Raw genomic sequence first — 52500 nt, 5'->3', positions numbered from 1 at the left:
ATGTTCCCTGGGAATTCCGATTCCCGTATCTTTTACAGACAGTACGGGTCTTCCGTCTTCCATGTCCGCTGTAACCGTAACTTTTCCGCCCCGCTGATTATACCGTACACCGTTGCTGCAGAGATTATACAGAAGTTCCTCCATCAGGTTCCGGTTTGCCGTTACCATACAGGATTTTCCCCGGAGAAGCAGGGTGATTCCCTGTTTTGCCGCCTGCACTTCCATCAGGGCCAGACAGTCCCTGGCCGCCCGGTATAAATCCACCTGCTCAAATTCTGATTCCTGCTCCCTGTCATCCAGCTCCGACAGCTTCAGGATATCGTTAATCAGCCACAGCAGCCGGTCGGAACTGCTGTGTATCTCCCCGGCAAATCTCCTGGCGTCCTTTTCATCAGCCATTCCGTTTTCTATCAGCTCCGCATAACCGGAAATGGCGGTCAGAGGCGTTTTCAGCTCATGGGATACATTTGCCGTAAATTCCTGCCGCATTCTGGCATGGTTGAGCATGTTAAGGTGCTGTTCCCGGATGGTAAGAATAAATGGCCTGATTTCCTCGTAAACATCCTCCTGCCCCGTTCCCTCCAGATCCGATGCCAGTTTTTCAATGGGGCGCAGCAGATTCCGGGTGAGATAATGGGAAATTATCCCGCAAATCATCACAATCAATACTGCCAGCACCATGACAAGGGCAGAGGTATGCTCCAGAATCCGGAAAAAATTCTCCGAATCTTTTCCCACTCTCAGCACATCGCCCTGTTCCAGACGTTCTGCATAATACAGGGTATGGAGAGAACTGGTAACAGACCAGCGCACCGCCCGACCCTTTCCCTGTTCCAGAGCAGCGGCGATTTCCGGCCGGTCTCTGTGATTTTCCATTTCCTGCTGGTTGGCGCTGCTGTCATAAGACACGCTGCCGTCCTCCCGAATCAGAGTAATCCGCAGTCCGTCCTGGGCCAGACGGCTCCTGTTTTCTTCTGTTTCCCAGAATTCCAGATCAAATGGCTGTATTACATGAGTATAAGCCTCAATGTCATCATATACCTGATTTTTTAAAATATTATAAAACAATATCACGGAAACTGCCGCCAGCACCAGCACTGCCAGAGAAGATACCATGATAAAGTGCATATTAATTTTCTTTTTCATTCTTTTCCCAGCACATATCCCACGTTGCGTACGGTCTTAATGGCGCTGCCGGCCTCGCCCAGTTTCTGGCGCAGGGTTTTGATGTGCATATCCACTGTCCTGCTCTCTCCCTCGTAATCAAAACCCCAGACCTGGTCCATAATCTTATCCCTGGACAGCACGATTCCCTGATTGATAAGAAGCATTTTCAGCAGTTCAAATTCCTTAAATGTCAGTTCGCACGGTTTTCCTGCTGCCAGAACGCTGCGCTTCTCCGTATCCACCGAAATACAGCCGCTGGTCAGCAGCGTCGGCTCCGGCAGTTTTTCCGTACGGCGCAGCAGCGCCTTCACCCTGGAAATCAGCTCCATAATACCGAAGGGTTTGGTCATATAATCGTCAGCCCCCAAATCCAGGCCCTTTACCTTATCCAGCTCAGCAGAACGGGCTGTCACCATAATGATGGGGATTTTCGCGGTGTCCCTGTGTCTCCTCAGTCCTGTCAGAATGTCCAGACCATCCTGGTCCGGCAGCATAATATCCAGAAGGATCAATGCGGGAATCTCCTGCTCCAGCCCTGCCCGCAATTCTTTTCCGGACGCAAACTCTCTTACGTCAAATCCGCTGTTTTTCAGGGCATAACGCTGAATTTCCCGGATATTTTCATCATCTTCCACCACATATATCAACGGCACTCCTGCTCCTCCTTCACTGTTTTTCTAAAAAAGAATGCGCACAGTGCATTCTCCGCGCGTGAGCGGATTTCCTGGCAATAGATTTCCTCTCCGCGAGCTGCGCATCTTAGTTTTTATTCTACAGGAAAGACACTTTCTCGCTTTAGCGTGACAAGGTCTTTCCCATAGAACAAAAAAGTCCGGCATGGTTTATCACCGTACGGAACCCCCTGCCAGAATTGTCATATCAGGAAGAAAAATGGTATTTTTCCTGATATGCCTCCTGCATCTGTTCAAACCGGACTCTCGTTTTCTCCGACAGATTATTTACATAGTCATGAGCTTCCACGGTACTGTCTTCCATCTGAATCAGATAGACTGCCAGGTTGGAACAGTGGTCTGCCACCCGCTCATAATTTACCGCGATTTCCGACAGAATCATTCCCAGTTCAATGGTACATTTCCCTTTCCGAAGACGTTTGACATGACGCTTTTTCATTTCCTTATTCAAATCGTCAATGACTTCCTCCAGGGGTTCCACCGTCATGGCCAGGCTGGTGTCATGCTGCACAAAGGCCTGTATGGAGCGGTCTAAAATATCCTGTACCGCACCGCCGAATACTTCCATTTCCATTCTGGCCTTCCCGGAAAATTCCAGTTTTCTTTTTTTCATATCTCCGGCCAGCTCCATCAGGTTCAGCGCGTGGTCCCCGATTCGCTCAAAATCATTGATGCTGTGCATCAGGGTGGATACGCTCTGGCCCTCTCTGGCTGTCAGGTTCTGGCTGTTTAAACGGGTCAGGTAGCTGCCCAGCTTATCCTCATACTTATCCAGCAAATCTTCCTGCCGTTTCACCGATTCTGCCTGTTCCCTGGAATAATTTTCAAACAGTCCCATGGCTTCCGGCATAACTTTTCCGGCAATTTGCGCCATTTTTTTCACCAGAGAAGTACACTGTTCAATGGCAAATCCCGGCGTGGACAGGAATCGCACATCCAGAATTTTAAATTCATTTTCCCCGTCGGAAGACATCTGTTCTTCCTCCGTTGCCGGAATGGTAAGGTAGGCCAGTTTTTCCAGCCCTCTGGTGAAGGGCAGCAGCACCAGTGTGGCAAAAATATTAAAAATGCTGTGAATGGCTGCTATCCCAGCCGCTCCTACGGTCTCTGCGGCAAAATCAAACTGAAAAATCCCGTTCAGTGCAAAATAAAGTATCAGAAACACCACAGAGCCAATCACATTAAAATAAAGGTGGACAAATGCGGTCCGTCTGGCTCCTTTGTTGGCACCCACGGAAGAAATCATGGCTGTTACGCAGGTTCCGATATTCTGCCCCATAATAATGGGAATCACCGAACCATAGGTGAAAGCCCCCGTAACAGACAGCGCCTGCAGAATTCCCACCGAAGCGGAGGAGCTCTGGATAATGGCTGTCAGCAATGCTCCCGCCAGTACGCCTGCCAGCGGATTGTTGAATTTTGTAAGAATTCCGGTGAATTCCGGTACATCTGCCAGTGGTTTTACCGCGTTGCTCATGGCTTCCATTCCATACATCAGCACAGCAAATCCCAGCAGAATTTCAGAAGCATTTTTCTTCCGGTCGCTTCTGGCGCTCATCATGAAAATAATTCCAATTAATGCCAGAATCGGTGAAAAAGACGAGGGTTTCAACATGCGGATAAAGAAATTGCCGCTCTCAATCCCGGTCAGGCTCAGCAGCCAGGAAGTTATGGTGGTACCGATATTGGCTCCCATAATAATCCCCACTGCCTGGGACAGTTTCATAATGCCGGAATTCACAAATCCCACCAGCATCACCGTGGTGGCCGATGAAGACTGAATCACCGCCGTCACTCCGGCTCCCAGCAAAACAGCCTTGAAGGGATTTGAGGTTAAATTTTCCAGAATCCGTTCCAGTTTCCCGCCGGAAAGTTTTTCCAGTCCGCCGCCCATTACATTCATTCCATACAAAAACAGTGCAAGTCCGCCAATCAATGACAGAAATCCGAATATATCCATTTCCAATCCTCCTGCGTAAGTCCTGTTGTCTTAACGTCGGGATTATTCTATACGGTTTCTGTAAATGGAATACATAATTCATGTAAAATCTGTGTAAAACAATTTCTCCGTATCTACGGTTTGCTTCTCTGGTTCACCCATTCCCGGAACAATGCGTACAGCACGGACATGAGGGGAATGAATACCAGCATTCCCACTATTCCCATAAGTTTTCCGCCCACGGTCACCGCAAACAGCACCCATATGGAAGGAAGTCCCACGGAATTTCCCACCACATGGGGATAAATCAGGTTGCCTTCTATCTGCTGCAGCACCAGGAACAGGATGACAAAAAATACTGCCTGCATGGGATTGACCATCAGAATCAGGAATGCGCCCACCACGCATCCGATAAAGGCTCCTACCATGGGAATCAGCGCGGTAAACGCAATCAGCACGCCCACCAACAATGCGTAGGGCAGTCGGAATATGGTCATACTGACCACGAACATGGAGCCCAGTATCAATGCTTCCAGACACTGGCCTGTGATAAATCTGGAAAAGGTTCTGTGGGACAGCACACAGATATGGCACATTTTTTCCACCGCCTGCTCCGGGAAAAATGCCCGGACTGTCTTCAGACATTGTCTTGCCAGTGTTTCTTTCTGCATGAGAATGTAAATAGCGAATACAAATGCAATGAAAAATGTCATTACACCGTTAATCACTTTCATGGTGGCCGACATGGTATAGGAAACCACGCTTCCCGCACCGCTTAAGGCAAAATCTTTTACAGCCTCCAGCCAGCCTGTCCAGTCAAATTCCAGAGATTCAATATATGTTTCAACCATATCCCAGTCTCTGAACAGCTCTTCCAGCCATTTCTGGGCCTCCGGCAAAAATGTGGCCATGCCCTCGCTGATGCTGTCAAAGGTTTTTCCAAGCTGGGGAATCACCACCACAATTACAATGGCAATCACAGCAAATACACAGAGAATGGACAGCACCAGGCTGACGGGCCGGGCTGCTTTCTTATTTTTTGCTTTTGAAAATAATTTTTTCTCAATAGCCGCCATGGGAAGATTCAGAATAAATGCAATGGCACCGCCCAGTACAAAGGGAAACAGGATTCCCCACATAAATGCCAGCCAGGCGCCCACAGCTCCCATATTCAGCAGAAGCGCCAGCAATACCAGAGTAAATGTTATAATGCCCAGAATCTTTTTTATGTTATTTTTGTTTAAGTCCATAGGTTTCCTCACTTTTTCTTATTTTCTACAGCAACCCTGATGTTCCGTTTCAGGAAAGCAATGTGTAAATCAGACTTTCCAGCATTCTTCCACTTCTTTTTCCGCTGTTTCCTGTGATAACAGAAATCGTACTGCAATTCTTTTCACCACATCAGAAAATATCATACCACATTCCTGATATGTCTCAACTGTTGAACGAATAGCCGCATCCTTTGCAACTCCCATATCATGTACTCTCATAATTTCCTCCTGATCATACAATTGCATCATATTTATTCCCATCTTTCCCGTCTTTTCTCTTTTCATCTTAGCATAAGTATGATTTTTTGTGGCAATTAAATTTTACATCAACAAGAAAAAGTCAGGTTTTTCCTGTTCTTGTTATCCCCCAAAATATATTGTAGAATATGGTTGAAAATTCAAGGGTATATGGTGTACCACCCATCACTGTTGGCGCAGCGATGGGTAAGGGAATTGTATCTGCACTACCACACCATGCAGACAAAATCTGCGATACACGTATTTTATTATAATGTAGACAGATTCTATTTACAATGATATTTTGTGTGAGACGACAGGTTTTATTTGCAGACTTTCCTGATGCAGGTAAAATGTAAGTGAGAAATATACTTGCACCTTATTCCTGATTCCTTATGCTCTGAACACAAAAAGGAGAAAAATTTATGAAGAAAAAATGGATGGCAGCTATACTTGCAGTGGTTCTGACAGTATCCGGCATATCCCCCGCAGTAAAAGCGCAGGCAGCGGAAATAGCAAACTATACCACTGCCTCCGACTGGGAGATCAGCAACAAAAACCCGGCTGAAACCGAGATAACCTACGACGGAAGCGCCACGCTGCAGGTAGAAATCAGCGGGAAAACAGAAGGGCTGACCTATAAGTGGTCCAGAGGGAATGGAACTGTTATAGAAGGAGCCACAGAGAGCAGCTATACGCTGACCGGAAAAGAAGCCGTTGAAAATGAAGGCGGAGACAGGTATTTTTGCACTGTGTCTGATGGAACCAAAAGTGCAAGCTGCCTGTTTTCAATTAAAGTAGACACCGGGCTGGAAGTGAACAGTACCTGCGGAACCGGTGATAATACTGCCAGAAACGTGTCTGTACCATATAGTGGAGAGACTGTTCTGAGCGTTACTGCCAGCGATGGTAAAACCGGAATTCTCAATTATCAGTGGTATCAAAACGGTACCCGGATTGAAGGAGCCACGGGGAACAGTTACACCATAACCGGAAAGGAAGCCGCCGAGACAAGGGCCTCTTACAATTGCAAAGTGTCGGATGGAGCTTCTCAGGCGTCCCGTAAAGAAATACATTTTTGGATTAACATAGACACAGGTCTGGAAGTCAGCAGCGCCAGTGGCAGTGAAACCAGTCTCAATAATAACAGATTCGTATCCGTAGCATATAACGAAGAAACTACCTTAAATGTAACTGCCAGCGGCGGAGTTGGAGTATTCAGTTATCAGTGGTATAAAATAAATAACAATATTCCCACCCGGATTGAAGGAGCGGCTGGGAACAGTTATACCATAACCGGAAAAACAGCTCTGGAAGATGGCAGACAGTATCAGTGTATAGTATCAGACAGTTTTTCCAGCAAATTCGTAACCTTTGAAATCTCTGTAGACACAGGTCTGGAAGTCGGCAACGGAGAGACTTATTACAAAACTGATATGGGTTATGAAATACCTGTATCGTATGAAGAAGGCATCATTCTGCATGTGGCAGCCAGAGGAGGACTTGGAACCTATCATTATCAATGGCATGTACGCGGTACTGACAAATGGGAGACAATAGCGGGAGCCACCACAGACAGTTATCCCGTAACTGCTGCAGACCTTGCCGCAGGAAAATTAACATATTCCTGCGACATAACGGACGGAGTTACCGAACGCCACGTCAGCTTTCTTCTTATGAAAGAGCCAGGATTAAAAGGAAAGATTTTTACCATTGGCCCATATAAATATAAAATTACCAATACCTCAGAAGCAGCCTTTGCAGGCCTGAAAAACAATAAGACAACAAAAGTTACCATTCCAAAAACAGTAAAAATCAAAGGCAAAACTTTCAAAATTACTTCTATCTCCAGCAAAGCGTTGCGAAAAACCAGGATAAAGGAAGTAAAAATTGGTTCAAATGTAAAAACTATTGAAAACGCAGCATTTGAAAACTGTTCTAAACTTTCTAAAGTTATAATAGGAACCGGGGTAACAAAGATTGGCGACAACGCATTTAGAAAATGCGGAAAACTGAGCAATATTCAGATACAATCCACAAAACTGAAAATCGTAGGAAAAAATGCATTGAAAGGAATCAACGCAAAAGCACAGATAAAAGTTCCGGCAAAAAAATGGAACGCATATAAAAAACTGTTAAAAGGAAAGGGACAGGGTAAAAAAGTAAAAATAATAAAAAAATAAGCGGCAGAAGACACTGAAGCCGGAATAAATTTATACTATCTTTTCTCTTGACAAATCCCCTGTTCCCGCCTATAATTGGCATAAATTAAAATCATTCATAATAAAAGCTGTGACGGGAACAAGTAACAGTAAGGAAATCCTACAGAGAGCTGCCGGAAGCTGAGAGGCGCAGGAAGAACTTAATGTGAATACCTCCCTGAGCTTCACACCGAATACGGATGCTGCCGGCGCTGATGCATATGCCGAACATACCGTCAGTAGGCTGTGACGGAACCGCAACCGTTATTTTGCAGAGGTGCTGACAGGCACCCGACAAGGCAGACTGTGCGAGCAGGCTGTGAATTAAGGTGGTAACACGGGCAGATACCCCGTCCTTTGGAAGGACGGGGATTTTTTCTTCTACAGGAAAAGGAAAGACCTTGTCACACTAAAGCGTGAAAGTATCTTCCTATAGAAGAAAAACCAGGATGCGCAGCTCGCGGAGAAGAAATTTATTGCTACGCAATCCGTTCGCGCGCGGCAAACCGTCCAGGTCTCTCATGATTGAGGGATTCAGGGAGTTGAAGCAGACCTGTCCGCTTTCTTCTCTTATATGATAAAAACAATTACAGGAGGTAACATTATGACCGTATACGAAGAACTGGTTGCCAGAGGGCTGATTGCCCAGGTAACGGACGAAGAAGAAATCAAAGAATTAATCAACCAGGGAAAGGCTGTGTTCTACATCGGCTTTGACCCAACAGCCGACAGCCTTCATGTAGGACATTTCATGGCTTTATGCCTGATGAAGCGCCTGCAGATGGCGGGTAACAGGCCCATCGCTTTAATCGGCGGCGGCACCGCAATGATTGGAGACCCTTCCGGCAGAAGCGACATGCGCCAGATGATGACTCCGGAAACCATTCAGCACAACTGTGACTGTTTCAAAGAGCAGATGAGCCGTTTTATTGATTTTTCCGAAGGTAAAGCCATGATGGTGAACAATGCGGACTGGCTGATGGGACTGAATTACATTGAAGTGCTGCGGGAAGTGGGCTCTCATTTTTCCGTAAATCGTATGCTGACAGCAGAATGCTACAAGCAGCGCATGGAGAAAGGCCTGAGCTTCCTGGAATTTAACTACATGATTATGCAGAGCTATGATTTTTATGCTTTATACCAGAAATACGGCTGCAACATGCAGTTCGGCGGCGACGATCAGTGGAGCAACATGCTGGGCGGTACGGAATTAATCCGGCGTAAGCTGGGCAAGGACGCCTATGCCATGACCATCAACCTGCTTCTGAATTCCGAAGGAAAGAAGATGGGCAAAACCCAGTCCGGGGCCGTATGGCTTGACCCCAATAAAACATCGCCTTTTGATTTTTATCAGTACTGGCGGAACGTGGCCGACGACGACGTGCTGAAATGCATCCGGATGCTGACCTTCCTTCCTCTGGAGGAAATTGACAAAATGGATGGCTGGGAAGGGGCCCAGCTCAACACTGCAAAGGAAATCCTTGCCTTTGAGCTGACCAAAATGGTACACGGAGAAGATGAGGCAAAAAAGGCACAGGAATCTGCCAAAGCGCTGTTTTCCAGCGGAAATGCCGCAAACATGCCCACTGTGACCTTAGGCAGCGGCGATTTTACCGACGGAACCATTGATATTCTGGGACTGCTGGTGAAGTCCGCTCTGGCTTCCTCCCGTTCCGAAGCCCGCCGGGCGGTGGAGCAGGGCGGCGTTTCTCTGGACGGTGAAAAAGTAACAGATATTAAGGCTTCCTATGAGCCTGCCGCATTTGCAGAGGGGGCTGTGCTGAAAAAGGGAAAGAAGAATTTCCGCAAGATTCTGGCGGAGTAAAACTGTTTTTGCTCTCCTGAATCATATTCTCACGGTCAGCGCAGCAAGTGCGCAGACCTGTCTGAACTGTTTCTGCAGACTTTTTTATTTCTGCAGAAACAATACTCCAAAAGCGCCGGAACCGCAGTTACAGGAAATGGTGGCGGAAGCAGCATTCACCACCACCCGTTTCCAGGGAACCCGCCGCTCAATTTCCGTTTTCAGAAACTGCTGGAATTCATAGGAACAGCCTGCAGTAATCAGAAACACCACATCCGGAACAATTTCGTTCTTCCGTTTCAGAACCCGGCGGAGGTATGCTCTGGCAAACCGCCGCTGGCTGCCTGCGCAGACGCCGGCCGGCTTCATATGGCTGCCTGACAGTCTCAGGACAGGATGGAGGGAAAAAATATTGCAAAGCAGCGCTACATTCCGGCTGATTTTTCCGTTTCGATACAGGCAGTCTGTGGAATCCACAATAAAGCTGGTGGATATTTTTTCTTTCATCCGCTCCAGCTCCTTCAATATCAGTCGAAGGGGTGCGCCGCGTCCGGCCATATCGGCCGCTGTCAGCACCATAATCCCCATTCCGCCGGACAGATGGCCGGAATCCACCACATAAATCCCGTCCATTTCTCCGGCTGCCTCCCCGGCCGTCTGAAATGCTTCACTCACATACTGCGCCATGCAGATATGGATAATGGGCCCTTTATGCCGCTGCCGCAGTTTTTCGAAAAATTCCCGGTATTCTTCTGCAGGAGCACAGCCGCTGTAAGCCTTTTTCCCGTCTGTTTCTATGTATTCAATCAGCTCGTCCGACGTCATTTCCCTGGTATCCTGAAACCGGGCCTCTTCTGTCCTGATATAATAATGCATTACCGGTATCTGATACCGCTCCTTTAATTCTCTGGTCAGATCACATACACAGTCCGTAGAAACCAGCACCATATCTTCCGTCATTTTCTCGCCTCTCTCAAAAAATTTAAACATGACTTAATTTTCGTGTTCCACCAGCTCTTCCGGCAGCCACCGGCGCAGAGTCCGCTCCATGGCATTCATTTCAATGGGTTTTGTGACAAAATCCTGAAACCCTTCTGCCAGAAACATTTCCCGTGCGCCGCTCACTGCATTTGCAGTCAGAGCCACAATGGGAACTTCTTTGAAATACGCTCCGTCCAGTTCCCGGATGGCATGGGCCGTTTCCACCCCGTCCATGCCCGGCATCATATGGTCCATAAAAATCAGATGAAACTCCTGCTTTTCCGTCAGTTCAATGGCCTGCCGGCCGTTTTCCGCTGTCATGATGGTCATATGGTAGGGTTTCAGCAGGCCCAGCGCCACTTTCAGATTCATGGCATTGTCGTCCACCACCAGTATTTTCGCGCCGGGAGCAATGAAACGTTTCCGGGTCTCCCCCTTCTTTCCCGGATCAAAAGACAGCTTTTCTCCGTTGATAACATTTCCCACGGAAAGCACATAAAAGGGTTTATATATATTGCGCATATGCTCCGGTACAGCCACATGATCTTTCCGGTCCTGGACAATGGTGACTGTCATCTGTTCCCGTAGGCTGCCGAAATATTCCCGGTCTTCCAGATATTCTTCTCTGGCCAGAAACAGATGGGTATAGCGCCGGCCGGAGGACAGTTCCTGTTTCACTTCCTCCAGAGACTGGCAGATCTGATAGGGAATACCCAGATTCTCTCCTATATTGGCCATAAGCTCATAATAACTTTCCGTTACAAAAGGATGGGCAAATTTCGGAAACCGCACATAACATAAAAGCCGCAGATTTTCTCTGTTCTCCACCTGGACAATGGGCGTCTCCGATTCTGTTTTCTGAGGAATCACCACTGTAAATTCCGTCCCGTTCCCGTACTGGCTTTCTACATGAATAACCCCGCCCATCTTTTTCACAAGCTGTTTGGAAATGGCAAGGCCCAGCCCGGTTCCCTCAATAGCCCGGTTCTTTCTGGTATCCACCTGACTGAAGCTGTTGAAAATTTTGCTCAGATTCTTTTTCTTAATGCCGATGCCGCTGTCTTTGATGGTCAGAATCAGATTTACACCATAGCTTTCTTTCCGGGATGAAATCCGGAACAGAACCCCGCCCTTTTGTGTAAATTTAATGGCATTAGTCAGAAGATTGATGATAACCTGACGGATACGGATTTCATCCCCATATAATTTTTCCGGTATATTGGGGTCGCAGTCCACCATCAGCTCAATGGTTTTGTCTCCCTTTCTGGCCATGGCCATATTGATAATATCATTCAGCATGGAAGCCACCTGATAGGGCTCGCAGATTAAGTCCATTTTCCCGGACTCTATTTTGGAAAAATCCAGCAAATCGTTAATAATCCCCATGAGATTTCTGCCGGACAGATGGATATTATTGCAGTTGTCCCGCACATCCTCCGACAGGTCTGTTTCATTCAGCACCAGTTCGCACATGCCCATAATGGCGTTCATGGGAGTACGGATTTCATGGCTCATATTTGCCAGAAAATCACTTTTGGCCTGATTTGCTTCCTCTGCCTGCTCCAAAAGTTCTTTCTGCCGCTGCTTGTAGCACCAGATGCGGTACTGGATAATCATGCACATAATGGTTTCTGCAAAATACACAATGGGAAATCTGGTCAGATACGTCCTGGAATAGGGGAATCCCAGGTAATGCAGAGGCGTCCACATATAAAAAGCTGTAATCACTCCCAGGCTCAGGCTGAAAATCCCTCCGTAGTACAGCGTCAGAAAGTACATGCCTGCAGGAGGCACCAGAAACATCCATACAATGCTGAAGCCATGTTCCCCGCCCGTCACCAGAAAATAAAGCATCATGATTCCCAGAACAGCCGCAATGCTTAAAACAGCCAGATTCACATTCTGACGGATACGGAACATTATATAATTGGCCGTCATCAGAATACCGATGCCGCCCGTAATGGCCGCCATTATAAAGGAATGCACCCTCAGGTTTACCAGACACATAATCAGGCCCACAACAGCGAAACAGGTACAGAAATTCAAAAGCGTTACTTTATCCAGCTCTCTGGCGTCTTTTTTCAGCATCCGGATTAAATTTTTCTGTTTGTTGATACTGTCCATACTCTCGTTCGTTCTCATAATTTTTCCATCAGCTCCCCCAGTTCTTCTTTCATTTCCAGAAAGGTATCCAGCAATGCCGGTTCAAAACTTTTTCCCCGTTCTTTCTCCATGATTTCAAAAGCCTGTTCCAGCGACATGCCCTTTTTGTACTGACGCTCCGATACCAGCGCGTCAAATACATCCGCAATGGCCAGAATCCTGGCTGCCAGGGGAATTTCCTCACCTTTCAGGTTATGGGGGTATCCGCCGCCGGCCCATTTCTCATGATGGCAGGCTGCCATGTCACGGGCAACGTCCACAAATTCTTTTTCCGCAATCCGCTTCATATTTTCCTGAATCAGCCTTCTTCCCTCTTCTGCATGAAGCTGTATCAGACCGTATTCCTCTTTGGTCAGGGCGCCAGGCTTCTGGAGAATCCGGTCCGGCACAGTCAGCTTGCCGATATCGTGAAGGGGCGACGCTTTCTGCATGTAATCAATGTAAGCGGGAGACAGCACATCCTCGTAAAGGCCTTTTTCCTTTACTTTCCTGACCAGCAGATTCACATAGGCGCTGGTTCTTTTTACGTGTTCTCCTGTGGTTCCGTCCCGGCTCTCAATGAGATTTGCCATGGTAATCACAATATCCTGCTGAAGCTGGGTAATTCTCCGGAGCTGCCGCTCTACCATCCGCTCCAGATTTTTCCGATAATTCTCCAGTTCCAGTGTTCTGCGCACCCGCTGCAGCATAATGGCCGGCACAAAAGGTTTGGCGATGTAATCCACGGCTCCTATCCGGAAGCAGGTTTCTTCTGTTTTCTCCGTGCGGTCCGCAGTCAGAAAGATAACCGGAATCCGCCGCCATGCCTCATGATTCCGCAGTATTTTCATCACTTCAAATCCGTCCTGCCGGGGCATCTGAATATCCAGAAGAATCAAATCAGGCTCATGTTCCTCCAGATATTGAAAAGCCAGCGCTCCGGAATTTACCGCCGCTACCTCATATTCTTCTTCCAGAAGTTTCCGGGCCATCACCAGATTTATATTGTCATCATCCACCACCAGGATGACGTCTTTCACAGAAGCCTTTGTCTTCTTATGTTCTGTTTTCCGGGGCCCGGCTCCGGATGCTTCTTCGGAACACTCCTCTGTCGGAAGCAGGGTTCTTACCTCCTCCAGCACCTGCTCATACTGCCGGAAAAATTCTGCATGGCCCTGTAAAAGCTCTGCTTCTTTTCCCTCTTTTGCCGCAGATTCCTGCTGTCTGGCTTTTTCCGACAGCTCCGGAGCACCGATTGTCATGGAAGTGCTCTTGACGGCGTGGACAATGATTCCATAATTTGTCCAGTCTTTTTCATCCAGCAACCTGGGAAGTTCCTGACAATACTTCCGGCCCTGCACATAGTATGCCTGCAGAATATCATGATACACCTCTGCGTCTTCCCCGCAGTATGCCATACCAATGTCTTTGTGGAGAAGTTTTTCTTCCTGCGGATTCTCATTTTCCGGCTTCTCTGTTTCCGGGCTTTCCTTCTGCGGAGGGCTTTCTTCCAGGTTCTCTGTTTCCGGCTGAATCTGCAGAGTTTTTACTGCATCCCTGCAGACTACGTCCTGGGGAATCTCCACTGCAAACAGAGAGCCTTCCCCATACATACTCCACACCCGGATACTGCCGCCCATCTGTTCTGTGAGCTGTTTTATCATGTGGAGCCCCAGACCGGTTCTTTTCGCAGACACTTTTTTCTCTTTTCTCCAGTCTTCCGGCAAAACGTCAAAAATACCTGCCAGCTGTTCATCTTCTATTCCTGTTCCCGTATCTGCCACGGACAGACTCAGATGAAATGTACCTTTCTCTGTCCGGATTCCCTGGGCGCTGAACGTAATGGTTCCTTCCTGGGTATATTTGATACTGTTGGAAAAGAGGCTCATAAGTATTTTCCGGTTTCTGGCTTCATCGCCTTTCAGCACAGAAGGAAGGGTTTCATCCACATTGATTCGGACTTTCAGATGTTTTTCCGCGGCCTTTTCCCGAAGGACATGCACAGCTTCCTCAATAAATGAGGCTGTTTCATATTCTTCTGAGATAAGTTCCAGATTTCCCATATCCAGTCCGGAGAAATCCATCATATCTGCAACCAGCCCTGTCAGAGCCTTTCCGGCATTCTGTATGCCGGCTGCATAAGGCTCCATTCCGGTTTGGCCTTCCTGCAGTATTTTTTCATTCATGCCATTAATGGCGTCAATATTTTCCTGCATTTCCTGGGACACACTTAAGAGAAATCTGTCTTTGAATTCTCCGGCAAAAACTGCCTGCTGCTTTTCCCGTTCCATACGGAATACACGCTGTCCCGTCTCGACCACCGCCAGTATCTGGAAAATCAGCAGTCCCACGCATAATATCATTCCGTTCAGAGTGAATTTCTGCTGATACGCCAGCGCCATTTCCAGTGTACCCGCCAGGGACGCTGCCAGAAATCCAACGGCCGACAGCGGATATTGTCTGATACGGTTCCGGTAAATGTCTGCGCACATGGTAATCCACACCAGCAAAATTGCCAGAAAAATCACCCACATGGTATATACCGAAGTTTCCGAAAAATCCCGGATATTTAAAAACTGCAGTCCGGTACATACTGCCAGATTTCCCACCACCAGAGTTCCTGCCGGAACGTAATATTTCTGATAACGGCGTTTCTGAATTTCATTGATATAAAGAAGAAAAGGCAGGGGCATCAGCATAACGGAGAAAAAGGCCATGCCGGAGGCCACAGAAATATTGGGAAACATAAACTGGCGCAGCCTTGAGGCCATAATCAGACACACCGATTGCAGAAACACGCCCCAGCCCAGGTATTCCAGCCGTATCATTCTGCTGTAAAAATGGTGCAGTACCTTCCCAAACAATATGATAATAATGCTCAGAGTCCCCACAAAAAGTGCAAACACCAGCTCCGCTCCATGAATTTGCAGCAGATGAATCCAGATTCCCATGCGTTCTCCCAGATAGATGGTGTCCATCCTTCCGCTGTACCCGGAATCACTGACGGTCACAATCCGGATGGTTTTCCCGGCGTCTTCCCGTTTCAGTTCCACAAAAATGTAAGCGCTGGCACTGTTTTTTCCAAAAAGCCTGATACCCTCTGTGGTATATTTCCGGCGCAGTACATTATCAATATAGATTTCCATATCCTGCCTGGAGCTGTGCAGACACAGCCAGGTCTTATCTTCCAGATTTCCCGGCAGTTCCGTTTCAATAATCACCGGCTCCCGTCTGTCCGCCTTACAGACGCCGGGAACTTCCGCCGGTATTTTTGTCCCATCCGGCAATTCCCGGCTCCATTGTGCATCAAATACGCTGCACTCCCCGGCATTCAGTCCATTTTCTTCCGGCAGCAGAATTTCTCCCGCCGCAAAATACAGAAGCATTCCGAACATCAGCAGTCCAAATACCCACTGCATGATATACATCAGCTTTCCTTTTTTCTTCTTCACATCAAATTCCCTCTTCAGTTCTTCCCGTATACTTCCTTCCACTCCACATCCACACTCTTTCCAATGCTGTGGTAGTATGCAAGGAACAGGAAGATTCCCGCCAGGCCAAGGAGTCTCCGTATTCTTCCTCCCTGTTTCGCCCAGGTTACGATTCGGTGGATCATCTCCTCTTTCTCCTGCTCTGTGATTCCGTTCTCCCCTTCAAAGTACAGCAGCAGGTAGCCAAAGCCTGCGATCATGGCCAGGGTGGCACAGATCTGTATCTGTGTGCTGTCCCCTGTCTGCGGTTCCCCTCCCAGGGGCTTTCCGGTCCTTCCAGGCCCTCCTGGGTTCCCCGGATTTTGGTCTGCCGGTACTTCCTTCGGCACCTCCCGGCTTCCGCTGATGTTCAGGGTGACTTCCGCTGTGCTTTCATTCCCCGCATGGTCTTCCGCTTCCACCCGGAGGGTATGCTTCCCTTCTCCCTTTATCTTTACCGTGAACTCACAGACTTCCGCAAAATCCCCGGTAAAGTCTTCTTCCGGAAGGCTGACGCTCTTCTTTTTATCCACCTGATACCGGACGCCGAAAATCCCTGAAGTCACACGGTCTTCTTCACTGTCCCTGACTTCCACCTTCACTTCCAGGGGCTTCCCTCCCGTGGTTTCCTTTGTTCCGTCAAACCGGATTTCCGGGGCATTGTCCTCCACAATCACCCCTCCCCCTTCTGCGGTTAATGTCTTCTGTGCTGACACATTGCCTGCATAATCGGTACAGGTCAGGTATACTTTCCCTTTGAATTCTTCCTTAATGGCTATCCGGGCCTCATAGCTCCCGCTCTCCATCTCTCCCCGGATGCTCCGGAGAACCGCTGCAGAGCTTCCGTATGCTGCCATGGTATCGGTCATGGTGTGGAGTTCTGTAAACGCTGCCTGCCCGTCCTGCTCTGTCCCGTCTTCCGCCACAAGGAGGTATTCCGCCCTGGCAAGGCCGCTCCCCTCCTCTGTCACCGGCACGGTAACCACCATGCTTTCCTTCTGAATAAGCCAGTCCAGGAAGTCCCGGCTCCCCCTGCTGAAGGAGGCCTTCCCCATCGCAGGAGCCAGCTCATCCGCCCATTTTGCATACAGGGTGGTTTTCAATGTTCCCGTATTTTGTTCCACAGGGCTTCCAAAGTCCCAGATTCCTCCGTCCAGTCCCTTATCGTCCATGTACCAGCCTTTGAAATTATAGCCTCTCCGCAGCGGGTCGCTCACCTGCCCCAGCAGGCCTCCGTAACGGATATGCTGTGTGTCCGGTGCTTTCCCGTAGCCTCCGTTCAGGCTGAAGTCCACTTCATAGATGAGCCTGTCATAGTACAGCTTTAACACCAGGCTTCCGTCTCTTTCCACGGTTCCCTTTGGCTTTCCGGAAGGATGGGACAGGTTCAGGGTAAATCCGGTATAGGTTTTCCGGGACGCTTCCGCTTCCGTTCCCACAGTCCCTGTCAGAGTTTCTGTATCACTGTCCATCCTGGTGTATTCCTCTCCCGTCAGGTTCTGGCAGTAGTATTCCACCCGGTAAGGGACTGTCTCCGGGGCAGGGGCGTCAGGCCCGGAGGGTTCCGGCTCAGAGGGGCCGGATGGCTCAGATGGTTCCGGGGCTGCGGAATTCCGCCATACTGCGTAGAGCAGGGTATCCTCTTCCAGCTTCCGGGTGCTTCCCGGTTCGTATGAAGTTCCGGTTCCGTCCGCCTCTGTGTTCCATCCCACAAAGGTATGGCCTTCCCGGTGGATGGTTCCGGCTATGGTGAAGTCCGGATACTTCTGTGTGATTTCCTGATGGACACTGGCATAACAGGCCTTTTTCTCCGGAACCGGCGCTTCCCCTCCCCCGTTGGAATCGTAGGACAGGGTAATGCTTTTTTCGTAGATTCCATAATATTCCGTCAGGGGTTCCGTTAAGGTAAGGCTCCGGCCCGGCCGGATATCATCGTCTGCTGTATACGCCCCTTTGCTTTTATTCCAGCCCAGGGCTGTCCAGCCTGCCATTTCCTTAGGTTCCGGGATGGTAATATCCGCTCCGGACACGGTATCCTCCACGGTATTCACTATGGTTTCCTTCTGATTCGCCCCTCCGGAGTAGAAGTCGGCAGCGAGCTGCTTCTGGCCCTCTGGAAGGAAAACGGCATACAGGGTGGTGTTTTCTGTAAAAGATTCCCGGCTTCCCGCTGTGTAACGGTTCCCGCTTCCGTCCGCCTTCGTGTTCCATTCCACAAAAGTATGGCCTTCCCGGTGGATGGCCGGAGCTATGGTAAAGTCCGGATCCTGATACCCTGTGGTTTCATGGACATTGGCATACCGCTTCTGTGTATCTTCCGGAGGCGTGCTGTCCCCTCCGTTCGCATTGTAGATGAGGGTGATTTCCGTTTCATAGATTCCGTAATATTCTGTTTTTTCCTCCGTTAAGGTAAGGGTATGGCCCGACCGGATGTCAGTATCTGCTGTATACGCTCCTTTGTTCTTATTCCAGCCCAGGAATGTCCAGCCCGTTATGTTTTCCGGGAACGGAACTGTAACGGTTCCTTCTGTTGCGTCTTCATCCCTTATGTCGCTCTCTGATTTTATCTGCAGAGGGTCTCCGGAATAGAAATCAGCAGCAAAAGTTCTCTTCCCTTTTTCTTCGTAGACCGCGTACAGGGTATCATTCTTCTCTGCATGGAATTCTGTGCCTGCCCCGTACAGCGTTCCGCTTCCGTTCTCCTGTTCACTCCAGCCTTTGAAAGTATAGCCGGAAACCTCCGGCCCGGAGGCAAGGGTAAAGTCTGTGCCCGGACAGGTAATCTCATCCTTATGGACGTTGGCGTAGCAGAGGGCTTTCTTTGCCTCCGGCATGGATATACCTGCCGTAATTGCTTTATCTGTGGAATCGTAGGTGAGGGTAACTTCTTTCTGATAGACTCCATAATACTTTTTTCCCTCTTCTGTCAGGGTGCAGTCCCCGCCTTCTGCAACGGTACTTTGATATGCCTCATCACCTTTCGCGTTTTCCGTCCAGCCCATGGGCGTCCAGTCGGGAAAATTCTGCAGGGCCGGGGCGGCTATGGTTACACTCTCCACATCTTCTTCCACTTCCTGTTTCTCGTGATGGGGTTCGGAAGGATCAGGACCTCCGGAATAGAAGTCGGCGGAGAGGGTTTTACAGACAGTCTCCTCTTTCGTCAAATAAATCTGGTTTGCTTCTGTATCCAACTTCTTATACCACTTTCCACCATTGAGAGCCACAACAGATATGTTTTCCTGATCCTCCTCTGTCAGAGAATAAGATCTTGTTCCTTCTGCAATCACATAATGTTCCTCTGCTTCCAAATAAACAGTTACCAGTCCACCTAACCTCTTATCAACCCCAATCTTCCTGGGCAGTGAATTTTGTGAATCCAGATAAATACCGTCCATACCGGAATTTGTTCCATCCCCGGAAAATCTGTTATCGCCGGATATTTGCAGATAACCATCCTTACTATATGGAGTGTTATACGAAGAAAACATAACAGCCCCGCTTCCCGAATATTTTGCCTGATTACATATATTCTCCTGAAAATTTGAATTATTTATATATATTTTTGCAGTGCAAGCAAAAATAGCTCCCCCACAATTTTCTGCACTATTTCCACTAAAATTTCCTCCATTAATTATTACAGAAGAACGTTTATAATAAGTTTCAGGATGAGAATCAGAACTTACATCCCGGCAACAAAGAAATCCTCCATATCCATCATAAAATGCACCATTTCCAATCATCAAAGCTTTATTATTTCTGTAACTTCCTCCATTTATTTTTAAAGTACTTCCACAACAAGCAATTGCTCCTCCAAAATTTGCTGAACAATTTTCAATGATGCAATTATTAAAATTTCCTGTTGAACACTCAAGATAAACTGCTCCTCCCATAATTTGACGACCTGGCAAAGCTGCATGTGGATAAGCTGTACAATTTTCAAATGTACAATCACTAAAATTTCCTGTTGCATAATAAATCTTGATTACTCCCTCTCCCAAGCTATCATTTCTCACACAGTTTTTTATCTTACAACCATTCTCCAATGTTAAAACCCCATTAGTGGCGACAAACATTCCACCACTATTCTCTATTGTACAACCATTAAAAACTGCTGTTGAACATTCATTATTTTCACCACCTGCCGTCAAAACGTTTCCACAATTTTCAATTGTACAATCACTAAAGTTTCCTGTTGCCACAGTGAGTGCAAATACGGTTCCGCTTTCACAATTTCGAATTCTACAATTATTTTCCATTGTTAAGGTACTGTGCTCACACGAAAACAGATTATTTCTACAGTTTTCAATTGTACAATCATTAAAAACCGCTGTTGAACCATCTCTTATACGAACTATTATTCCCCATGTCTTGTCCTGGTCTACCTTTCCGGCACAATTTTCAATTATACAGCCATTAAAATTTCCTGTCGCATTCTTCTCCAAAGTAACTGCACTTGCTACATAAGTAATAAGAGACGACGCCTCGGTAGAAATCCTGCAATTTTGAATCTTACAGTTGTTCATAGTAAGAGAACCCATTGCACGTATCTTCGAATAATAAGCCCTTACTTCCTGACCATCTATCGTAATATTTTCCATCGTTAAGTCAGCCCCTTTATTCACTTCAATTCTTGCATGACTCCCGTGGATTATCGTCCCTCCTCCCTGAATTATAACTGTTCCATCTATATTTACCGTATCCTCGATTATCAGCGTAACTCCCTCATTAATCACAAGTTCCACATCGGATAAAGTTACAGGGCCATCCCAGGTCTCACCACCTTCACTAATCTCTCTTATAGTAGAAACAGCCCGCGCCCCATACTCCTTTTCTTCCGCTCCACTCACATATTCTTCTGTCAATTCTTCCCCTGCCCCGGATTCCTCTTTCTTCCCTTCGGAAAACGTTTCCTGCCCTGCTCCTTCCCCTTCTATATTCTTCTGTCAATTCTTCCCCTGCCCCGGATTCCTCTTTCTTCCCTTCGGAAAACGTTTCCTGCCCTGCTCCTTCCCCTTCTATATTCTCCCCGGACTTTACCGTCACCTGAATCTCCGGCAGCTCCGCTCCTTCCGCCAGCACATACCCTTCAGGCAGCACAGGCGCAAAGACATACACCCCTTCTGTCTCACTGTCATATGCCGGGATTCCTGTCCATGTGACATGTTCTATTACAACGGTTTCTTCTGAATTTGTATCCGGATTTGTCTCCGGATTTCCTTCCGGCACTTCCCCTGTACCTGGCTCTGTATCAGGAATCGGAGATTCCGGCTGTTCTTCCGGCCCGTTTTCTGCTGGAGGTTCCGATTCTTCCGTTTCATGTTCCGCCGGAAGTTCAACTTCACTATTACCATCACCCGAAAATTCCTGCGTTTCTTCCGGTGCTTCTGTTTCCTCTGTATGCTGAGAAACTTCCTGCATTTCTTCCGGCAGACTTCCGCCTTCCGGAGCTGTTCCTTTCACATCCGGAGTTTCCGGATTCACGTTACTATCCTGTCCCGCCGAAACACATACCGCTTCCAGGGTCTCCGGCAGGTTCAACTCCTCCAGGGACGTTCCCGGTTCCACGGTCTGGTATTTCACTTCCTCCGGCAGTTCAGAAAAAGACAGTACCTTTTTCTGAGGTTCTTCCGCCTGCACTTCGGAACCGTAACCTTCCATGGGCAGAGACGCCAGCAGCAGGCAGGCGCAGAGCAGAACCGACAGCAGTTTCTGACGGACGGGATTCCTTTTCTGAGATAAGGATTTTTCCGAAAAATTCTCTTTGGCTGTTTTCATTTCATAACACACTCCTTGTTTTAAACATCACACTCCCTTGTGATGCGGGCACAGTAATTCCGTATTTTACCATTGACTGAACATTATTAACTTAATTATAGCGAACCGGAATGAAAATTTCCACAATATTATGGGAATTATTTCTGTTTTATTGGTTATTTTGTAACAGTTCAGACAGGTCTGCGCACCTGCTGCGCTGACCGTGAGAATATGATTCAGGAAAGCAAAAATCCCATTGCGAAGCAATTTTAAATGGATTTTTGCATGTAACAGGGCAGCTTGTCTGAACTGTTACGTTATTTTGTCAGGGTTCACGCTATGCCTGTTCTGCCCTTTCTTCCTGTCAGGGTTTCGTTATGTCTCCTCTGCATTTACTGCCGACCATCTCGTCCACCCTGCACCCGGTTTCAGAAAATACCGTAATAATGAACTGTGTTACTGTTCACACCCTACTGGTGTTCCAGTAACGGCATCCGGCCATTTAAAGTCACCTTCGGTGAGGAGCCGGATGCCTGACAGTCACTACTTCTTTGACCGGACACCGTGCAGCGTGGTGCACAGTGCCGTGTGAACAGTAACGACCTGTTACTACAGATAGTAACAGGTCAGTCCACACCCCTCAAACAAGCCACAGACCGCCTGTCAGGCAGGCTATCCGCTGCTGACGCAGCTCCTGTCTGAGGCTTAAGGGGCGTTCCCCTCATCGCCGGCATTATGAACTCATTCATGCAAGCATGATTCGTCCATAAATTTGGCGATGGCTGAACTGATACTACAGATAAAATTTTTGAATAAAAACATATTGAAAAACATTTATGCATATGCTATAATGCCGTCAGGCAAAAGAGATGCAAAAGTTCCATGTGAACAAAGAATGAAATCCCCGGACTGTGTTGCACCACAGTCCGGGGATTCTTCTTTTCTTTTTTAGCGGCAAAGCACCCGCCAGGCTATTTGTTGCTCCTGTCGTCACCGTCTAACCATTTGATGATGTAGTGGCAAGCCACACCAGCCATAACGGCGATTAAAAAGGATGCAAATAACTCCATGTGAACACCTCCTCCCTGTTGCGGGTATCGGTGAGCAACACATAGATTATAGCATATTATTCGACAGGCTTATATACCTTTTTGTCGAAAATGACCTCCGACAATCCTTAAATCTGATACCAGATAATCTCATTCTCCTCTAATTTCAAAGAAAAACTCTCTCCGTTTCCTTTGTAGACCAGAGTTTCCTGCGGTTCGTAGGTATTATTCACCACACAGAATTTGCCATTTGCCGGATAGGCGTGAACTTCCACATTGAAATTCGTGCTGAACCAGTGATGAAGGCGGGATTCCTCATGGGAGCTCCACAGCACGGAGCGGTACAGCAGGCGGCTGTTCTCAAAGCTGTAGGGCAGGCCGCTGATATAAACCGCCCGGCCTTTTCCAAATTCATTTACTGCAAGCTGAACTTCTTTCTCCCGTTCCACGAGAATTTCCGTTCCTTCCAGCGCATAAATATTTTTCTGGCCTTCCCCAAAGTCAATCTCTCCCTGACAGTCTTCCGTAATGAAATGGCTGTGGCTGTCCCAGTTGTACTTATCGTAACCCAAGGTAAATCCCCGTTCTTCCTCCACGCCGAATACGCCTGCAAGCTGGAAAAATCTTCCGTTGGCCTGATGGGCAGAGGGCTCTCCCACGCCGATGATTCCGCCTCCTTCGTATACGAATTTCCTGATGGCAGTCACCACTTCCTCATCACACCACCATTCGCCTCCGGTATGAGCGGTATCTGCCCCTCCCACATTAATCAGCACGTCAACATCTTTTAAAACGGCGGGATTCTGCTTTATATCCTCAAAGCTGATAAAAGTTACGTCAAAGGGTGCGCCGGACAACGCTTCAATCACCCCTGCATAGGAATAATTCTGCTTCTGATACAGCGCATGGTGCACCATATGGCAGCCCCAGGCACGCATTTTGCCCCAGCAGTTCAGCACAGCCACTTTTTTCACACAATAAGGCACGCAGCCTTTTACATTTTCATACAGTACCCGGAATTCCTCGCAGACACTTTCCACATAGGAAATAAATTCCGGGAACTCCAGCGCCAGCTTCAGGTAACCGCCGTAGCCAATCCGGTCAATGGGTTTTCTGAGGATGGCCCTTCGTGCCGTTACCCAGTTGACTTTCGCCTCTTTTACCGGGTCGCCGCCCTCACAGAACGTATCCGGGAAGAAATAAGGCAGCAGCCTTCCTTCCGTATATTTCACCCCTTCAATATCACTGATGAGCCGCAGTGTAGAACCGTTTCCCACGCTTCCCACCACAGCGTCCACTCCGATGGAAGCAAATTCCTCCAGAAAAGGTTCCGTGCCAATCCAGTGGTCTCCCAGGAACATCATGGCTTCTTTGCCGCATTCGTGGGTGATATCCACCATTTCTTTTGCAATCCGGGCCACTTCCCGACGCTGGAACTCCTGAAAATCCCTGAATTCTCTGGTGGGAATCCGGTACTGGCCATTGTAATATCCCTGGTCGATAATATATTCGGGACGGAATTTATAGCCTGCTTCCCGCTCAAACTGCTCCAGAATATAAGGGCTGACCGAGGCGGAATATCCGTACCAGTCTACATATTTTTCCCTGGCCAGCTCATCAAAAATCAACGTAAACTGATGGAAAAAGGTGGTGAACCGCAGCACATTTACATAAGGGTGTTCCTCAATGAATTTCCGCAGCCGCTTCATGGTATATGCATGGGTTTTGGGCTGGCGCACATCAAAGGTAATCTGATGTTCCACATCCTGCCAGCCATTGGTCACCGCATTGTACATATGCACCGGATCCCAGATAATATAAGCCAGAAAACTCACCGTATAATCATGGAAAGGTACGGACTGAACCGTCACTTCCCCGGTGCTCTCCTCATAGCTCCAGTGCTCCGAAGACACCGGCTGTCCCGTAGTCCGGTCCATCACTTCCCACCAGCGAGTGATATCATCCCGGCTGTTGGGTTTTAACATATCCGGATATAATCCTTTCATCAGCGGAATGCTCAGTGTACTCCCCTCCGCCATATAAAAAGGCGTCATCACATACATCTGCTGCACTTCCTCCGGGTTGGCTCTGGCCCAGTCGTTATCTTTTCTGGTGGTGTAATAGGTGGAATAAATTTTTGCGTCCACCTGCTGCAGTTCTTCCGGAAAATCCGTCCCGTCACAGTCACGTACCGCGTCCGCACCCCATCGTTCCATCAGTTCCAGCGTCTGGGGTATCACATCCAAATCTGTGGGTATGGTAACACGTCCTTTTACTTTATCCATTCTTTTCTCTCCTTCTGTGGAAATATTATTTTTTTCTATGTCTATGCGTTCAGAATCTGCCGGTAAATCTGATAATCTTCTTCCGTGTACACGTCAAATATCACCCGTTCCATTTCAGCATTCTGCTCCAGATATTCCGTCACGGTCTTTACTGCAATCTCGGCAGCTTCTTTTTTCGGGAAATGAAATTCTCCTGTGGAAATACAGCAGAACGCCACGCTTTTCAGCCCCTGCTCTGCCGCCAGCTCCAGACAGGAGCGGTAACAGCCCGCAAGCTGCTCACAGTGGATTTCTTTCAGGCTGCCGGAAACAATGGGGCCTACCGTATGCAGAATATAACGGCAGGGCAGATTAAAAGCCGGGGTAATCTTTGCCTGTCCTGTAGGTTCTTCCTGTCCCTGTTCTGTCATAATTTCATCGCAGAGCAGGCGAAGCTGCATACCGCAGGCACTGTGAATCACATTGTCAATACAGCCATGGCAGGGCACAAAACACCCCCGCAGAGCACTGTTTGCCGCATTTACAATGGCGTCTGTTTTCAGGGTGGTAATATCTCCTTTCCAGAGCACCAGACGCCTGTTCCCCGGTACCGCAGGAAGTTCATCACCGTCCACAATCCCTTTTTCCTCTATCTCCTCCTGCAGATATTCATCCTGTATTTTCAAAAGCACCGCGTCCACCGGCTGAGGCGCCCGGATATTCATAAGCGTCCGGAGCAGGCGTTTCTGCTTCTCCGAATCCTCCGGGATTTCCATGCCCCTGTAGGGAGAATCCTCCTGCAGTTTCTGAATTAAAAACACTAATTTTTCTCTGTGTGTCATGTTGACCTCCTGCCTTTTCATAACCGTCTGTTTCCTGAATCATACTATTTGCCCGCTGAAAATTCAATACCTTTTTCCGATATTTAACAGAAAATACATACAGACGCATACCCCGGAACATTGCTCAAATCATGCATTGTGAATCAGAACGGGATACAATATAATGTTTGAAGGCCTTTCCATATGGAAAGAAGAAAAATATCGTCACCTGCAGGGCACCTTTCCGGTGATATCCATGAGTTTTGCAGGAATTAAGGAGAACACCTTTCCGGAAGCAAGGAAAAGCATCTGCCGAACCCTGGAAGAACAGTATAACAAAACGATTATCTGCTGAACGAAAAAGAAAAGGCGTTTTATCTGGAAGTTGTCACAACCACTTCTGATAAGTACGAGGATGCATTTGGATTTACAGAAACCGAAGTGTCTGCCGCCTCAGAGGAATATAACAAAGGGGCTGCAGAAAAATGTGATTCCGCAATATATGGTATGGAAATCACATTTTCCTGCAGCCCTCATTCTTTTCACCGAAATTCTCTTATTTCGTAAATACTACAGGGACAGCTTCTTATTACATATCTTCCGCAGTCCGTCCTTGTGGGAGGTAACAATCAAAATGCTTCCGTTTTCCGCCACAAACCGCTCTATATTCTCCAGAATTATCCGTTCATTTTCCGCATCCAGTCCATTGGTAGCCTCGTCCATAATCAGAATCCTGGGCCTGCGTATTAATACTCTGGCCAGAGCCAGACGCTGTTTCTGCCCGCCGGAAAGATTTCCGCCGGATTCCTGTATCCAATAGTCCAGACCATGTGCCAGGGCAAATTCCTTTAGCTGTACCAGTTCCAGTATCTGAAGAATTTCCCTGTCTTCATACCGGCCGCCCAGGGCCACATTTTCCCGCAGAGTCCCTTCCAGAATCACAGGTTCCTGAAACTGTATTTTCAGAAGGTCAAACAGTTCTTCTTCCGGTATGGCGTGGGCGTCACGGCCGCAGATTTTTACCACACCTTCCGTCACCGGATAAAAGCCGCAGATTAACTTCAGCAGCGTGGTCTTTCCGGAACCGCTTTCTCCCTCTATAAATACTTTATCTCCGCTCTTCCAGGATGCATGGATATCGTTAAGGATATCCTGCTCTTTCCAGGCAAACCGCCGGATGTCCAGTTCCACCCTGGTTTCTTCCTCCGGAGCAATTCTTACTCCCTCCGTTGTTTCTTCCGGCGTGAGATATTCATAAATCCGGTCCGCAGCTCCCACACACCTCTGGGTACCGCGGTAAAAATCTGCCATATTATTCAGAGGTTCCACCAGCTTCTGGGTATACGTGTAAAACAGCAGAATACAGCCTACGGTAATTTCCCCTCTGTACAGAAACACGCTTCCCAGAAGAACCATAAACACCGGGAATATAATGGAAATCAGAGAATTCACACCATAGGAGCAGACATCCAGACGGATAATCCTTCTGGCAGCCTGGAAAAATTTCTCCCATATGTGGGAATAAAATCTTTTTTCAAAAAATTCTTTTTCGTTCAGAGTTTTGATTTCCAGCACCGCTCTGGTATCTTCTGTCAGGTGCTGGCTCAGATTGGCGGTTTCCTGGGAAAATGCCTGATAATTCTCCCTCATTTTCTTATTTATACGGTTGACTGCCAGGAAATACAGGGCGCCCACCAGAATCTCCACACTGCCCAGCAGAAGGTTTCGGGCCAGCAGCACGCCGATTATGATGACAATTTTCGTCATATTCAGTACCAGCATCAGCACGCTGATTCCCGCCGATTCCGCAATCAGGGAACCATCATTCATCACTGCAGAAACAATGTCTCCCGTAGTTCTCTCATCAAAAAATACCGCCCGCTTTTTCAGGAGTTTCCCGTACATCATGGTGCGCATCTGGTTCATCAGGGTATAACGGAACACATGCCATACCCGCGTCTGATAAAGACCTGCTCCAAAGGCCAGAAGGCCTGTGAGTCCAATCCTGCCGAATTCTTTCAGGACTTCCTGCCAGGGGGCTTTTGATACCGCCAAATCCACAAATCCCTGTATCTGATACACAAAATACAGCTCCAGTACCGTGGAGAGCATACAGAAAAACAGCAAATGCAGCTGTTTTCCTCTGAGGTTGCGGAACAGGCGGACCAGTTCCCGGTATTTTACTTTGTTTGTTGATTTCATCAATTTCTCCTTCTATTTCCGGGGATTAATTACCATACGAAATGTGACCGGATCCTCTCTGATTTCTTTTCTGTTTAATTTGCCGTAAGGAAATCCGAATCCGTAAATCTGATATACGGAATCTGCTTCTGCTTCTGGAAGAGTAATGGGAACAACGTATGCCTTTCCGGCCGGAACTTTAATATATCCTTTTTCTGCTCCCTCTTTCAGAGGAATCTGTTTCCAGTTCAAAAATGCCGTAAGCACATATTCCACGTCTGCTGTTCCGTTTTTATTTGAAATCACAAGCTCGCAGATTTCTCCGGACTTCCCTTCCACAACCATCTCAATTGCATTTTTTACACTGTCATGCTTTTCTGTCAGCATGAATCCGTCTGGTATCTGTGCATCTGTAATATCCATGCTTTCCACAGTCTCATCCGGTTCCGCCTTTTGACCCCCAGATTCATTCATAAGATTAATCCGGTAGACATATCCCCTCTGAAGCTCAAAGACACAGTCCTGATATTCTCCGTCTTTCATAAATGCTTTTTCTTCCGGCTCCGGCAAAATTATATAGGAAAACTCTTCGGCAGATTCCGTTACATCCAGTTCTATCCGGAAATTCATCTCCGTGTCCCCTGTCAGTTCAAATGGAAAGCCCGTATATTTTTCTCCCTCTACCACAAATTCCTGCTGCTGATAATCCACCATGGCAATAAAAAGATAATGCCTTGTTTCCGGAAAATTCTGCTGGAAAGAAACACGCCCCGTTATTTTTTTGTCCTTTACCGGATATATCGTTCCGGAATCATAGATTTTTCCTGTTTCAATATCATAAAACCCAAAAGCCGTATAACCTTCACTCAAAGTAATGGTTCCATCTTCATGGTATATGGGGCCATCGGGTACTGTTTCCTCTTTCTCCTGTGCCGGTTCCTGAGAAATTACTCTTTTCTCTCTGTTTTCCTGCACTTTCTCCGGCAGACACCCGGCCATGGTTATAATCAGAACAACTGCCAAAAGCAGGATTTTTATCTGTTTTTTCATAAATATTTTATCGCATCCATTTTTTATATAGGAAATCATACCATTTGTACGGCAAAAACTCAACCATATCGTCAAATATTCTCTTAGTAAAAAATACACATAACGCCATCCTCAAACTGAGATGACATTATGTGTATCTGATTATTCCCGAAGTAACTACTCTCTCATATTTTCTCTGCTATTAACCTGTTTGCATTTCTCCCCGCAGTTTTTTCGCAAATTTGCTTTCCGGACGACTCAGACAATGGAATATATCTTCTCCATAAGGAACATTGATATGACCGTTTTGATCCATCCTGTATATCGTTCCATTGTAATTAAATTCGTCTCCAACCTCATAATTTATTAAATTATCCCCCTGAGTCATTCCAATGTAAGCCCCGTCATACTGATATTTAGGATAAAGTCTTCCATCATGACCGTAAAAAAAAGTATTTTCCTTTCCATCAACCATAACAGTACACATGCCTGGTTCAAATCCAAGCTGATCCATCATCCTTTTTACTTTGCTTTCGTCCAGCAAAATTGTAATACCTCCCGCCGCAGCGTTACCGCGATTTGTAAGAGCAGAAAAAAATGTTTTCCATTCTCCAAGTTCTTTCAACATAATACCATTTTCTAACGCATATAAGGTTTCTGACCGGGCAACATACAGCTTTCCATTACCTCCTGTCCTCATTCCCCATGTATTTTCCGTTCCGCCATCTCTCGTTGTTACTCCATAGCAGACGCCAGACTCAAAAGTCAGAACATTATCAACCGCTCTCATCTCTGTCAGCAATTCCCTGTCTAATTTTTCAATCTGACTGATGTCACATACCTTACCTTTTACCACAAACTGATTATTTACAACGGATCCTTTCAGATCTTTCAGATTATTCAGATAATCCCAGATATCTTCTTTGGCCACTTTTCCGGTTGCCGACCGCAAAACACCCGATTCCGTATAATCTGCATACAGGTATGGTTCCTGGCTTTGCCGGATATAAGAATCTTTTCCCAGGGACATCCCACGGGACTTTCCCTTGTTGGCTGAAAATATAACTTTTAATGCATCCTGTTCCATCTGAAGCTGATTCAACCTGGCTTTTTGAATAATATCCATATTATTTATCTCGAACATTCAAATCTCCTTTCATGGTAATGTCGGATAGATATAATAAAAACTGTATATTGGCGTAAAAGTTTTATCATTTTTATAGGTATACGAAAATGTATAAGCTCCGTCTAATCCATAATTATAACTGAATGGTACGTCAATACTTCCCCATGCAGCAGAATATGTTTTTATAAAAGTGCTGGGAGATTCAGAATAAGCCACTTCAACCTTATCCGCATAACCTGAATTTACTCCACCAATCAGGATAGTAGTAACCTGTGCTTTTTCCGGACAATCACTATAAGTAAAATCTATAATATCCTCCTGCTTTGTATTACCGGAAGACAAAGAAATTCTTTCTCCTTCTCGTATCACTTTACCAGTACGATATACGGGATTGCCAAACAAAAACTGATATGAGTCGATTACTCTTGTTCCTCTCAGACGAACATAATAATACCCCGTTGGCAAATGATTAAAATCATAAACATGATAGTGGCTGGTAGCATCTGTTTCATAAATCTCCTCTGTCACAGGATTTCCATTTGAATCATATATCTGAAAATACAATATGTCTGAATATATAGAAAAGTAGCTGTCCTGTGCGCTGTTTAAATACACCTTAAACCAGTCTTCATCACTTGTAGAAACATACCCTTTCACAACATAGGAATTACTATTATCCCCTTTCATATACTCCTGTGGCGTCTGCCTGTTTGCTGATATTGTTTCTGCTGTTTCCATAGTATCATTCGGCTCAGTTTCCTTCACGGACTGTGCATGTACATTCATAGTTATTCCTGTAAAAAGTGCTGCTGTTATACATGCTGCCAGAAATTTTCCCCACTTTTTCTTATCATACCACTTTCCTCCTGTAAATAAAATAATAAGTATAATATAATAAGTATAATACCTTTAAATGCAAAGTCTATGACGTTTTTCGAAAATCAGCATCAACGCATATTTTCGAAAAACGTCATAGACTTTGCCATAAAACTATATAAAATAAATAAAAAATTTTCAGGAGGATTACCATTAATGAAAAAACAATCATTATTCTTTTATGTAGTATATCATTAACTTCTCCCTTTATCTCATTACCCTACTGTTGTCATACACCAATCCAGACTTTCGAACTCCATGATTGTGGAAATGTAAATTAATGCCTGCCCGTCTCATACTTTTGTTGATAATATTCTTTTGTATGCTCAAAATCATCCTCATACAGCTTTAATATGTAATAACTGTATCTCATACAGGTCTCTGCCAGCACCTCATTTTCCTGGCCATCCTTTTTTTCGTACACACAGGAAAGATTTCCCATAATCTTTCCTGCTATGTCACCTCTCTGACAATCCATTGTCAGTCTGATTCCTTCTCTTCCAATTAGTTCTGCTTCCTCCAGCCTGTTTTCCACTTCCAGATACCCCGTATAATTAATATACAAAAGAAATAACGACACGGCATGATGCTGTTTTAATACTCTGCTGTTCCCGTATCTGCCTAATATCTGTTTATACAGGTCAGTTGCTCCTCTGACATTCCCGCTTCTTCTCATACAACGGGCTATCTGATTCAATATTACAAACTCCTGCCGGAAAGGAATCCGATGAATCTCTCCATCATATTCCTTCATCGTATACTGAAGCAGTTCTTCCAGCTTCTGAATGGCATGTTCTTCAGAGATTCTTCCTGTACTCCACTGTTCCTGCAGCCAGGCAGTCTCCAGAAACTGCCTGTTCAGGAGAATATTCCTGTCAAGACTTTCTTCCAGTTCCTGCAGAAGAACATGCGCTTCCTCATTTCTTCCTCTCGACGCTTCGCGTTTAAAAAGCCTGACCTTTTCATACAGACTGTAATCATCTGCCACAATAAATCCGTAATAGGTTTTTCGCTCAGAACCCATCCGCTCCATCATGGCATACAGATTATTCCGGTTAGGACTGCGTTTTCCGCTTTCAATCCTTGAAAGGGTTTCCTGCGTACAGATATCTGCGCTTAATGCTTCCTGAGATAAATGCTGTGCCAGACGGAATTCCCGAATCATCTCATTGCTTATCACCACTTCGCTCTGCTGGCTTGTCATCAGAAAATAACATACTTTTTCTAACGGAGGTTTTTCTCCTGCAAACTGAGAAAGAAATTGAATTGCTTCCAGTTCATGTACCAGTTCAGGCTGTTCTTCTGCCTTTTCCAGCTTCTTAAGACACTTTATTTCCAGTTTTAAAAATTCCTCCATCAGTGTCAGTACACCATTCTGAACCAGACATGCTTTCCCCTGCCTGCAGATTTTATATGCTTTCCCTGTCTCGTTCTGCTTCAGATAAATCTCTGTCAAAAGCCATGCGCACTGAGGATATATTTTTGCTTTTTCTTCTCCGTCCGTATAGTGGTCTTCCAGGTACTGAAACAGAACTTCCAGGTAATTTTCTGCTGTCTTAAAATATTCAGTTTCCATCATCAGATAACAAATCAGCAGCAGAATCCGTATTTCCTGTACGCAAAGGTAATATCTTCTGCCTTTTTCCGGTTTCCATTTCGGAACCGTAAGTTCCAGGGCCTGCGTCAATGCTTCCATGCACTCTTCTGCAATATGATTCTGCACATATCTGTCAACCGCCTGCATCATCTGCTGAAACTGCCTGTGCAATACTTTTTGCTCTCCGGTGCATAATCTGTATTCACCCAACAGGGCTTCCACACACCGATGATCTTTTTTTATAAGGCTTTCCAACATACATGTCCGCAGAAAAACAATCTGATATTCCTCCTGGGACATGGCAGTCTCCAGTTTATCCAGAGATTTCCCCAAACGCTGAAACAGCGCTTCCAGCAATACTTTATCTGCTGTTTTTTCTCCTTTTTCCAGACGGGACAGCTCCGGAATACTCAGAAGGCCTCCTGCCAGCTCTTTCTGGGAAATTCCAATCTCCTCCCGCATGGAATAAAGCATATTTCCTATGTGTCTGGTCACTTTTGCTTCTCACCCTCTCACTCGCCTTCCCAGTCATCCTCCTCCCAGTCGGGATACTGCTTTGGCGCCTCCCCTTTGCTTTTGATAACTTCCGGTTCTTCGGTGCCTTCTTTCAATACCCGGAGCACTTTGCACTGGAACAGCCACTCATCTCCGAAATCAAACAGAAATTTGAACTGTTTCTCTTTGCACAGACCTGCCCGGTCCAGGCTGCATTCCTCTGTGGACGGACCATCGTATTCCATTTCCATATCCCTCATAAAATAGCAGTTCCGGCGGCTCCACTGCACATTATCCATGAAAAATGCATGGGCATGGTCGTCGTCAAACCCAAAGGCTTCCAGTATAATGCTGTGCAGATCCCACAGTGTACTTCTGCCGGAAATCCGGATATGGCGGTAACAGCCTGTCCCCAGGGAAACACTGATTACATAGGAATGGTCTCTCCCGGACTTTACAGTTCGAAACGCCGATTTGTCCGGCCGGTTATCAGCCAGTTCCGGATGCAGAAGACGCCTGACTTTCCACTCCAGTTCCTCCGGCAAAATCCCCTGTTCCAGAATCATGTCAATCTGTTCCACCATGTTTTCCGGCAGACTTTCCACCTGTTCTTTATTCAGTTCCAGTATCGTTTCCATCATCTGAATCATTTCATCCATTTCTTCCTCTTCGCTCATGGAAAAATGTTTCAGAAAATCAGCTTCCGCAGTCTCCAGTGCAGGCAGTTCTTTTTCCATACTGACAGTAATTTTCAGCCTGCTGCAAAAGGCTTTCACAAATGCAGCGGTACGCTGGTCCCGTACTTTTATCCGGTCCGGACATATTTTCTGCTGCTGAAGAGATTCCATAAACAGATTCAGCAATTCTTCCGGATTATCTTCATAATGTTCCACCGGAGGCACCGGAAGGATATAATTTGTGGAGGACTCCACTGCCAGCAGAATAATGGGGAAATAGGGAATTTCTTCCGGTTTGTTCCGAACAGGCTCCGGAAACCGGAGCAGCTCACATTCCCATACCCCCATCCGTTCCATCCGTTTCAGGCTGGCTATGCCGATATCATTGCCGGCTTTGGGCGCCGGCCACTTTTTCGGCTTTATACAGGGAAGTTTTGTACTGGTCAGCACAAAACCCTTTTCACCGGGTTCCAGCATCAGAATCTCTTCTGTAAGGTCATTTACCGGCGCCAGTCCCAACGCAATGGGCGTGGTGCTTTTCAGAATTTCCGACAGCTCAATGGCTGCCTGCAATGCCTGGCAGAGGAGTTCCTGCTCCTGTTCTGTCTGCAGATGCCAGGGATAGTGGTTGGACTGATATTTCACAAACTGGGGATAGGCATTTTTTCCGGAAATCCTGATATCATGTGCACGGGCATAAGCCCTGGCTTCCTCAAGCTCCTGTTCCGACAGTTCATTTTTCCCCTCAAAGGCACACTGCAGACAATTCTGCTGCAGCAGATGCTCCTGAAATTCCAGAGGGGAAAGCTGATATCTGTTGGCTCTGGCTATGGTGCGGAAACTTTCCATTCCTTCATCGCCAACATAAAGGCCCAGGGCGCAATGCTCTCCTGCCGCCCCCATAATACTGATGTAACCGATTCTGCCATCGGACAGTTTTACCCCAAAAAGCTGCAAATCCCAGAGGATTTTCCACAACTTTCTTTTCTTATATTCAAACGCAAGTTCATACAGTTTATCTGAAATCATCTTTCACCGCCGTTTTTATAAAAACTGTTCACCATAACCATAGTGTTCCACTACATAATCAATGTCTTTATCGCCTCTGCCGCTGAGACACACCAGAATCGAACCCTGTCCCATTTCCCTGGCTTTTTTCATGGCCCAGGCAACTGCATGGGAGCTTTCCACAGCGGGAATAATACCTTCATAACGGGACAGTTTAAAGAAGGCTTCCATGGCTTCCTCATCTCCTGCGGTCTCATACTGAATTCTTCCCTCATCATGCAAAAATGCATGTTCCGGCCCTACGGAAGGGTAATCCAGCCCGCTGGCAATAGAATATACCGGCGCCGGCTCCCCTGCCTCATCCTTCAGCATAATACTTTCAAATCCATGCATAACGCCTTTCTCTCCGTATTTCATGGAGGCTGCATGGTCTCCCAGTTTCTCGCCTCTTCCCAGAGGCTCCACTCCCACAATGTCAACAGGGTCGTTCAGAAACGGAATAAACATGCCGATAGAGTTGCTGCCGCCGCCCACGCAGGCACATACCACATCCGGATCAATGCCTGTCATTTCACGGAACTGATCTCTTGCTTCATATCCTACCACAGACTGAAAATCCCGAACCATCAGGGGGAAGGGATGGGGCCCAAGAGCAGAACCGATACAGTAAATGGAATCTTTATAATTTCTGGCATAGGAATCAAAGGCGGAGTCCACGGCTTCTTTCAGAGTTTTCAGCCCATGGCTTACGGGCACCACCTTTGCCCCCAGGATTTTCATGCGTGTAACATTCGGCGCCTGTTTTGCAATATCCACCTCTCCCATATGAATTTCACATTCCAGTCCGAAGTAGGCGGCCGCTGTTGCCAGCGCCACACCATGCTGTCCGGCACCTGTCTCTGCAATCAGGCGTTTCTTTCCCATAAATCTGGCCAGCAGGCCTTCGCCCATACAGTGGTTCAGCTTATGGGCTCCTGTATGATTCAAATCTTCACGTTTCAGATAAATCTGGCAGTTGCCAATCTGCCGGGAAAGGCGCTCACAATGATATACCGGTGTGGGCCTGCCCTGGAATTCCCTGCGGATTCTCCGCAGTTCGTTGATAAACTGTGAAGAATGGCAGATGGTCTGATATGCTTCCGTAATTTCTTCAAAAGCCGGTTTCAGTTCCTCAGACAGATAGGCGCCGCCGTATTCTCCGAATCTTCCTTCTTTATTGGGATAATTTCTTAAATATGTTCTGTAATCCATGGTTTTCACGTATCCTTTCCTGTTGTTTTACTTTTTCACTGCATTTCTTTCCTCATCCAGCTCATTCTGCACTCTGGCCAGATCCTCGCGAATCCGGATATGCTGGGGACATGCCTCCTCGCATTTACCGCATTTGATACAGCTCAGGGGCTTCTCTTTCTCACCCATCTGTTCCCAGCTTCCTTTTATCATATCATATTTCCGGTAAATGTGGTACTGATTCCAGATTTTGAAATTCCTGGGAATGTTCACCCCTGCAGGACAGGGCATACAGTAACCGCAGCCGGTACAGCCGTTCTGTACCCTGGAACGCAGCGTCTGCACCACATCTGCAATGGTCTGCTGTTCCTGCCGGCTCAGGGGCATATAATTCCCAAAGGTCTTTAAGTTATCCTCCGTCTGTGCCTCTGTGGACATGCCGCTTAACACTACTTTTACATTTTCATGATCTGCCACCCACCGGAGGGCATAAGAAGCGATGGAGCGTTCCCGGCTCAGACCGTAAAATTTCTCGTTGATATCTTCTGAAAATCCCGCCAGGCTTCCGCCCCGCACCGGTTCCATAACAATCATGGGTACCCCTCGTTTTTCTGCCAGTTCATAGCCCCGGCGGCCTGCCTGTTCTTCCGTGTCCATGTAATTATACTGTATCTGGCAGAAATCCCAGTCCCGGCTGGTTAAGATTTCCTCAAATACTTCATAGCTGTCATGAAAAGAAAATCCCAGGTGACGGATTTTTCCTTCCTGCTGAAGCTCCTCACAGATTTCCAGAACCTGCAGCTCTTTTATCTTCTCCCATCGGCCTTTATCCACCGCATGAAACAGATAGAAATCCACATATGTTTTCCCCAGACGTTTCAGCTGTTCCTCAAATACCCGGCGGACGTCCTCTTTCCTCTCCAGAAGCCATATGGGAAGTTTTGTTGCAAGATAATAAGAATCTCTGGGATACTGCTCCAGCACTTTTCCCACAAACCTTTCGCTTTCCTGTTCATGATAGGTATAGGCAGTATCAAAGTAATTTACTCCTGCCTGATAAGCCATATCCAGCATTTTTTCTGCCCTTGTTTCATCAATTTTACCTTCTGCAGTAGTTGGAAACCGCATACATCCAAAGCCCAGCAGGCTGGTTTCCACGTTCAGTTTTTCTGTTTTTCTTTTTTCCATTTCTGTTCTCCTTCCGATGCCTTTCCTGTTCATCACAGCCTGTTCACCGCCCGTAGACGGATTGTACCGCAACAAAAGATACTTTCGTACTTTAGCGTGACAAGGTCTTTCCTATAGAAGAATAAAAACAGCAAGGCTTTTGTACCTTGCTGCTTCCTGTCAGTCATTTTTCACACAATACCTTATAAGTTTTCCGGTATTTCTGACTCTTCCCCTTTATTTTCCAGACTCTTGCTGAATTCCTCATTGATCTTCCGCAGTGATTCGTCAATCTCTCCTGCCTTGGCAATGATTGCAGAATATTTCTCTGTAGCCATGGAAGATAACTTGCCCATCTCTCCGGCCACAATATTAAATCCTCTTCCGGCTTCTCCGGCTCTGGCTGCTTCAATGGAAGCATTCAGCGCCAGAATATTCTGCTTTCTGGATACTTTGGTCAGATCCTGTACCATACTCTCAATCTGCTCCACATTCTGAGTGGTCACATCAATTTCTTTATCTATGGTATTAATCTTATTCTTCTCTCTGTAACGGGTGTACTCTGAATTCACCAGCATGTTGATCATTTCTTCCATCAGAGCTGCGGAAGCACGGATTGCCTTTTCTGTCTTAACCGGTACTTCTTTCAGAGCTTCAATGTATTCATCGGGATCCACGCCGATTTCCTCAGCCACTTTACGGAATTTGTCAAAGTCCGGCGGCGCCGGCAATACCTGTCCCCCCAGGATTGCACCCAGCTTCTCTCCTTCCACCACAATGTCCGCTGCAAAATCCATAAGACCCGCATGGCAGAAATAAGTTCCCACGCCTTCCATATCACATTTCTGACAACGCTTTAATCCGATCTCGCTGCCACGTGTATATTTCATACAGAAATCCAGAAAATTGCTGACTTTCGTAACATGTTTTCCTTCCTTGTCAATCATACTGACAGCTACGCCCGTTGCATCAGCAAACAAATCCTGAAGTCTCTGCAGTTTCTCCTGATCAATTAAATCAAGTATTTCCATAATTATCTTCTCCTTTTCCCCGGCAACTCGTAAATCTTATCCCATTGCAGGTTTTCCCGTTTCTGTTACCTTTATCATCCCACAATATAAAAACCGCACTATAATATCTGTAGACATTATAGCACGGTTTTTTCCATAAAACAAGAACAAAGTGGACAGGCCCGTTTTAATTCCTCCCCGGTTTTTACAGGGAGAAAAAATTCACCTGATAGGAAATCGCTTTTCCTGCGCCTGTTATTTTTACCTGAAACTGGTCCCCGGAACGATAGGAAATATTATTGGGACGGAAGATAATACAGCCTTTGGCTCCGTAATTATTGTTTTCCACATTAAAATACCCATATTTCCTGTTGTTTTTTGAAAAGGTCCATTTTTTTCCGTCTTTTTTTCTGGTCAGTACCACTTTTACTTTGTCTGCATTCAGTTCTCTTCCCATACTGATGCTCCAGGGATAAGAATCTCCGAAAAATTCCAGCGGCATGTTCTGAGCCGGCCAGGCAACGCCGTAATACGATGATTTTCCGAATGCATTATCTATGGCATACATGGCGGAATAAGAAGACGGCCATTTTTCCGTTCCGGATACAAAACCGAACCCTGTTTTTTTCATAGGCGGGTTTAAAATCCAGCGGCGATGGCCTACCAGTGGAATATTATCCTTGTCTCCGTCATACATCCACATTCTGACCAACGGATAATTCAGCCCCGCGGGACCTCCGAATGATGTTGCCAGGTTACTGCTGCCGGCTCCGGAATAACACAGCTGATAAAAAGACTGGCTCATTCCGGATGGTTTGGCCGGATAATGGCTCATACTGTTGTTCACGCAATTAATCAGAGCTGCTGCCTGGGCCTTTTTTGTATAATTGTCATCCAGTTTTACATTGTCATTGATTCCTGCAATGTACCGGATGGCATTTAAAGTCTTTAAGGCAGATTTCAGACTTTTCTTATCTATCTTTCCTGCGGAATAGGGGGCTTTTAACTTCGGCGCTTTGCTGAATTTCACCTTCTCGTTAATATCAATTTTCTTTGATTTCAGATAGCGGCGGATTTCACTTTTTGAATGATATTTTACATTAATGCCTTTACTGCCTGCCGCCTGAACGTCAGCGGGCGCCACATTTATGCAAAGAGATACCGCCAGCGCCAGCAAACATATTTTTTTCAGAACTTTTCTCATCTTATCACATTTCCCTTCTTTTTATTTACTTTACTTTTCCATCAGCGCATTTTCTCATCACCGTTCTCTCTGCAGAATTTTCGGAAACAGTATCAAAAATGCGGCAGTAGTGGCCACCCCGGCAGCAAAATCAGAAACTGCCTCTGCCAGAAACACTGCCATCAGCTTATTTTCCAGAAACACCGGAAGAATAAAAATCAGCGGTATCATCAGGATCAGTTTTCGAAAGCAGGCGAAAAACAGTGACACCTTTGCCTGTCCCAGCGCCAGAAATGTCTGCTGGCACGCCATCTGAGGCCCCATGGCAAAGGCTCCCGCTATATAAAACCGCATCCCCCAGCTGGCCATTTCATACAGCTCCTGTGAACTGCTGTTGAATATTTTTACGAATACGCCCGGAACCGCCATCACCAGTATCCAGGCTGAAGTGGCAAAAATCCCGCAACAGCACAGCAGCAGCCGATAAGTCTTTTTTACACGTTCATCGTTTCCGGCTCCGTAATTGTAACTGACAATGGGCTGGGCTCCCTGCGTCAGACCGCTGAGAGGCAGGAAAATCATCTGCATCACACTGCCCAGAATCGTAATGGAAGAAACTGCCAGGTCGCCGCCATACCGATAGAGGGAGGTATTAAAGGATATATTAATCAGGCTTTCGGTGCTCTGCATCACAAAAGGCGATATGCCAAGGGCCAGAACCGGAGCCACATATTCTTTTTTCAGCTTCATGTACTGTTTCTCAATCCGCAGTTTCGTTTTCCTGCCTCTGAGAAACCGCACCACCCACACTGCCGACACCGCCTGGGAGAGAATAGTGGCCAGCGCCGCTCCTGACACGCCCATATGAAAACCGAAAATAAAAACCGGATCCAGGATGATGTTTAGCACAGCGCCTATGAGAATGGTGGCCATGCCTTCCATGGCAAATCCCTGCGTTGTAATAAAACTGTTCAGTCCAATTGCCAGCATGACAAATATGGTTCCGCACACATAAATCCGCAGATAGCCCCAGGCATAGGAAATGGTATTTTCACTGGCTCCGAACAGAAACAGCAGTTCTTTTCCGGTAAACAGAAAAAGAAGCGTAAGCAGCACCGCAAGGCCCGTCAGCATTACCACGCAGGCCCCCAATGTCTTTCTGGCGCCTTCCATATCCTGTTTCCCCATATAAATAGCGGCTCTGGGCGCTCCTCCGATTCCAACCAGCGCACTGAACGCCATAATTATCAGAATTACCGGCAGACACAGGCCGATTCCTGTCAGGGCAATGGCCCCTGTATCCGGAATGTGCCCGATATAAATTCGGTCCACAATATTGTAAAGCATGTTGACAACCTGGGCCAGAATTGCCGGCAGTGCCAGCTTCAGCAGAAGTTTTCCCAGAGGGTCTTTTCCCAGGTCCGCTGCCTGATTTTTATTTACCAACGCCATACTGATTTCCTTTAATTTTTACTGTTCTGTCTTTTGCTGACAAAATCAATGATAAGATCCACAGCATCTTCAATGCTGATAACGCTGCTGTCAATGGTAAGATGGTATCCGTCGCATTCATTCCACTTCTCATCGGCATAATAGGAATGGAATCCGGCTCTGGCCTTGTCCTCTTTTTCCACCAGCCTTCTGGCCTTATCCGTGCTGATTTTCCGGTCCGTGGCTGTCTTGTCGATACGGTATTCTTTGGGTGCATGGATAAATACGCTGGTCATATCCGGATTATCTTTCAGGAAAAAGTTTCCGCATCTTCCCACAATCACACAGTCTTCTTTCTCTGCCAGATTCTTCATAAATTCAAAAGGTACTTTTCTCTGTCCATGGGATCTTATGTCTGTTGCAATGACATACAGCAGGCTGTTGACGGACTGTTCTTCGTAAAAATCCCGCAGTTCATCATATTTATTCATTTTCCTGGCTTCCTCCGCCATGGACTCCTTGTCATAATATTTAATATTCAGTTTTTTGGCAAGCTGGCGCCCAATCACATGTCCATAACTTCCAAACTCCCTGCCAATTGTAATAATCATAGTATCACTCCTCATCTGATCTTTTTCAAACACGTTATAGAATTATTATATCACTGTGATTTAAAATTACAATCGCCTGTTGAAAAAAACAGGGACAATTTATGGCTGTCTTCCACAAATCATCCCTGTTTTTCTTCTGTTTTTCCGTATTTTCATTCCCGTATACCTACGCTCTGCGGGAAAGATTTCTGAGCATTTCCACATTCAGATTTCCGCCCATCATCAGGGTTGCTGCTGCGAACTGTGCTCCGTATTTTTCCATGTAATTTTTTACTGCTTTCTGAATCATTTTCATAATAGTTCCTCTCCTTTTCCATAAGATGTTTTCTCTTTACGCTGTCTATCATACTATCCTGCAGTCCGAAAAAACAGGTGATATTTTGACTTATTTTAAGTCGATATTGACTTTTTCTGCTGGTTTTTATATAATTTCAGCCAGAAAAACTGTATACGGGAGGCATATGTTTATGGCAGAACCCTATTATGAAATTTTCCGTGAAATCAATGAAGCCGGCATACAGCTTGCATACCATACCATCCCCGGAGGCTATCATCCCCTTCACTGGCATGAAGAACTGGAACTGCTCTTTCCTCTGAACGGAGATGCTGCTGTCACCATAGACGGAAAGACCTTTCAGTTAAGGCACCGCCAGATTCTGGCTGTGGAATCGGGACAGGTACACAGTACAAATACCAGCAGCGACCGTCTGATGTGTCTCTGCATCCACATATCCAAATCTCTGATGAGACGTTACATGCCGGATATTGAATGCTTCCGGATTCACTGCATTCCGGATGAAATCACCGATTCACAGTTCGGGGAATATCTGCACCTGTGCCAGATGGCCGAAACACTGACCCGGCTCTACATTGAAGAACTGCCTGCCACACTGCTGGAATCCGAGGGCATTATCCTGCAGATTCTGGCTCACCTGATGCGGCATTTCGCCTGCAAAACAGCACCTGAATTATCTTCCGGCGATATGCAGGCCCGCCAGAAACTGCGGGACATCATCACTTATGTGGGAGAACATTTCCGGGAACCCATAGCTCTTTCGGATGCTGCCGCACTGCTGAGCCTGAACAAAGAATATTTCTGCCGTTTTTTCAAAAAATATATGGGGCTTTCTTTTCTGCAGTACGTGAATGAAATACGGATTACCCATATCTATCGGGAATTACAGAATACAGACGCCCCTGTTTCTGAAATCATGGAGGCGAACGGATTTACCAGCCAGAAATTATTTAACCGGACCTTTAAGGAAATTTACGGGTGTACCCCTTCGGCTGTGCGGAAAGGAGAAACAACGTGTTAGCATGACACGGGATTTCCTGTGAGAGAACAAAGTGGGCAAACCCACTTCAACTCCCCTGCCCCTCAATCTTGAGGGGATTGCGCATAATGGTTTTATCTTATAGGAAGACGCTTTCACGCTTTAGCGTGACAAAGTCTTTCCTATAAGAGAACAAAACCCCGGAAATTTCAAATTTCCGAGGTTTACCAGAGGCGCAGACCGGATTTGAACCGGTGAATCAGGGTGTTGCAGACCCACGCCTTACCACTTGGCTACTGCGCCGCAATATAACTGCCAGAATACTGGCTTCCATATAACAAATTCATACCTGAATCTATTATATTATAGCAAACATTAAAATATTCGTCAAGAATTATCTTCTGAGAAATTTTATCAATGACTCCTACGGGAATCGAACCCGTGTTACCGCCGTGAAAGGGCGATGTCTTAACCGCTTGACCAAGGAGCCTTAGTTATGTCAGCAACAAATAAAATACTAACACAACTTTATTCTTTTTGCAAGTACTTTTTTAAATTTTTTACTAATTATTTTGTAACAGTTCAGCCATAGCCTGTGTTCTGTGGGAATCATGCTGGCATGAATGAGCACAGAATGCTGGCTATGAGCGGAGCGCCACTTAAGCCTCAGACAGGAGCTGCCTCTGGCAGCGGATAGCCTGCCTGACAGGCGGTCTGGGGCCTGTCTAAAGGCGCGGACTGAACTGTTACATTATTTCCCATCCTGAACGTCTAACCTTTTACCACGCCCACTGTTTTCAGTTTTTTCACCGGTGTTACCAGATCCGCCTGCTGCGCCATCACCTGGTCAATATCTTTGTAGGCAAACCGGCACTCTTCCGGCACATCGTTCTTTTTGCGTTTTCCAAGGATAATTCCCTGCTCCTTTAAATCCACCATGACTTTCTCCACGGAAAAAGTCTTCATGGCTCCTGACCGGGAATAATTTCTGCCTGCACCGTGGGAAGAAGAACAGAAGGACTCCGGATTTCCCTTTCCCTCCACCACATAGCTGTACGAGCCCATGGCTCCCGGTATGACAGCCAGTTCTCCCGCCCGGACTCTGGTAGCTCCTTTGCGGTGTACCCACACATTTGCGTCATAATGATTTTCCAGAGCGGCATAATTGTGGTGACAGTTAATCTCATCCCCAAATTCCACCTTAAGTTCCGTATGTTTCTCAATCACTTCTTTTACAATGGTACAGGTTTTCTCCAGCATACGGGCCCGGTTTTCAAAAGCGTAGTCCAGAGCCAGATTCATCCAGCGGATGTACTGCTGCCCTTCCTCAGAGTCAACGGGCAGAAAAGCCAGCCGGTATTCTTCCTCCACCTGACTGTACCATTTCCGGTTCAGTTCCCTGGCCCTCTCATGAAAATAATCGCAGATGGCCTTTCCAAGGTGCCGGCTGCCGGAATGAATCATAATACAGAGATATCCTTCCTCATCCTCCTGAAGTTCTATAAAATGGTTTCCCCCTCCCAGACTTCCCACCTGAAAATACCCGTCTTCAATCAGAGGAACCAGTTCCGGATTTTTCTCATAGTAATCAGATTCCTGTTTTGCCCGGTCAAGAACTTCCGACTCCTGGGGCTTCTTATACCGCTCGGTATTTAGCGGAATGGTACGCATAATATTACCGATTATTGCCTGAATGATACTTCCGTTTCCAGTCTGTATGTCCTGAATTTCCTCCATACGGATATTGGTGGGGATATAATCCATACCGCAGCCGATATCAACGCCCACCGCATTGGGAATAATCACGTCTTTAGCTGCAATCACCCCGCCGATTGGCATTCCCTTTCCTGTATGAGTATCCGGCATGAGACATACCCATTTATGGATAAATGGAAGCTGCGACAGGTGATATGCCTGTTCCAGACAGCTCTCCTCCAGATGCTCCATATTTTCCAGCCAGATTTTCACCGGAAATCTGGTGTTCTCGTTATAAAGTACAAACATATCATCCTCATCCTTTCTGTTTTCCTGTTGTCAGGCAATTGCGAAACGCTTCAATTATCAAAATTTCATGTACAATTTCCACAATTTTTTTAAATATTTTCATCATACAAAAGGCCGAAATGCCAGACGCACCGGACATTCCGGCGAGCCTCTGAATACAAAGAATCATGTTCAGCAAAGGCTTCCATATTTCTTTGAGTCTCGCCTCCATGGTGCTGAAATGCATTTCTCACCTTTTGTATGAGAAAATATTTGTACTCAAACTTTCTGAATTGTACATGAAATTAGTATAATTACTGAATTTCGCAATTGCCTGTTCCTGTTGTTGCACTCATTATATACAGAAACCGGAAATTTATCATTTCAAAAAGGTTGCGAACTTTATGTTCCGTCCCTTATAATGAGAACTGAGAACAAAGTGGACACAGGAGGAAATGAGATGTCCGATTTTCAGGAACTGATACGGAGTTTTTCCAAAACAAGAGAATACGTCCGGGATTTTTTTGTCTATGGATTTAAGACCAGAAGCGAATTTAAGGAGAAAAGCCCCCGGACTTATGACAATGAGCGCCGGCGGCTGGAAAGCTGGCTGAGCCCTTATGTGCGGAAAGATTATGTATCTGGCGGCTCCAACATTTCCCTTGCCATTGACAGCAATCTTCTGGACGTCAATCCCCTGTTCCGGGTCTGGAAAACAAAAAGTTTTACAGATAACGACATTGTCCTGCATTTTCTGATTCTGGATTTACTGCAGGACGGAAAACATCTGACCGCAGAGGAAATCACAGACTGTCTTCTCACAGAATATGAAGTGGTTTTTGAAGTGCAGACTGTCCGAAGGAAATGCAATGTTTATGAAAAAGAGGGCCTGCTGATGAAACAGAAAGCCGGGAAAAAAGTTGTTTTCTTTCTGGACAATACGCTGGCGCGCTGGCTGAAATCCAATGAACAGGCTCTGGACGCACTGGCATTCTATCAGATGGCGGGAGCCCTTGGCATTATCGGTAACGTACTGTCCGAACAGTTTGATTATAAGAATCAGACCTTTCGGGTAAAACACAGTTTTTTTGTACATACACTGGAAGATGAAATTCTTCTGCTTCTGCTGGAAGCCATGAACGGGAAGTTAAAGACGGAGCTTACGCTGAAAAGCTCCAAACGCAATATGAAACATACGGTTTGCTGCATTCCTCTGCAGATTTTTGTCAGTGCCAGGAGCGGCAGACGGTTTCTCTGCGGATACACGGAAAAAAACAGGCGGTTTACCTGTTTTCGGCTGGATACCATTAAAGCTGTCACTCTGGGAGGATCTGCGGCATCATATGAAGAACTGAAAGAAAAACTGAACCGGAACCGTTGTCATCTCTGGGGAGTGTCTTTCCAGGGAACGGAACGCCGTCATCTGGACACACTGACCATGACATTGCAGATTCAGGAACCGGAAGAACATTATATTGTAGAACGGCTGAACCGGGAAGGCAGAGGCGGTACTGTTACCAGACTGGGAAAAAATGTTTACCGTTATGAGCGGAAGGCTTTCGACTGCAACGAAATGCTGCCCTGGGTCCGTACCTTTACCGGCAGGATTCTTTCACTGGAATGTACTGCCAAATCGGTAGAACACAGGTTTTATCAGGATTTACAGGCCATGTACCGCATGTACGGAACCAATGGAACATGAAAGGGAGGGAAGCATAAAATGGAACTGTTTTCTGAAGTGTACAGCTGCTATTATCAGGTGCTGCGCCATTTGCTCTCTAACTGTAATCCTCTTACCATAGAAGAAATCCGCAGTCAGATTCACAGAGAGGGATTTGAGGAAAGTCTTCTCTCCATCATTCCCAAACTGGAAAACGGGGACTGGAACTTATTTCAGAAAGAAGGAAATCTCTATCTTTCCAGATTAAAATCAGATTTTCTTACGCCTGTCTCAAATCTGGAAAAATCCTATCTGAAAGCTCTGCTGGCTGATTCGCGCATATCGCTTTTTCTGCATCCGGAACAGGAGGAAGTTCTGAATCAGATGCTGGCCTCTGTGCCTCCTCTCTGGAAACAGGAGCACTTTTATTACTATGACCGATTTGCGGACGGAGACCCCTGTGACGACGACCTCTACCGCAGCCATTTTCGTACCCTTCTGCTGGCCCAAAAAGAGAAACGATACGTGGATATTGACTACAATTCTCCTTCCGGACATCGGGTTCATCATTATTACGTGCCTGCCCGGCTGGAATATTCTGTAAAAAATGACAAATTCCGGATTCTGGCCCTGAAAGCTGCCGGGAATCATACTATGCGTCCGGAAATTCTGAATATCGCCCGGATTCAGAGTCTTCGCCTGACAGAGAAAATCCTTTCCTCTCAGGTGGATGTAAACGCCGTAATCCGACAATCTTATTACAGAGAGCCTCTCCGGATTCAGATTGCCAGCCGCCGCAATGCCCTTGAGCGGGCAATGCTTCATTTTGCAAATTATGAAAAAAATACCAAAAAAACAGATGAGAACACTTATGAATGCCTGATTTACTACAATCAGGCCATGGAAACGGAATTATTAATAGAGGTTCTGTCTTTCGGCCCCATGCTTAAAGTTCTGGGAAATGAAAAATTTCTCCGCAGCCTGAAAGAAAGGCTCCGAAACCAGAGAAGTCTGATTTCTCCGGACTCCTCCGGTTTTATACTATGTCCACTCCCATAAAAAACAGCATTACAATTGCCTCGGCAATTCCCAGAATGAGAATTCCTGCCTTTCCCAAAACCCCCGGTTTTTTTATTTCTACGGGAAGCAGATATCCCGTTCCTGTCAGCAGCAGCAATACCGGAAAACAGATAAGATTTTTCAGCAGTCTGTGGTCATACAGAAGATAAACGGCCGGCAGCAGAATTGCTATGGTGGTCACCGGAACCCCCAGATAGCTCTCACGCTTTTCTGAAGTCATTCTCTGACGTTCTTCTTCCAGTACGTTAAAATATGCCAGCCTTATCAGCGCACACAGTACAAATAACGCGGCTATCACTCCCACAGGGGTCTGCTTTCCGGAAATTATATAAACAAAAATTCCGGGAAAAACGCCAAAACTGATTAAATCACTCAGGGAGTCAATCTGAATACCAAATCTTTTTTCACTTTCTGTTCTTGTTTTGGTGGCCGCCACGGCTCCGTCAAACATATCACAGACTCCGGCTACCATCAGACAGACCACCGCATTCCAGTAATCCTGACTCAGCAGCCGAAGTATGCCCACAAATGCTGACAGCATACCGCAATATGTAAGTATTACCGTATAATCATAATATCCAAGCAATTTTTTCTTCATCATCTTCTCCTCATCCGTTTATCTTTATATCAGTCCAAACACAATACTGTAGGCCAGAATGCACCATGGTTTTCCCAAAATGATAATCCATATAAATTTTCTCCTGTTCATCTGAATCAGACCGGAAAAATAGCAGAGAAAATCATCCGGAAACAGCGGGAGCAATATGGCCATAAACAAAAGCCAGTCGTAAGATCTGCTCCTCCCAATCCGCCCGCTCCATTTTACATACTGCTCTTTGGGAAACAGGGTAAGGACAAGGTCAATCCCATATTTCCGGGCCAGAAAATAAGCAATAATCGAACCGGCGCTAATCCCTATATAATTGCACCAGAATCCCGGCATGGTTCCAAATGCCACCGCACCCGCCGCACAGCCCAGATAACCCGGCAGTACCGGGACCACCACCTGAAATGCCTGAAATACGGTAAGAACCAACGGGGCTGCCAGACCGAAACCTTTCATATATTCCTGCAGGGATTCTACGGAATCAAATTTCTGGTTAAAGATATCTTTTATAAAAATCAGAGCCAGAATAATCACACCTGCAATTACCAGTATTTTTACTTTTTTTACCATACAGTCCCTTTCCCGCTGTTTTATTTTTCCGTCTGCAGTTTCTTTCCTCCCATCCTGCCTTCTGCTTTCAGAATGAAATTCATATACCATCTGGAAAATCCGCATTTTTCCACAAACAGATAACTTATTTCTGCTATGGCAACTCCCGCCGCCACATCAATCAGCACATGCTGTTTTGTGGTAAGAGTAGATACGCAGACACTTAATGCCATGAAAAGAGAAGCAAACCTGTACCATTTCGGTATTTTTTCATTTTTCCTTACCGCAATAAAACAAAACCAGCTTGTCAGACAATGAATGGAAGGAAAGAGATTATCGGCCGCATCCAACTGATACAGCAGTTTCATGCATTCATCCCATATACCGCTTCCTTCAATGACTGGCCGGGTATTTGTAGTCGGTAAAAAAAGAAAGCAGAGAAAACATACCAGTTTTGTCAGCAAATCCGCACTTAGAAAGCGAAATGCTTCTTCTCTGTCCTGTCTGCATCCAATTACATAATTTACAACCCAGAACACGTAACAGCCCAGATATATGGTGACTGTCCAGGGTACGAAGGGAATCCTGTCGTCCAGAGCATTGGAAAGATTGTAATGCACTTTGTCTGACATAAACAATCTTGTCCCATTATAGGCTATGGAATTACATACAAGGGTAAGAACCAGGGGCAGCCGCATAATTCTCGGTACAATTTGCATTTTTTTGCGCATACATATCTCCTTTTCCTACATAAATATAAACCATAGTTCTTAAATAGGGCTTAAATTATTTCTTAAGTTTTCTTAAATTTTTCAGCAGAAAAAGATGAAACTATTTATAAACATGTTTCATCTCTTCCTGTTCGGATTTCTGATACACAAAATCCTGTAAACATTGCTGCCTACAGGATTCCTTTTCACTCCCCGAGTTGGGCTCGAACCAACAACCCCGCGGTTAACAGCCGCGTGCTCTACCATTGAGCTATCGAGGATTATCTGTTCAGTTTTCTTTTCTGTACCCTGAAAAACCCATACAGCCTACAGCCCTTACATCTCCTCTTCCCGTCTTACATCTTCTTCCTTCTTTCTTCCTCTGGTCAAGCCCTCGACCGATTAGTAGCAGTCAGCTCCATCCATTGCTGCACTTCCACTCCTGCCCTATCTACCTCGTACTCTCCAAGGGGTCTTACTTCTTTCGAATGGGACATCTCATCTTGAGGGGGGCTTCACGCTTAGATGCCTTCAGCGTTTATCCCGTCCGGACTTGGCTACCCTGCCATGGCACTGGCGTGCCAACAGATGCACCAGTGGTCCGTCCATCCCGGTCCTCTCGTACTGGGGACAGCTCCTCTCAGATCTCCTTCGCCCGCGCCGGATAGGGACCGAACTGTCTCACGACGTTCTGAACCCAGCTCGCGTACCGCTTTAATGGGCGAACAGCCCAACCCTTGGGACCTGCTGCAGCCCCAGGATGCGATGAGCCGACATCGAGGTGCCAAACCACTCCGTCGATGTGAACTCTTGGGAGTGATAAGCCTGTTATCCCCAGGGTAGCTTTTATCCGTTGAGCGATGGCAATCCCACGTTCTGCCACCGGATCACTAAGTCCTACTTTCGTACCTGCCCCACCCGTCGGTGTCGCAGTCAGGCTCCCTTCTGCCTTTGCACTCTCCAGATGGTTTCCGTCCATCCTGAGGGAACCTTTGAGCGCCTCCGATACCCTTTCGGAGGCGACCGCCCCAGTCAAACTCCCCGCCTGGCATTGTCCCACCGCCGGCTTACGGCGGCTGGTTAGAAACCCGGTACTGCAGGGGTGGTATCCCAACAGCGGCTCCGCATGGGCTGGCGCCCTTGCTTCTTAGCCTCCCACCTATCCTGTACATGCAGCACCAGATCCCAGTACCAGACTGGAGTAAAGCTCCATGGGGTCTTTCCGTCCTGGCGCGGGTAGCCAGCATCTTCACTGGCATTTCAATTTCACCGGGTGCATTGTCGAGACAGTGCTCAGATCATTACGCCTTTCGTGCGGGTCGGAACTTACCCGACAAGGAATTTCGCTACCTTAGGACCGTTATAGTTACGGCCGCCGTTTACCGGGGCTTGGATTCAGAGCTTCGCACCGCGATACCCTGAAGGGCACCGCAAATACTAACCCCTCCTCTTAACCTTCCGGCACCGGGCAGGCGTCAGCCCATATACTTCACCTTCCGGTTTTGCATAGACCTGTGTTTTTGCTAAACAGTTGCCTGAGCCTTTTCTCTGCGGCCTGCTTCCGCAGGCACCCCTTCTCCCGAAGTTACGGGGCCATTTTGCCGAGTTCCTTGACAATGCTTCTCCCGTCGGCCTTGGGATTCTCTCCCCATCCACCTGTGTCGGTTTACGGTACGGGTACAGGATAAACAATAGCGGCTTTTCCCGGTACGCGCTCCACATGCTTCGCTACTTTCTTTCGCTCCGCATCACAGCTTCGGCTTAACGGGGGGATTTGCCTCCCCGCCACCTCTTCTGCTTGCACCGGGCTTTCCGTTCCCGGCTCATGCTTCCCGCATACGTCCCCACAGTTCTGTTATCCCGCAGTACAGGAATATCAACCTGTTGTCCATCGGCTACGCCTTTCGGCCTCGCCTTAGGTCCCGACTTCCCCAGGGCAGATCAGCTTTACCCTGGAATCCTTGGATATTCGGCCGGAAGGATTCCCACCTTCCTCTCGCTACTCATTCCGGCATTCTCTCTTCCCGCCTCTCCACAGCTCCTTCCGGTACTGCTTCTTCGTGGCGGCAATGCTCCTCTACCGATGTATTACTACATCCCGCGGCTTCGGCGGCGTGTTTCAGCCCCGGACATTTTCGGCGCAGGACCTCTCGACCAGTGAGCTGTTACGCACTCTTTGAATGCATGGCTGCTTCTGAGCCAACATCCTGGTTGTCTTTGAAATCCCACATCCTTTCCCACTTAACACGCACTTGGGGGCCTTAGCCGGCGGTCCGGGCTCTTTCCCTTTTGACTGTCCAACTTATCTCGTACAGTCTGACTCCCATGAACCATCTTTACGGCATTCGGAGTTTGATATTCTTCGGTAAGCTTTGACGCCCCCTAGGAAATTCAGTGCTCTACCTCCGCAAGACTCTCATGAGGCTAGCCCTAAAGCTATTTCGAGGAGAACCAGCTATCTCCGGGTTCGATTGGAATTTCTCCCCTATCCACACCTCATCGCCACCCTTTTCAACGGATGTGCGTTCGGCCCTCCACTCCCTCTTACAGAAGCTTCAGCCTGGACATGGATAGATCACCCGGTTTCGGGTCTGCGCTGTCTGACTGTGGCCCTTTTAAGACCCGGTTTCCCTGCGGCTCCGCACCTTCAGTGCTTAACCTCGCCGGACAGCGCAACTCGCCGGACCGTTCTACAAAAAGTACGCGGTTCCGCTTCCGCGGTCCCACAGCTTGTAAACACAGGGTTTCAGGTTCTCTTTCACTCCCCTCCCGGGGTTCTTTTCACCTTTCCTTCACAGTACTCTGCGCTATCGGTCACTAAGTAGTATTCAGCCTTACGGGGTGGTCCCCGCTTCTTCCATCAAGGTTCCACGTGTCTCGATGTACTCTGGATCCCGCCTGGCTGCCTTCGGCTTCGGTTACGGGGCTTTCACCCTCTTTGGCTGGCTTTCCCAAAACCATTCCCCTGCCTCCTGCAGTCCTTCCTGCGGTCCGAACCCCGGCATGCTCGCATCCCGGTTTGGGCTCCTTCCCTTTCGCTCGCCGCTACTCAGGAAATCGATGTTTCTTTCTTTTCCTCCGGCTACTCAGATGTTTCACTTCACCGGGTTCCCCTCCATGCGTTATGGATTGGCGCATGGATACATGAGGTGTACTCATGTGGGTTTCCCCATTCAGATATCCGCGGCTCTTTGGATATTTGCTCCTCCCCGCGGCTTTTCGCA

Annotated in this window: 35 protein-coding genes, 3 tRNA genes, 1 rRNA gene and 1 other annotated feature (2 of these 40 running past the window's edge); of the genes, 6 read left to right on the top strand and 33 right to left on the bottom strand. The window is 46.8% G+C overall.

Annotated features, from left to right (window positions below):
- The 5 genes from VSQ32_17680 to VSQ32_17660 form a co-directional block, all read right to left on the bottom strand.
- Positions 1 to 1146 carry the 5' portion of an ATP-binding protein gene (locus VSQ32_17680; protein MEH2944628.1) on the bottom strand. Its footprint begins 171 nt before the window's first position, so 1146 of the gene's 1317 nt are visible here — the first part of the coding sequence; it begins with the start codon at positions 1144 to 1146; the stop codon falls past the left edge of the window.
- Positions 1143 to 1820, bottom strand: a complete 678-nt coding sequence (locus VSQ32_17675; protein ID MEH2944627.1) for a response regulator transcription factor — start codon at positions 1818 to 1820, stop codon at positions 1143 to 1145. The genes VSQ32_17680 and VSQ32_17675 overlap by 4 nt, the downstream gene beginning before the upstream one ends.
- A gap of 226 nt (positions 1821 to 2046) precedes the next feature.
- Entirely contained in the window at positions 2047 to 3819 is a 1773-nt protein-coding gene (locus VSQ32_17670; protein ID MEH2944626.1) for a Na/Pi cotransporter family protein, read from the bottom strand.
- Between the two features lie 113 nt (positions 3820 to 3932).
- Complete coding sequence (locus tag VSQ32_17665; protein ID MEH2944625.1) at positions 3933 to 5048, bottom strand: AI-2E family transporter; 1116 nt, start codon at positions 5046 to 5048, stop codon at positions 3933 to 3935.
- A gap of 69 nt (positions 5049 to 5117) precedes the next feature.
- On the bottom strand, positions 5118 to 5288 hold the full coding sequence (locus VSQ32_17660) for a hypothetical protein (protein MEH2944624.1): 171 nt from the start codon (positions 5286 to 5288) through the stop codon (positions 5118 to 5120).
- A 443-nt stretch (positions 5289 to 5731) separates the two neighbouring features.
- On the opposite strand from VSQ32_17660, the gene VSQ32_17655 reads away from it, so the two are divergent.
- Together VSQ32_17655 and tyrS are read left to right on the top strand one after the other, a co-directional pair.
- Entirely contained in the window at positions 5732 to 7489 is a 1758-nt protein-coding gene (locus VSQ32_17655; GenBank protein ID MEH2944623.1) for a leucine-rich repeat protein, read from the top strand.
- A gap of 100 nt (positions 7490 to 7589) precedes the next feature.
- Positions 7590 to 7868, top strand: a binding site (T-box leader).
- 243 nt (positions 7869 to 8111) lie between these two features.
- Positions 8112 to 9332, top strand: a complete 1221-nt coding sequence (gene tyrS, locus VSQ32_17650) for a tyrosine--tRNA ligase (GenBank protein ID MEH2944622.1) — start codon at positions 8112 to 8114, stop codon at positions 9330 to 9332.
- An 84-nt stretch (positions 9333 to 9416) separates the two neighbouring features.
- On the opposite strand, the gene VSQ32_17645 is transcribed toward tyrS, so the two are convergent.
- The 7 genes from VSQ32_17645 to VSQ32_17615 form a co-directional block, all read right to left on the bottom strand.
- The gene (locus VSQ32_17645) at positions 9417 to 10271 is read right to left on the bottom strand and encodes a DegV family protein (GenBank protein MEH2944621.1); all 855 of its coding nucleotides are present in this window, start codon (positions 10269 to 10271) and stop codon (positions 9417 to 9419) included.
- Between the two features lie 33 nt (positions 10272 to 10304).
- Entirely contained in the window at positions 10305 to 12434 is a 2130-nt protein-coding gene (locus VSQ32_17640) for an ATP-binding protein (protein ID MEH2944620.1), read from the bottom strand.
- The gene (locus VSQ32_17635; protein ID MEH2944619.1) at positions 12431 to 15928 is read right to left on the bottom strand and encodes an HD domain-containing phosphohydrolase; all 3498 of its coding nucleotides are present in this window, start codon (positions 15926 to 15928) and stop codon (positions 12431 to 12433) included. Before VSQ32_17635 ends, VSQ32_17640 begins: the two co-directional genes overlap by 4 nt.
- The gene (locus tag VSQ32_17630; protein ID MEH2944618.1) at positions 15901 to 19392 is read right to left on the bottom strand and encodes an InlB B-repeat-containing protein; all 3492 of its coding nucleotides are present in this window, start codon (positions 19390 to 19392) and stop codon (positions 15901 to 15903) included. The genes VSQ32_17635 and VSQ32_17630 overlap by 28 nt, the downstream gene beginning before the upstream one ends.
- Positions 19393 to 20689: 1297 nt before the next feature.
- Entirely contained in the window at positions 20690 to 21679 is a 990-nt protein-coding gene (locus tag VSQ32_17625) for a hypothetical protein (protein ID MEH2944617.1), read from the bottom strand.
- A gap of 1156 nt (positions 21680 to 22835) precedes the next feature.
- Entirely contained in the window at positions 22836 to 24992 is a 2157-nt protein-coding gene (gene gnpA, locus VSQ32_17620; protein ID MEH2944616.1) for a 1,3-beta-galactosyl-N-acetylhexosamine phosphorylase, read from the bottom strand.
- 41 nt (positions 24993 to 25033) lie between these two features.
- Positions 25034 to 25813, bottom strand: coding sequence for a protein-ADP-ribose hydrolase (locus tag VSQ32_17615; GenBank protein ID MEH2944615.1), 780 nt, complete (start codon positions 25811 to 25813; stop codon positions 25034 to 25036).
- Between the two features lie 163 nt (positions 25814 to 25976).
- Here VSQ32_17615 and VSQ32_17610 point away from each other — a divergent pair, with 163 nt between their 5' ends.
- On the top strand, positions 25977 to 26147 hold the full coding sequence (locus VSQ32_17610; GenBank protein ID MEH2944614.1) for a hypothetical protein: 171 nt from the start codon (positions 25977 to 25979) through the stop codon (positions 26145 to 26147).
- A gap of 215 nt (positions 26148 to 26362) precedes the next feature.
- Here the strand turns inward: VSQ32_17610 and VSQ32_17605 are convergent, their stop codons facing one another.
- The 13 genes from VSQ32_17605 to VSQ32_17545 all read right to left on the bottom strand — a co-directional run bounded on the left by VSQ32_17605 (position 26363) and on the right by VSQ32_17545 (position 41708).
- Positions 26363 to 27994 (bottom strand): ABC transporter ATP-binding protein, encoded by a 1632-nt coding sequence (locus VSQ32_17605; GenBank protein MEH2944613.1) that lies wholly within the window; start codon positions 27992 to 27994, stop codon positions 26363 to 26365.
- Positions 27995 to 28006: 12 nt separating this feature from the next.
- Complete coding sequence (locus VSQ32_17600; protein ID MEH2944612.1) at positions 28007 to 29023, bottom strand: hypothetical protein; 1017 nt, start codon at positions 29021 to 29023, stop codon at positions 28007 to 28009.
- A gap of 181 nt (positions 29024 to 29204) precedes the next feature.
- Positions 29205 to 30146, bottom strand: a complete 942-nt coding sequence (locus tag VSQ32_17595; protein MEH2944611.1) for a hypothetical protein — start codon at positions 30144 to 30146, stop codon at positions 29205 to 29207.
- A 12-nt stretch (positions 30147 to 30158) separates the two neighbouring features.
- Positions 30159 to 30914 carry a hypothetical protein gene (locus tag VSQ32_17590; protein ID MEH2944610.1) on the bottom strand — a complete coding sequence of 252 codons (756 nt, stop codon included), beginning with the start codon at positions 30912 to 30914 and terminating at the stop codon, positions 30159 to 30161.
- A 367-nt stretch (positions 30915 to 31281) separates the two neighbouring features.
- Complete coding sequence (locus VSQ32_17585) at positions 31282 to 33096, bottom strand: helix-turn-helix transcriptional regulator (GenBank protein ID MEH2944609.1); 1815 nt, start codon at positions 33094 to 33096, stop codon at positions 31282 to 31284.
- Between the two features lie 17 nt (positions 33097 to 33113).
- On the bottom strand, positions 33114 to 34802 hold the full coding sequence (locus VSQ32_17580; protein ID MEH2944608.1) for a hypothetical protein: 1689 nt from the start codon (positions 34800 to 34802) through the stop codon (positions 33114 to 33116).
- 15 nt (positions 34803 to 34817) lie between these two features.
- On the bottom strand, positions 34818 to 36032 hold the full coding sequence (gene trpB / locus VSQ32_17575) for a tryptophan synthase subunit beta (protein MEH2944607.1): 1215 nt from the start codon (positions 36030 to 36032) through the stop codon (positions 34818 to 34820).
- Positions 36033 to 36059: 27 nt separating this feature from the next.
- On the bottom strand, positions 36060 to 37199 hold the full coding sequence (locus tag VSQ32_17570) for an aldo/keto reductase (GenBank protein ID MEH2944606.1): 1140 nt from the start codon (positions 37197 to 37199) through the stop codon (positions 36060 to 36062).
- A gap of 182 nt (positions 37200 to 37381) precedes the next feature.
- Positions 37382 to 38209 (bottom strand): PocR ligand-binding domain-containing protein, encoded by an 828-nt coding sequence (locus VSQ32_17565; protein ID MEH2944605.1) that lies wholly within the window; start codon positions 38207 to 38209, stop codon positions 37382 to 37384.
- A 184-nt stretch (positions 38210 to 38393) separates the two neighbouring features.
- Positions 38394 to 39392, bottom strand: coding sequence for a CAP domain-containing protein (locus VSQ32_17560; protein ID MEH2944604.1), 999 nt, complete (start codon positions 39390 to 39392; stop codon positions 38394 to 38396).
- Positions 39393 to 39449: 57 nt separating this feature from the next.
- Complete coding sequence (locus VSQ32_17555; protein MEH2944603.1) at positions 39450 to 40823, bottom strand: MATE family efflux transporter; 1374 nt, start codon at positions 40821 to 40823, stop codon at positions 39450 to 39452.
- Between the two features lie 11 nt (positions 40824 to 40834).
- Complete coding sequence (locus tag VSQ32_17550) at positions 40835 to 41413, bottom strand: cytidylate kinase-like family protein (GenBank protein MEH2944602.1); 579 nt, start codon at positions 41411 to 41413, stop codon at positions 40835 to 40837.
- Positions 41414 to 41579: 166 nt separating this feature from the next.
- On the bottom strand, positions 41580 to 41708 hold the full coding sequence (locus tag VSQ32_17545; protein ID MEH2944601.1) for a hypothetical protein: 129 nt from the start codon (positions 41706 to 41708) through the stop codon (positions 41580 to 41582).
- Between the two features lie 172 nt (positions 41709 to 41880).
- Between VSQ32_17545 and VSQ32_17540 the strand changes: the two genes are divergently transcribed.
- Positions 41881 to 42729 (top strand): AraC family transcriptional regulator, encoded by an 849-nt coding sequence (locus tag VSQ32_17540; protein ID MEH2944600.1) that lies wholly within the window; start codon positions 41881 to 41883, stop codon positions 42727 to 42729.
- 189 nt (positions 42730 to 42918) lie between these two features.
- Here the strand turns inward: VSQ32_17540 and VSQ32_17535 are convergent.
- The 3 genes from VSQ32_17535 to VSQ32_17525 all read right to left on the bottom strand — a co-directional run bounded on the left by VSQ32_17535 (position 42919) and on the right by VSQ32_17525 (position 44691).
- A tRNA-Cys gene (locus VSQ32_17535) sits at positions 42919 to 42990 on the bottom strand.
- A 115-nt stretch (positions 42991 to 43105) separates the two neighbouring features.
- A tRNA-Glu gene (locus VSQ32_17530) sits at positions 43106 to 43177 on the bottom strand.
- Positions 43178 to 43458: 281 nt separating this feature from the next.
- A complete protein-coding gene (locus VSQ32_17525) occupies positions 43459 to 44691 on the bottom strand; it encodes an RtcB family protein (GenBank protein ID MEH2944599.1) in 1233 nt (410 codons plus the stop codon).
- A 439-nt stretch (positions 44692 to 45130) separates the two neighbouring features.
- Here VSQ32_17525 and VSQ32_17520 point away from each other — a divergent pair, with 439 nt between their 5' ends.
- Positions 45131 to 46372, top strand: a complete 1242-nt coding sequence (locus tag VSQ32_17520; GenBank protein ID MEH2944598.1) for a WYL domain-containing protein — start codon at positions 45131 to 45133, stop codon at positions 46370 to 46372.
- Between the two features lie 18 nt (positions 46373 to 46390).
- Positions 46391 to 47389 (top strand): WYL domain-containing protein, encoded by a 999-nt coding sequence (locus VSQ32_17515; protein ID MEH2944597.1) that lies wholly within the window; start codon positions 46391 to 46393, stop codon positions 47387 to 47389.
- Here VSQ32_17515 and VSQ32_17510 read toward each other — a convergent pair.
- From VSQ32_17510 to VSQ32_17490, 5 genes are all read right to left on the bottom strand, one after another.
- Positions 47367 to 48008 carry a CDP-alcohol phosphatidyltransferase family protein gene (locus VSQ32_17510; protein MEH2944596.1) on the bottom strand — a complete coding sequence of 214 codons (642 nt, stop codon included), beginning with the start codon at positions 48006 to 48008 and terminating at the stop codon, positions 47367 to 47369. The genes VSQ32_17515 and VSQ32_17510 overlap by 23 nt on opposite strands.
- A gap of 24 nt (positions 48009 to 48032) precedes the next feature.
- Positions 48033 to 48587: a VTT domain-containing protein gene (locus VSQ32_17505; GenBank protein ID MEH2944595.1), complete on the bottom strand. Its 555-nt coding sequence runs from the start codon at positions 48585 to 48587 to the stop codon at positions 48033 to 48035.
- Positions 48588 to 48607: 20 nt separating this feature from the next.
- Entirely contained in the window at positions 48608 to 49297 is a 690-nt protein-coding gene (locus VSQ32_17500; GenBank protein MEH2944594.1) for a phosphatase PAP2 family protein, read from the bottom strand.
- 188 nt (positions 49298 to 49485) lie between these two features.
- Positions 49486 to 49557, bottom strand: a tRNA-Asn gene (locus VSQ32_17495).
- Positions 49558 to 49658: 101 nt separating this feature from the next.
- Positions 49659 to 52500 (bottom strand): 23S ribosomal RNA (locus tag VSQ32_17490); it runs 66 nt beyond the window's last position.

It is taken from the genome of Lachnospiraceae bacterium JLR.KK002 (assembly GCA_036941025.1).
GTDB lineage: Bacteria > Bacillota > Clostridia > Lachnospirales > Lachnospiraceae > Petralouisia.
This window is presented reverse-complemented; position numbering and strand designations above follow the sequence as displayed.

Excerpts from the sequence above, each read along its gene's own strand:
- VSQ32_17670 (MEH2944626.1), bottom strand. The coding sequence starts at position 3,819 with ATGGATATATTCGGATTTCTGTCATTGATTGGCGGACTTGCACTGTTT.
- VSQ32_17665 (MEH2944625.1), bottom strand. The coding sequence starts at position 5,048 with ATGGACTTAAACAAAAATAACATAAAAAAGATTCTGGGCATTATAACA.
- VSQ32_17660 (MEH2944624.1), bottom strand. The coding sequence starts at position 5,288 with ATGAGAGTACATGATATGGGAGTTGCAAAGGATGCGGCTATTCGTTCA.
- VSQ32_17655 (MEH2944623.1), top strand. The coding sequence starts at position 5,732 with ATGAAGAAAAAATGGATGGCAGCTATACTTGCAGTGGTTCTGACAGTA.
- tyrS (MEH2944622.1), top strand. The coding sequence starts at position 8,112 with ATGACCGTATACGAAGAACTGGTTGCCAGAGGGCTGATTGCCCAGGTA.
- VSQ32_17645 (MEH2944621.1), bottom strand. The coding sequence starts at position 10,271 with ATGACGGAAGATATGGTGCTGGTTTCTACGGACTGTGTATGTGATCTG.
- VSQ32_17640 (MEH2944620.1), bottom strand. The coding sequence starts at position 12,434 with ATGAGAACGAACGAGAGTATGGACAGTATCAACAAACAGAAAAATTTA.
- VSQ32_17630 (MEH2944618.1), bottom strand. The coding sequence starts at position 19,392 with ATGTTTTCTTCGTATAACACTCCATATAGTAAGGATGGTTATCTGCAA.
- VSQ32_17625 (MEH2944617.1), bottom strand. The coding sequence starts at position 21,679 with ATGAAAACAGCCAAAGAGAATTTTTCGGAAAAATCCTTATCTCAGAAA.
- gnpA (MEH2944616.1), bottom strand. The coding sequence starts at position 24,992 with ATGGATAAAGTAAAAGGACGTGTTACCATACCCACAGATTTGGATGTG.
- VSQ32_17615 (MEH2944615.1), bottom strand. The coding sequence starts at position 25,813 with ATGACACACAGAGAAAAATTAGTGTTTTTAATTCAGAAACTGCAGGAG.
- VSQ32_17610 (MEH2944614.1), top strand. The coding sequence starts at position 25,977 with ATGTTTGAAGGCCTTTCCATATGGAAAGAAGAAAAATATCGTCACCTG.
- VSQ32_17605 (MEH2944613.1), bottom strand. The coding sequence starts at position 27,994 with ATGAAATCAACAAACAAAGTAAAATACCGGGAACTGGTCCGCCTGTTC.
- VSQ32_17600 (MEH2944612.1), bottom strand. The coding sequence starts at position 29,023 with ATGAAAAAACAGATAAAAATCCTGCTTTTGGCAGTTGTTCTGATTATA.
- VSQ32_17595 (MEH2944611.1), bottom strand. The coding sequence starts at position 30,146 with ATGTTCGAGATAAATAATATGGATATTATTCAAAAAGCCAGGTTGAAT.
- VSQ32_17590 (MEH2944610.1), bottom strand. The coding sequence starts at position 30,914 with ATGAATGTACATGCACAGTCCGTGAAGGAAACTGAGCCGAATGATACT.
- VSQ32_17580 (MEH2944608.1), bottom strand. The coding sequence starts at position 34,802 with ATGATTTCAGATAAACTGTATGAACTTGCGTTTGAATATAAGAAAAGA.
- trpB (MEH2944607.1), bottom strand. The coding sequence starts at position 36,032 with ATGGATTACAGAACATATTTAAGAAATTATCCCAATAAAGAAGGAAGA.
- VSQ32_17570 (MEH2944606.1), bottom strand. The coding sequence starts at position 37,199 with ATGGAAAAAAGAAAAACAGAAAAACTGAACGTGGAAACCAGCCTGCTG.
- VSQ32_17565 (MEH2944605.1), bottom strand. The coding sequence starts at position 38,209 with ATGGAAATACTTGATTTAATTGATCAGGAGAAACTGCAGAGACTTCAG.
- VSQ32_17560 (MEH2944604.1), bottom strand. The coding sequence starts at position 39,392 with ATGAGAAAAGTTCTGAAAAAAATATGTTTGCTGGCGCTGGCGGTATCT.
- VSQ32_17555 (MEH2944603.1), bottom strand. The coding sequence starts at position 40,823 with ATGGCGTTGGTAAATAAAAATCAGGCAGCGGACCTGGGAAAAGACCCT.
- VSQ32_17550 (MEH2944602.1), bottom strand. The coding sequence starts at position 41,413 with ATGATTATTACAATTGGCAGGGAGTTTGGAAGTTATGGACATGTGATT.
- VSQ32_17545 (MEH2944601.1), bottom strand. The coding sequence starts at position 41,708 with ATGAAAATGATTCAGAAAGCAGTAAAAAATTACATGGAAAAATACGGA.
- VSQ32_17540 (MEH2944600.1), top strand. The coding sequence starts at position 41,881 with ATGGCAGAACCCTATTATGAAATTTTCCGTGAAATCAATGAAGCCGGC.
- VSQ32_17525 (MEH2944599.1), bottom strand. The coding sequence starts at position 44,691 with ATGTTTGTACTTTATAACGAGAACACCAGATTTCCGGTGAAAATCTGG.
- VSQ32_17520 (MEH2944598.1), top strand. The coding sequence starts at position 45,131 with ATGTCCGATTTTCAGGAACTGATACGGAGTTTTTCCAAAACAAGAGAA.
- VSQ32_17515 (MEH2944597.1), top strand. The coding sequence starts at position 46,391 with ATGGAACTGTTTTCTGAAGTGTACAGCTGCTATTATCAGGTGCTGCGC.
- VSQ32_17510 (MEH2944596.1), bottom strand. The coding sequence starts at position 48,008 with ATGAAGAAAAAATTGCTTGGATATTATGATTATACGGTAATACTTACA.
- VSQ32_17505 (MEH2944595.1), bottom strand. The coding sequence starts at position 48,587 with ATGGTAAAAAAAGTAAAAATACTGGTAATTGCAGGTGTGATTATTCTG.
- VSQ32_17500 (MEH2944594.1), bottom strand. The coding sequence starts at position 49,297 with ATGCGCAAAAAAATGCAAATTGTACCGAGAATTATGCGGCTGCCCCTG.